The organism is Paenibacillus jamilae (genome assembly GCF_050482105.1).
GTDB lineage: Bacteria > Bacillota > Bacilli > Paenibacillales > Paenibacillaceae > Paenibacillus > Paenibacillus jamilae_B.
In genome coordinates this window covers 115343-173013 of the sequence record NZ_JBCNHI010000023.1, presented here as the reverse complement: position 1 = coordinate 173013, position 57671 = coordinate 115343, and the positions used below count along the sequence as shown (strand labels likewise).

Genomic DNA, 57671 nt, shown 5'->3' with positions numbered 1-57671 from the left:
TGAATAACTACTATAAGTATGGTCCCAACACATATAAGGACGTTCGCAGTCAAATTTTTGTAGATGTGGGTAGTCAAAAATATAAAACACGTATGTTTATTGGTGGCAATTACATGTATGGGAACGAATCGGTTACTACAGACAACTGGCAGCTTGGAACATCCATTGGATCGATTATCGATCCTTCCACTCGTTTGGCAGAGCCAATTGAAGTCCGAGGGGAATACGACAACGGGATTTCACCAGATGCGTATGGTCCGTATCAAGCGACAGATGCACAGACCGCCTATACTGAGGTGCTTGCCGGTTCAGGAGCCACGCTGCCAAGAAGAGATGCGGTGGACGCTCGGATTATGAATGATGTGAAGAATGGAACGGGGGCGTTTATCAACTCCCCGCGTGAGGCAGGGTGGATTTACGATGATTATAGCGTAACTACCACGGAGCTTACTGACAGTGATCATGATGGCATGCCGGATGAATGGGAACGCGCCCATGGGCTGGACCCCAAAAATGCAGACGACCGCAACGGTCAGGAGCTTGCTGGCACAGGCGAGTATGCTCATTTTGCCAAGGGCTATACGAATTTAGAGGTCTATCTAAATGATCTTATTGAGAAGCTGTCCAATGGTAGTGAGGTGGATAATCCAGAGGCCGTCGTTCAGGTGTCTGATGAAAGCGGACGTTCACTGAAGCATAACGATATTTTGGAAGCCGGACGTGATGCGACCATAACTGCAATGGCCAAGGACCAAGATGGTATTGCTCACGTTGAATTTGTCACTGACGGCAAACTTGCTGGAAAAGTAGAGAATGCGCCTTATCGAATCGATTGGAACCATGTAGCGGACGGTACCCACTACATTGTTGCACGGGTGACAGACCGCAAGGGGGCTGCTACATTTTCCAATCCTGTCACCATCCACGTCAACACGACTGCACCAACGGGAAGCTGGCTTAGTGAAGAAGTTGGCTCTGAGGGCAACGATGGCTATATCCAAGGGCATACTGAGGTATTAAAAGAAGATACAAACGGTAGTAGCATCCGGCTGAAATCGGCGGGAGATATTGATGGTAAGGCCGATCTTTTCCATTATGCTTATCAGAAATGGGAGGGAGACGGTGAAATTACTGCCCGGGTGGAGAAGATTACTCCTGTGGATGATAATGCCGAGGCAGGTGTAATGATTCGTGAATCCCTGAAGCCTGGATCAAAAATGGCCTTTATGTCTTTAGCATTTGTTAAATATGGTAAACAGGGGATTCTTATCAGTCGTGATCAAACGGAGGGTACAACCAAGCGCGCGTCAATGGAAACGTTTATTCCAACGCCATATTCGGTTCGCCTTGTGCGACAAGGGCAAAAGCTTACCGGATGGGTGTCCGCCGATGGTGTGACGAACTGGGAGAAGGTTGGTGAAACCGTTATGGATTTGCCGGATCATCAACCGCTATTGTTCGGGTTAGCTACCGATGCATCCAAACAGCAAAACGATGTATGGAATTACAATACGTCGGAATTCAGTAATGTGATGATCCGCAAGCTGGCAGACTCAGGAGGAACTTCTCCCACGAGTGTGGTTGTATCGACCTATGGCCCTGCTGACTACACATCTCTCCAGGCAGCTATTGATGCAGTTCCTGACAACCGTAACACAAGGACTGTGATTCATCTCAAAAACGGTACGTACCGTGAGAAAATAAAGGTGAACTCCTCCAAAAAAAATCTGAGCATTATCGGAGAAGATCGGGACAAAACGATCATTGCTTTTGATGATACGGCCAAGACCGTGGTAGACGGAAAAGAGTTAGGAACGAGCAACAGCTATACCATGCGTGTGCAAAGTCCTGACTTTGTGTTGGAAAATGTGGCGGTCGCCAACACAGAGGGGACCGGACAGGTGCAGGCTGTAGCGTTATATGCTGAAGGCGATCGTGGCAAGTATCACAATGTCAAAATCACCGGATTACAGGATACTTTGCTCGCAAACCGTGGCAGACAATATTTTAAGGACAGCTACATCAGTGGAAGTGTGGATTTTATATTTGGCAATGCCCCTGCCGTGTTTGATAATTCGATCATACACAGCCTGCGTGCCGGATACGTAACAGCCGCTTCAACGGAAGAGAACCAGCCAGGTTTTGTATTTACTCAGTGTCGTCTGACAACCGAAGCTGGCTTGACAGGCAAGGTGGATCTTGGGCGACCATGGCGTCCTTACGCACATGTTACTTTTTTGAAAACCTATATGGATGACCATATCAAGCCAGGTGGTTGGAACAATTGGGGTAAGGAATCCAATGAGCAGACTGCAAGATTTGGAGAGTACGACAACTTTGGACCAGGTGCAGAAAGCAGCGGGCGTGTACCTTGGGCCAAACAGCTTACGGCTGACGAAGCAAGCCAGTATACTGTTGAAGCTGTTCTGAGCGGGACAGACCATTGGAATTGGCGTCTATAGTTGTATGTTCAATACATAAGCGGGGGATGCGCTTCAAGCGTTTCCCCCGCTTATGTGTGTGTATTGAAATCATTTGTTTTTATGGTAAATATTTTATATATTGAATGAGGGAAGTAGGTAAACATCATGGACAAAACTAACATTTTTTTTTAAATACATTATGTTGTCGGAGGTGTAGGATGGCACGTGTGTTGGTTGTGATCACGCCTGCTGAAGGCCATGTTAACCCGTCATTAGGATTAATTAAGCAATTGGTCGATAGGGGAGAGGAAGTAGATTATGTGTGTTCAGAGGAATTTGGTACGAGAATTCAACAAACGGGAGCAAACCTGATCACCTATCCATTTAGTGTGGATGCATTTATTCACAATCCTGTATTAAAGCCGGCTGAATATAAACATCATTATCAATTCGTGAATATGATCGTTAAAGGTTTGATTGAACCTATTATTCCAACGGTTATGAAAGCAATTGAAAATAAAGTATATGATTATTTGATTTATGACTATTTGATGGGGTGGGGAGGCAAAATTATAGCAGAAAGCCTCGGAATACCCGCGGTATGTACGGTCTGTTCGTTTGCTTTCGTAGAGCCTCTAGGATCTGATCAAGGCGGGGATGATCATGACGTAAAAGTGAGAGCGCTTTATGAGGATACGATGAAAGTAGTACATCAATTAGCTGAGGAGTTTCAGGTTGCCGTCCCTGCTATTGATGAGCTCGATTCGCATTCCCACAGCCTAAAGATCGTGTATACAAGCCGTTATTTTCAACCGCAAGCTGAAAAGCTGGATGACAGCTATATTTTTGCAGGTCCATCTATTGTACCTCGTAAAGATGCGCCCTCTTTTCCGTTCGACCAGCTTCGTGCTTTGTATCCGCAGGTTGTTTATATATCATTGGGAACTATCCTTAATAGAGATTTGGAGTTTTACAAGCTTTGCTTTGAAGCATTTCGTGATTTGCCTGTGCAATTTGTACTTTCATCAGGCCCATGTGCGGAGATGGAGTTATTGGCGGATAGTATTCCGGACAATTTTATGATCAAATCTTATATTCCGCAGCTGGAAATGCTCCAGCGTGTAGATGCATTTATCACACATGGGGGAATGAACAGTGCAAGCGAAGCCCTGTATTACAACGTGCCGATGGTTCTGGTCCCCATGACATCGGATCAGCCGCTCGTGGCCAATCGGGTTCAAGAGCTGGGAGCGGGTATTGCTGTGAATAAAAATGAGCTTACACCCGCTATCTTAAAAGCTGCTTTGCTAGAGGTTTTAAATCAAGCCATCTATAAACAACAGGCGCATGTAATTGGCGAATCACTACGTCAGGCTGGAGGTTATACATATGCGGCCGATGCAATTATGAGCCGTTTCTCTACTATAGAAAAATAGGGTGCGTGTGCGGAGGCTCACGATTCTAATCAATCTGGGCTATGCGTGGCACAATCATAACAAAGCAGCACGTAATCGGACTTTGGGTTCTTGTCCAGACTGCGTGCTGCTTTTGTGTTGGTGCTGTCCTATAGACTGTGATTTCTTTCCCGTAGAGCGGCCGGTTTATCAAACTCTAATTTTTTTGAAATCGCCAGCAGACCGAGAGAACAAAGAATCAGGAATAAACAAATCCAATAGGAGTTTCGGTAACCCATCCATTGAGCGAACAATCCGCCCATTAAGCTCCCCGCCAGTCTGCCGATCGTTGTCGCATTGGAATACAGTGTCGAGGCGTATCCGGGCAGAGATGGCAGCAAATCCTGCATATAGCTGATACCAATGGCGGAAATCACTGCAACAAAGAAGGCTAAAAGAAGCTGCCCCACGAAAAGTTGCCACATCTGCGTAGACATAAGGACGAGAAGGTAATAGACGACGCCTGTTAAAGCCCCTAAAAATATAAGCAAACGGTTGGAGTATTTGGCTGCTAGTACGCCTAGCATGAGCATCAGGGGGATTTCTAAGATTGCACAAATACTGGATACCAGGGCAACATCATTCGTGTCACCTTTTAAATTGTGAATGATGAACAAGGAAATATTCAAACTGTTCATCCAGTGAGATGTATAAAGCAGAGTAAGAACTACAAAAGGAATCAGAATTTCAATGTTTTTATGTAATGTAATGTGATGAAGTGAACGTTGATCCTTTTTTTGAGACTGAACAGAAGGCTGCTTGATAAAAAAGAATAGTAGAATGGCAATAAGTACAAAGATAGAGGTCGTACCGACAAAAATACCTTTAAAGCCCGTATGGGCAATCAAGAAGGAACCCAAGAGCGGCCCGGTAATAAAGCCAAGAGAAAACATAGAACGAAGCGTTGAATTCGCAAAGGCATGATCCGCAGATTTACTGCGGTCTACCGCTTCACGTGCACTGGCAAATAACTGTGGCATCCCGGGAGCACCAACAGCCGTAAAGACAGTCATATAAATAAAAAGCATATAAAAATTTTGGATTACAAGATACCCTGCGAAGGCTATGGCATTAAATAACGTACAAATCACTAAAATCTGTTTACGATCCAATCCAGTATCAGAACGTTTGGCAATAAGGGAGCTTATCCATATGCCGCAAATCAAAGTCACTGCTGTAAATATACCAAAGGTCCCCACAGATACCCCAAGTGTGCTTGTAAAATAAACAGCTAAAAAAGGTGCACTGATGGAAATAGCCATACCCTGCAATAACATACAGATCATGAATAGTGGATAATTTGGGATAACGAAAAGATTTTGAATACGCTTTAGCATTTCATTTTTACACCCCTTCAAATGTAGAAGCAGAACCATACATAACTATTCCATCTAAACTATATATGACTTTAGCATAATTTGTATATTTTCATTGTGTAAAATATTATAAATTATTTTCACTGAAGCGATCTATGAACTGCTTAATCAGTTCATTCAATGTTCCAGCGGCTTTCGTAGGAAGGCGGTGATCAGCTTCTTTAACAAAAAAAAGCTCACTCTTCGGTAATCGCTGATTCAATATGTTGGCATAAGGATGAAAATGTTGATCCTCTTCACCGTAAATGAGCAGAACAGGAAGATGGATTTCACCCAGCCGCGAGGTACAGTTGTACTTCAAGCTGTAACGGTAAAATTGCTCGACATTCCTGGGATTACTTTGCTTCGCATCAATGAATAACTTATAAAACAAAGATAACTGTTTCGTTTGCGACCAAGCGTTAGAAAGCGCAATCGTACCGACCGCACCAAACTTTGAAAGAGCAATGCCCAAAGAAATTTTGTTTCTTAGCCCCCATTCGTTTACCTCCGACATTCCGCTGATCACAATGCCTCCCCATGCCCGATCTGGATAAGTCAAAAGGAATTCTAATACGATTGAGCCTCCGATAGAATATCCACACAAAAATACTTTGTCCAAGCTCAGCCGGTCCATCAAATGCTTAATATCCTCTACGATGAGCGGGTAAGTAATCGATTGTTCGGAAGGCTGACTTTTACCGTGTCCTCTGATGTCAAAAGCTATAGTTCGAAAATAGGGCGACAGCCCTTGGATTTGGTATGTGAAATTGGAGCTTGTGAGTACCGGAGGGTGAATGAATAGGATGGCTGTTCCTTCGCCGGAATCGATATAATACATGGAGTTTTCGTGTAGGGTTGTAATAGTCATCGTCATGCTCTCTTCCTGAATGGTTTTGATCTTAAAATTGGCTTATTCAATCCAAAAAATTCATTGGAGCTGTAACTTTGAATGCAGGAGCCCTCTTTTTATCCCGATGATCTAATGAATCCACGTTCATCAATGCTATTGTTTTTAGGGGAAAAGCGAAACACGCTTTAAAACAATGAATTCATATGAAGGAAGATATGTTGTCATCATGGTCCAACCAGAATATGAACTCGTGATCGTTTTTGATCTTAAAATTGAGCTCTATTTGTATGTGAGCATTAGTTATATAATCGAAAATGAATAAATGATTTTTTAATATAAGTATATGTTAATAACGTAATGTAATGGAGGTTTGTAGAACATTGATTTTGTTGGCATGCATTATATTCTTAGTCACTTTAGTAATGGTAATCTGGCAACCTAAACATCTGTCCATTGGATGGTCTGCCTGCGGCGGTGCCATACTCGCCTTGCTGGTTGGTGTAGTGGATTTGCATGATGTTTGGGAAGTTACTCGAATGGTCTGGAATGCAACACTAGCTTTTGTTTCCATTATTTTGATTTCCTTAGTCCTTGATAAAATCGGCTTCTTCGAATGGGCAGCACTTCACATGGCACGGATAGCCCGTGGAAGCGGAACCCGCATGTTTGTCTACGTGAGCGTGTTAGGCGCTGTCGTTGCAGCCTTTTTTGCCAATGACGGCGCGGCCCTAATATTGACGCCAATCGTGCTGGCGATGGTCCGGGCATTGAAATTGGATGAGAAAATGGTGTTTCCTTTTATCATAGCGAGCGGATTTATTGCAGATACGACGTCGCTTCCGCTTGTCGTCAGCAACCTCGTTAATATTGTGTCAGCCGATTTCTTTGGAATCAGTTTTATGGAATATACGAGTCGTATGATTGTACCTAATCTGTTCTCCTTAGCAGCTAGTATCATGGTACTGTATCTCATTTTTCGCAAAAGAATTCCTAAAACGTTTGATGCAACACAGTTAACCACGCCTGCAGATTCGATAAAAGATCCAAAGATGTTTCGTATGTCCTGGGTCATTCTCACAATCTTGTTGATTGGCTACTTTGTCTGCGAGTTTTTTGACATTCCCGTCTCGGTGGTGGTTGGTATCATTGCCATACTTTTCTTGCTGATAGCTAGAAGAAGCCCTGTGGTGCCCATGAAAGAAGTCATCAAGGGAGCTCCATGGGCCATCGTATTTTTCTCTATTGGGATGTATGTGGTGGTGTATGGTCTGCGTAATGCCGGTTTGACGGATCTGCTATCCCATGTGATTCAAGCGGCTGCTGATCAAGGGATGTTTGTAGCCACTATGGCCATGGGTTTTATTGCGGCGATTATCTCGTCGAGTATGAATAACCTGCCTACGGTCATGATTAATGCGCTTGCCATTAATGCCACTCATGCCACCGGTATAGTCAAAGAGGCGCTGATTTATGCTAACGTCATTGGGTCGGATCTTGGGCCAAAAATAACTCCAATCGGTTCATTAGCCACATTATTGTGGCTGCATGTGCTCCGTTCGAAAAACGTGAAAATTTCTTGGGGGACTTATTTTAAAACAGGCATTGTCTTAACCATTCCTACACTTTTTATTACGCTGCTGGGCTTATATCTGTGGTTAATCATGTCATAATGGAGCATTGAAGAATTTATACATTCATACGAGGGAAAGACATCTATTCGTTACATTGATATTTACAATGATGTGTTTGATAATAAATGGATATCGCACGAGACAAAGATACCCGAAAGTGAGGGACCTGAAATGGCGACAAAATTATATTACACTGCTCCAAATCTTACGGAGTGGGACACTCATATTACACAAAGCATGGAAAGAGACGGAGCATTTTTTGTTATGCTTGAGGAAACGGCCTTTTATCCGCATGGCGGAGGTCAGCCGTGTGATACAGGAACGATTCAGGGCATCCGTGTATTAGATGTCATGCTTGAGGATGGGGACATTTGGCATCAGGTAGAACGTTTGCCGGAGGATGAGAAAGTGTCCTGCCAATTGGATTGGGAGCGCCGATTTGATCATATGCAGCAGCATAGTGGGCAGCATTTGCTATCAGCAGTTTGTCTGGAGCTGTTAGGGGCGCGGACAGAAAGCTTTCATTTGGGGCAAGAGTACGCCACAATTGATATCCACTGTTCGGATGTAACCTCTACACAGCTATCGGCAATCGAACAGGAGGCAAATTGGCAAATCTACAGCAACCGTAGCATAAAAAGCTATTTTGTAACGCATGAGCAATTGAAGGATATACCACTTGTGAAGATGCCTAAAGTAACGGAACACATTCGGATTGTTGAGATTGAAGGCATTGAATATAATGCTTGCGGCGGTACACATGTGGCTCAGACCGGGGAAATCGGAATGATTAAATGCTTGAAATGGGAGAAGCAGAAGGGGATGGCGAGAATCCATTTCAAATGTGGTGCTCGCGCACTCCACGACTTTAATGAGGGTGTTCGGATTTTGGACGTGCTGTCTGCGAAGTTCAATACGGGACGAAAGGATATTTTGACTCGATTCCAAAAGTGGGAGCAGGAGCATAAGCAGCTCAAGGCGCAAGTGGAGCTTCTGCAAGAGGAAAATGCATCATACCAGGCGAAAGAGTTGCTGTCTGCTGTACAGGGGCATGTTCTTGCTCATGTATTCGAACAAAAATCCATTCAGGAGATGCAGCAATTAGCTACCAAGCTGACCGCTGAACACGATTTACTTGTTTTATTTGCCACAACAGCAGAAAACAAAATCATTCTTGCACATAACGGCACCCAATCTGTTAACTGTGGAGCATTTTTAAAAGAAAATCTGGGCGCGTTTCAGGGCAAGGGGGGCGGTAGCAACCAATCTGCTCAGGCAGCATTTTCGTCCCGCGAGAACCTCTTGGATTTCTTTGAAACGGCCCAGCGACAGCTCATTCAGGGCTAATGGAATGGAGGATTAGTGACGCAGCGGCAGCTTCCACTTTTCCTCTTCTGTAAATAAAATAAAAGAAAAAATAAGTGCAATAACAGCGCCCCAAATGGCTTTATCCCCAATCGTCAAAGTCAGAAATCCCCCCAGTAAAGCTCCTGCCAAGAAGGCTGCGAGGATAACACCATAACGCATCGCTCGAATAGCAGCGTTCGTGTCCTTGGTCGTTATGGCAACATACATAGCCTCTGTAGCTGATCGTAGATTACCGGTGCTGACCGTGGAGGTGTACGGCACATCAATGAGCTTGCGGAAGGAAGTCATCTGTACGGAAGCGACGAACGAGACGATCACTACCACTACCGTATTAGGAACTCCTTGCGGAATAAGTCCCACGATGAAAAAAATTGCTATTTCCAGTAAAAGAATAGCGCGGGCCCAATCCGGAGTTAGACGGTGGGTTGATTTTCGTTTAATCCCTTCAGCAACAAAAACGCCCAGTGAAAAGGCGATCAGGGGCGGGATATAGGCTAAAGCCTGAATCCAGTGCCCTTCAATGGCTTTGACAGCCAGCAGCACGATATTACCTGTCTGTGCGTTGGCGAACACACCGCCTCTTCCCACATAGGTATATGTGTCCAAAAAGCCCCCTACTAATGATAGTAAGGCGCCCAGTCGCAACGATTCGGACGTTACCTGATGTAAATGGATTTTGCCTTTCATATTCACGGCATAAGCCTCCTATGCTAAAACGTCGATTCCTCTAACTTAGCACGACAATGCAGATTCGACAATTGATTTGGACACTTCGGCACGGAAATGGCACAAAGAAACCGCATTCAGTCCCATTTTAATGAAAAGGACGTGAAGCGGCTTCTTTGGGGTGCTTGTTTATAGTGTCTGTCTGCGACTCAAAGTGTGTTAACGAAGGGCATGAACGAGCGCTTCGCCAAATTCCTGTGCACCGTCTGGACCGTCGGCTGTAATAATGTCATTATGCGCAACGACATGCTGTGCCACATATTGGACTTGATGCGATTGGAGCTGGTCCTTTTGTACATCCACTGGATAACATGTAGCTGTTCTTCCAGAGAGCAGTCCGGTTTGAGCCACGGCTACGGAGCCTGCACAGATGCCCCCCACTAAAGTCTTTTGCTCATGAGCTTGTTTCAGCAGAGCTTGAAGATCCGCGTTATTCCACAGATGATCATTCGTTCCTGATCCACCGATCACAGATACCACATCATAATCAGCCAGCACAGCATCTGTAAAAACAAGATCAGCCGTCGCTTTACCGTTGTAGTCACCTGTAATTTCACCTGTTTTTGTACTGGCTAGTGTCACAGTAACGTCTGCTTGTTCCAGCGCTTGCTGTGGTTTAAACAATTCATCCTCATTAAAGCGCTCTGGGGGTATAATAAAAAGGGCTTTTTTACTCATACTCTATTCCTCCTTGAATGTGTAACGTTATCTACTATTGTAGGCTGGCTTTGTTAGGCTGTGAAGAATGCACTTTCAAGTACGGAGGTTACCTGCAGGTTACTATTAAGGCAAGATCATGTTGATGTAGAAGGAGTTAATTGATATATGTCTGATACGCTGAGAGAAGAAATACGGGAGAAAATTGTTAACGGTGACTACAACTGCGAAAAGGAACTAACGTTATCTGTGCTGAGCGGAAAATGGAAGGTCGTTATTTTATGGCATCTGGGTGTGGAAGGGCCGCACCGGTTCAGTGACCTGCAAAGATTGTTTCCGAAGCTATCGCACAAAGTGCTGACCAATCAGTTACGGGAGTTGATGGAGGACGGTATTGTACACCGCGAGGTGTATCCCGAAGTGCCTCCAAAGGTGGAGTATTCGATGACTGAGCTGGGGATGACGATTTTACCGATTGTGGAGATGATGTATGACTGGGGTAAAAAACGGGTGCAATCCATCCGTGAGGAAATGCAGCGCAGCAGTGAGGGGAAACTTTAAATACCAAATGTGATCTAAGATGGACCCTTAGCGCTTCGTCATATGAAAAATAGAACGCCTTGCACGATGAGTACGAATTGTACCCAGAGCAAAGGCGTTCTTTGGCATGTTAGCAGTCTGTGTTTTTAACATTTGAGTCTAGGAAAAATAGCTGTAACCGTCTGTTACTTCAATATAGGCTATTGCTGTTCAAGTGCTGGTAAAACCTCGATCCAGCGTGTAGCCCAAGTACCGATATGGTCAAACAAAGGAGCTAAATCGCGTCCTTTATCCGTAAGGGAGTATTCAATCCGCACAGGCTTCTCAGGATAAACCATACGCTGTATGATTCCTTCTTCCTCCAGCTCTTTCAAGCGGTCCGAAAGGACTTTTCCGCTTAAATTAGGAATTGAATTCTCAATAGCGACAAAACGTTGCGGACCATTAGTTAGCTGAAAAACGATCAACACCGTCCAACGCTTGCTCAGTAGCTCCATAGCTTTTTCAAACCGTGGACACATCTGCGGAATGTTCATGTGATCACCTCATGCTCCTATTATTAACGATTCACTGTTAAAAGTAAATGTTTTTACTTTACATAAATTTATTACTTGACGAAATTGAATGATATAAATATACTTTGTTACATAAAGTAACTTAATGGACTCGATACGGAACTTTATAAGATAATACTTAAAAATTAAACTTATTTTGATATGATTAAAGATGCCATTAGATGGACAGATACGAACTAATGGGTGAGGTTATGGCTTGGGCGTAGGGGGAAGTCGGATGAAGCTGGTATGTGAAGTGTGCATAGTTGGAGGGGGCCCCGCAGGGACTTTATTATCCTGCCTACTGGCGGAGCAGGGTCTTTCCACAATATTGGTTGAGCGGCAGAGCGTGGCCGGAAAGGCTTTCCGTGGTGAAATTTTAAATGATGAGGGTCAGGAAGTGATCCAAAAACATAAGCTGCTTGAACAAATTCATGAGGACTATATTCTCGCCTCCACAAGAATCGAATATTGGCAGCATCAGCAACAGATCAAAACGGTCAAGCCAGCTTTAATCCATGGTAATGTGGGGGTTCATATTCCCCAACCTCGATTTTTGGAGGCACTGCTCACACAGGCATCAGCCTACGAGTCCTTCCGCTACCTGGCAGGCACAACGGTGACTGCGTTGGAAGGTGACAGTGAGCAGGGGTACACAGGCTTGACTGCCCGCGACAAGAATGGTCATGAAATTACGATTCACAGTTCGTTGATTGTAGGAGCAGACGGTCGCTATTCGACTGTGCGTAAGCTGGCGCAGATGCCTGTGACGAACATTCGCCACGGCTATGATCTGCTATGGGCCAAAATCGCGGCACCTGCCGGGTGGGAGCCGGTCACTCGTTTCGCACTGGTCAACGGAGGGCAGCTGGCTTTATTTTCACAGGCTGAGGGCTATATTCAAATTGGCTGGAATGTGGAGGAAGGCAGCTTTCCAACCCTGTTTAAGCAATCTTTTGAGCCATTTATACAACTGTTTGCAGAGGCTTTTCCGGATTTGAAGCATAGTGTGCACGACCACATTCGTTCATGGAAGGACTTCGTACCGCTGGATATTTTCAGCAGTCGCAGTGATACATGGGCACAGAACGGACTGGTCCTGATTGGAGATGCGGCGCATACCATGACACCTACGGGGGCTTTTGGCTTAAACGCTGCTTTGAAGGATGCCGATGTGCTGGCCAGTGAGCTTCTTCGTTTACGACAGCAGGTATATACCGCAGAAGACCTGAAGGCTTTCGAAAACGGACGACGGCAGGCTGTCACCGAACTTCAGGAGCGACAATTGACTATGGAATCCACGTTTCATGAACATTTCTTACACATAGTTTAAGGATATCAAACCCTGAACAACAACGATTAGCCTCTGAAATACGAGGCGCTTCATATATAGAGACAATATAAAGGATGGTGCAGAAAGATGAACGTGAAGGATGTAGCTACACTACTTAACGATAAAATTCAAACTGTTCGTGGAGAGCAATCTTCGACGATCTTGGTAGGGCCGATCAAGCTGCCGGTTAATTTGGAAGGAGAAACGGTTGTTTTTCAATGGTATTGCTGGCTACCTGTACGGGATGAGGAAGATCGCCAGGACTTACTGAATGCCAATGCGGAGACGATTGTGAAGCGATTGTCCACACTGAACTTGGCGGAGGGACAACAGTCAAGCGTATTGGTGTACGGCGATCTCCAACATTCGGATCATGCATTAGTTCGCATGCATAGTATTTGCCATACTGGAGATATTTTTGGTAGCAAGCGTTGTGATTGCGGATTCCAACTCCACCAGTCGATGAAAATGATCGTGGAGCATGGAACAGGTGCATTGTTCTATCTGGCTAATCATGAAGGTCGCGGAATCGGTTTGTTTAGCAAAGCCATGGCTTATATTCTGCAGGAAGAAGGCATGGATACCGTCGAGGCCAACCATCAGCTGGGTTTTGAAGATGATACACGCAATTATGTGGATGCCATTAGTGTGCTCCAGCACTTGAGACAAAAACCGGTAACGCTGATCACAAATAATCCTAAAAAGCTGGATGCCTTGAAGAAGTCTGGGATGAATGTAGCGGGGCGTATGCCGCTCTGGGGCGATGTGTCGCAATATAATGAACGGTATTTGAATACAAAAGTAGAACGATCCGGCCATTTGCGGGATTCCGATCTCAGGGAGGTTCTATGAGCACTCACGAAAAATATATGCGTCTAGCATTGGAAAATGCCAGAAGTGCCAAAGGGCAAACAGAACCGAATCCACTCGTCGGATCAGTCATTGTCAACAATGGTCGCATCGTAGGGATCGGCGCTCATTTGAAGCCCGGTGAGCTACATGCCGAGATTCATGCATTGCGTATGGCGGGTGAACACGCTCAGGGAGCGACGATTTACGTAACATTGGAGCCGTGCTCCCATCACGGCCGGACAGGCCCGTGCGCGGAAGCGATTGTGAAGGCTGGCATTCGCCGGGTGGTGATTGCAGCCCTGGACCCGAACCCGCTGGTCTCTGGTAGAGGGGTACAGATTTTGAAAGACGCGGGCATTGAGGTCATTGTCGGAGTATGTGAGCAGGAATCCATTCGTATGAATGAAGTGTTCAATCAATATATCGTGAACAAGCGACCTTTTATTACGATCAAATCGGCAGTAACGCTGGATGGTAAAATTGCAACCCGGACCTCCGAAAGCAAGTGGATTACTTCGGAGGCTGCACGGGAGGATGTGCATCGCCTTCGTCACGAGCATGTGGGCATCCTGGTCGGAGTCCAGACTGTGGTTCATGATAATCCTCAGCTAACGACTCGTCTACCAGAAGGTCGGAACCCGATTCGTATCATTTTGGATAGCAAGCTGCGCATTCCATTGGATGCTCGTGTTATTACAGACGGAGAGGCGCCGACCTGGATATTCACAGGACGGGCTTACGATGAAGGCAAGCGAAGCCAGCTGGAACAGCTTGGTGTGAAGGTATATCCGACGCAGGATGAAAAAAGTGAGCGGGTCAATCTTCCGCAAATGCTGGATATTTTGGGAGCGGCGGAGGTCTCATCGGTATTCGTGGAAGGCGGGGCCGAGGTGAACGCTTCGTTCGTGCAGCAAGGACTGGCAGACAAGCTGGTGCTGTATATGGCGCCGAAGCTGGTTGGAGGACGCACGGCTCCGGGCTTTCTTGGGGGAGAGGGTGTATCTGCGATGGACGACGCAGTAGCTTTGCAGGATTTGAGTGTTACGCAGGTTGGCGTGGACTGGAAAATAGAAGGGTATTTTGGGCGAGAGAAATGAGTGAGTTGTTTTTGGGTGGAGAAGGAGGCTCCGCGAAGGGGTTGATCTTCCGATCGCTGTTGCAGTGGGATTTTTCGGATTGTACAAAAGAATTAAAGGTAAGAATCCCACTGCAAAGGCGAACGCTACCGCTTCTCCAGATTCAACTCCTCCGCTCCGCAACTGCCCACCGCAAAGTCACTCATTTTTCGAAATGGTGTGGAGCATGGGGAAGGGCATGAGAAGCTAAATACTCAAAGACCAAACTCAAAGACTCAAAACCTTATAAATTCAAAATAGAGGATCTGAAGGGCTAAAAGGCCTGGAGGGTCTTTTTTTTATAGCCTAAACGTTTATTCGGGTGAATGGTTAATGGGGTGAATAACTCATATGGTGAACGTCTTATGGCGTGAAATCAAAAAGGCATCCTTACATAATACTTGGGTTTTTCGTCCTGGTTTCTTATGCATTTCTAGAGACTTTCGCCTCGTTTAGCTAAAAATTAGAAATAAAAGGATTGACCTGGAAATGGAGATCAAGCACAATGAAGTTGAATTCGAATTGGAAGGAAAGGGAAAAGCCTTGCAGTGTAAGGGATAAAAGAATTCAAAGGAGGATGTAGGTTGTGAGAAAAATGATATTATGCTTGTTGAGTGCCAGTCTGATATGTTTAGCAGCACCGCTTTCTACTAAAGCATTTTCGGGGGAGGTTACACAAGGCGCAGGGTCATATTCCACTACATTGCCTGCCGGAGCAGCTACACCGCAAAACGAAATTTACAAGACAGCGAATGTAACTAGCCCAATGCCTACCAACGACTGGTGGAGCAGCCTGGCCTGGGTGCCCCACTCCGAGGCTCAATATCCACATCCGCTTGCCTTGAAAAATCAGCAAAATGGTTTACGAATCTTTAACCCAAGCGGAAAAATTACGGTGAATCCGGGATACATTGCAGGCTGGATGGATGATGTGAATGATTTTACTATCGGACATTCTGAAAGCGCTTCATTTCCGGATGCCAAGGTGGACGGCTTTAGTGACTGGTTTGTCAAATCGTTATTTCAAAGCGGCAGCAACAAAATGAGCGCTACCTATGGACATGGCTCTCCTTATATCTTTTTTGAGTTTGGTGGCGGCAATCCGAAGCTCTCGTTCAATGAGGTACCCAAGGTCTGGTCTGGCTCAGCTAGTTCTCCTGTGCTGGGCATTACGGTCAATGGCTCACACTATGGTCTGTTTGGTCCTTCCGGCAGCACCTGGTCCGGCATTGGAACGAATACTCTGATCAATCAATTGAACGGGAAAAACTATTTTACAGTGGCGGCTTTGCCTGACAACACAACGGCAACGTTGGATAAATTTCAGCAATACGCCTATTCTTTTGTTACCAATTCCAAAGCCCAGTACAGTTACAATGAAGCCTCTTCCGAAGTAACGACTACCTTTACCGTTACAACAACCGCGAAGCAAGGTACACAAGCCGGTACTATTTTTGCTTTATACCCGCATCAGTGGAAAAATTCATCGCAATCCCTGCTGGGCTATACGTACAATTCTGTACGTGGTCTGATGAAAACAGCGGAAGGTGCTTCTTTTCAAACAAAAATGAAATTTACAGGGGTACTCCCTTCTTTGCCCGACATGGGGTCTTATGATAAAAATACACTGAACAGCTATATAGAAGAGGCAAAAGCGGAAGTCTATTCTGGCGATGGTGACACATATTGGACTGGAAAACGTTTGGGGAAGCTTGCAGCCTTGGCGCCAATTGCCGACCAGGTGGGCAATACCGCAGCAGCGACCCAGTTCCGCAATGAGATTAAAAGCCGGCTACAGGACTGGTTTAAGGCCAGCAACAGCTCAGGAAACATGAAAAGCTCGAACCTATTTGTGTACAATAGTAATTGGGGGACATTAATCGGTTATCCTGACAGCTTTGGCAGTGCGGTAGAATTAAACGACCATCATTTCCATTATGGATACTTTATTAAGGCTGCGGCCGAAATTGCGCGGGTGGACAAAAGCTGGGCATCCAATTCACAATGGGGGCAGATGGTGCAGTTGCTCATTCGCGACATTGCCAATCCCGACAGGTCTGATTCGAAATTTCCGTATTTACGTAACTTTGATCCCTATGCCGGGCATACCTGGGCTTCCGGTCATGCTAAATTTGGCGACGGCAACAACAATGAATCCTCCTCGGAGGCGATGAATGCTTGGGCAGGTTTGATTTTATGGGGCGAGGCGACGGGGAATACGCAAACTCGTGATCTGGGCATTTATCTATACACAACGGAAATGAATGCAATTAACGAATACTGGTTTGATGTACAAGGTACGAACATCCCTTCTGGGATGCAAAGCGCGACGGCAAGCATGATCTGGGGTGGTAAAACGGTGGGAAATGCAACATGGTGGACGAATAACCCCGCAGAAGTGCATGGTATCAACTGGCTGCCGATTACCTCGGCTTCCTTGTACCTGACACAATATCCGGAGTATGCGGCCAAAAATTATAACAATTTGCTACAAAAAAGCGGAGGGAATTTCAGTCCGTGGGAAGATATCGTATATATGTACAGAGCGATCTCGAACCCGTCCGATGCCAAGGCCAAATTCAGTGCACGCGTAGCAGCCATGACGCCGGAAGCTGGGAATTCCAAGGCGAACGCCTACCACTGGATTTATAATTTGGATGCTGTAGGCAACATCGACCGCAGCATCACCGCCAATTCACCTATTTATGCTGTATTTTATAAGAACGGTGTAAAAACCTATGTGGCCTACAATTTTACCAACCAGGTCAAAACGGTAACCTTCTCAGATGGACACAGCATTACCGTGCAGCCGAACAGCTTTAATACCGGAAATGGAAGTGGCGGTAATCCGCAGCCGGATACAGAGGCTCCATCCAGCCCAGCCAATGTGCGGGCTACGACCAAAACAGCATCAGCGGTTACTTTGGAGTGGGAAGCAGCCACAGACAATGTTGCCGTTACGGAGTATATTGTGTATAGGGACGGGGCTCAGGCGGCAAAAATAAACGGTACTTCTGCTTCAATTACAGGACTGGATGCAGCTACTACTTATAGCTTTACCGTTAAGGCTCGTGATGCAGCCGGCAACCTGTCCGCAGCCAGAAATGCTGTATCGGTAACTACGGAGTCAGCATCTGGCGGCAATGAGGGTGGCGGAGAAACGGAGGATTACACTGTGCGGGCCCGCTTTGTCAGCGATCGTGAAGCACTGCTTCAATTTACCCCCAAAACAGCCTCCGCCTATGTTGACGTGCATTATACTTTAGCAGGTGGACAACAGCTCAATTACCGGATGACCAACAACGCCGGTGTTTGGGAGCAGCGGGTTACAGACCTTTCCACCGGAAAGGCCGTCAGCTATTGGTTCACCTATGAAAAGGCGGGATTGCAATATGAGACTCCTTCATTTAGCTATACTCACCAGACGGTATCCACAACGACAGAGGCCTCCGAAATTTCCGCTACGGAGGTATTGAACACGCTCCAGCCCGGAGTTGCTTCTGAATAAATAAAATTTTGGATGGTATAAATACAGAGGAGATACAAGGTATGACTGAATTTTGGGAATCCAGCTTTATAGAAAATCAAATGATGTGGGGATTTGAACCTTCAGACTCAGCAATGCTGACCAAGGACTTTTTTCTTGAAAAGAACGTTAAGGAAATATTGATACCTGGTATTGGATATGGGAGAAATGCCAAGGTTTTTGTTGACAACGGAATAAATGTGACAGGTATTGAGATTTCAAAAACAGCGATTGATTTGGCGAGACAAAAAGAGCTCAATATTAGTATTTTTCATGGCTCCGTAACGGATATGCCTTTCGATAACAAGCTTTATGATGGTATATTTTGTTATGCGCTTATTCACTTATTGAACAAGCAAGAGAGAGAGAAGTTTATTAAGGATTGCTATCATCAGCTAAAGCCCAATGGATATATGGTTTTTACGACTATTTCAAAGGAAGCCCCGATGTTTGGAAAGGGACAGCAGCTAGGTAAAGACTATTTTGAGATCATGGATGGGGTGAAAATGTTTTTTTATGATGCAGACTCGATAAAAGAAGAATTCGGAAAATATGGACTAACAGATTTTTCGGAAATTGTTGAGCCACATAAAAACATGGAAAGCAAACCTCCATTTAAATTTATTATGGTGAAATGTCAAAAAGAGCTATAATCTGAATGGTGAGAAAAAGACACGAGGGAAGCAACTATGTTTCCTCCGTGTCTTTTTTTGTTTTTTATGGGGTCGTAATACTTTCGCCATGTTCGTGAGTGCAAGGGTACGCAATAATGATAAAGGCTGATGCAGGAAGATATTACCGAGGCGAGGATTTCCAAAGATCCCGTAGTGCCTGCCCTGATGGGGCCAGGTATCCTGTAAATCTGATGTATCCACCAACAATTAGGGTTCGATTCCCAATCGCCTTCCAAGCGACTTCTGGTAGAGTATTCGAATGATCGAATAAAACAATGAAAAGACCCTGATAAGAGCATCCCATGTCTGGTCTTGATGACAGATACCGGGGCGGTGGCTATGCGGCCAGCGGATACCGGAGAGAGCAAGCGCCGGGTAGGGCTCGAGGTATCGGAGATAAGGATTCATAGTCGATGTTGGGCTGATGAATTCCATCCCCGGAACACGGGAACAGGCGGCACCTTTCTTTTTCCTTAAGCTTGGCCCCGCCCTCCACACCGGAGGGGTGCTCTGCAAGGGTACTATCCCTGCTACAACAAATAAAAATAAAAAATCCTCATTTTAAAAATGTGTTTTGACCCAACGTACGAAGAAGCGAGCGGCCATTTGAATTTGAAGAAGCGAAGCCGCCATATACACGAAGAAGCCTGTTTTTAAGCTGAGGATTATCAATACTAGGAGTGATATGATGTTTAAGAAAATAATGATTAAAGCCGATGAGCGCGGACTGCTGTTCAAAAAAGGAAGCTACCACAAGTTGTTGCAGCCAGGGACCTACCTGTTGAAGACATTTCAGCAGGAAACAGTTGAAATTTTAAATGTAGCCGAATCATTTTTTGTACCAGATCATGATATTCGTCTGTTTTTGACAGATCCTTTATTGCTGGAGCAATTGACTGTCATTGATGTAGAGGACCATGAATATGTGCTGCATTATGAGGATAATCGGTTTGTAGAGCTGCTGACAGCCGGAAAATATGCATTTTGGAACACGCTCAAGGAGCATCGCTTTGTTCGTGCAGATACCCGGCAGCCTGCAATTGATAAAGCTTTGGGGCAAGCGTTCTTGTCCAAGACACCGGGCTTCTGGAAGGCCCTTCAGGTGGCTAGCCATGAATTGGGTTTTTTGTATTATGATAATGTGCTGCAAGGTGAACTGAAGCCGGGCAAATATTATTTCTGGTTGTCCACGGTGAACACAGAGATCAAAACATTAGATATGCGACAGCAGCAGATGGATCTGATGGGGCAGGAAATCATGACAGAGGACAAAATTACACTGCGCCTTAACTTCGTCTGTCAGTACCGTATTATCGAGCCGCTACGGGCGCTGGAGTTCAGAGCATATGAGGAACAAATATACATTATGCTTCAACTACTGCTGCGCGAATACGTAGGCACGATGAAGCTGGATGATCTGCTGAAAATGAAGCAGGAGATTGCGGAATACGTTTTGACGCGACTGAATGAGCAGAGCGGTGAATATGGGGTTACTTTCACATCCGCAGGGGTGAAGGATATTATTTTGCCGGGGGATATCAAGGATATTCTGAATACGGTGCTATTGGCAGAAAAGAAGGCACAAGCCAACCTTATCACACGACGTGAAGAGACAGCATCCACTCGTAGTCTGCTTAATACGGCCAAGCTGATGGACGAAAATGTCACTCTCTATCGACTCAAAGAGCTGGAATTCATGGAAAAAATCTGCGAGAAGATTGGTACGATATCGCTGACTGGCGGAAATACGCTACTGGAGCAGCTGAACACGTTGGTTCATATGAAAGAGGGGCAGGGACTCCAATAACAGAAAATACTCCCGAACGATGTCAAGGTTCGGGAGTATTTTTCATTTTAATTCGTCTTGGTGGATGCAAGGAAAGCGTCCATATCGATCACCGGAATATGAGCACCCCGGTGCTCCATCACAGTAGGAAACAACTCGCGTTGCCACTCTTCCTCATTGCTTTGTAGCTGACTATCTTCAGCAGATGCCGTATCCTCTACCTGATCGACAAGCAAGGCAATCTTCGCACGACTGAGCAAAATCATTTTGTCCTCAGAGGAATCGCTTGATGCGGGAAGAAGCAGCTTTTTGCGTAGATTAAGGATTGTAAATACATCGCCGCGAATGGTCACCATTCCTTCATGCCACGCTTCGGAGAAGGGAAGCGGCGTTCCTTTTTTGGCATTCATAACTTCTTCTACTTCCAGAAAATTTAACGCGAACTTCTTGTCCGCCAGACTGCACACAATATATTCAGACATAGCAATTCTCCTTACATATTCAGATAAGTCCATCACAAGTTGTGAACGAGCGATAAATTGGGTTAACTATTGCGTTTTAATAGATGGAACGATAAAGTGGAGGATGCGGTAAAATGGTTTTAGTTAATCACAGAATATCACAAACGAGCAGTTAAATCTTCCAAAATAACAGCCAAACGGACAAGGCGTGGCTTCGAGTTTCCCTACATATATATTGTTGGGGCTAAAGCTGTGTCCAACGACACTACATTCTAAGATAAGCGGGTTGAGGTAGAATGGATCATGAAAAGCAGCGGTTAAGTATCGAGGCAGCCAGGTTATACTATCTGAACGATTATAGTCAGCAAGATATTGCGGTCAGACTCGGGGTATCGCGGCCTACGGTATCGCGGTTACTTCAGGCTGCCAAGGAACAGGGATACGTGCGGATCAGTATTGTGGACCCTATGGAGGATATGGACGCGCTCGGAGAGCAGGTGAAAAAGAAATACGGGCTGGATACCGTGCTGGTCTGTTATTCGCCGTTAAATGAATATCAGGAGATCAAGAAGCATATTAGCAAAAAAGCAGCCGATTATTTGCATGAAACGGTGCAGGATGCTGATATTATTGGAGTGACCTGGGGAACAACCATGCATGCGGTGGCGCTTCATCTCCAGCAAAAGCAGGTCAAGGGAGTAGAGGTGGTTCAGCTCAAGGGAGGCGTAAGCCATTCACATGTCAACACTTATGCTGTGGAAACCGTGAATTTATTCGCAGAAGCCTTTCATACCATCGCTCGGTATTTGCCGCTGCCTGTGATTTTCGACAGTCAAGCTGTTAAGAAAATGGTTGAGGAGGATCGGCATATCCAGCGCATCATTCAACTGGGCAAGCAGGCGAACATTGCGGTGTTTACGGTGGGTACGGTCAAGGAAGATGCACTGCTGTTCCGCTTAGGCTATTTTAACCATGAAGAGCAGAAGCTGCTGCAAAAAATCGGCAAGGGCGACATTTGCTCACGCTTTTTTGACGATGAGGGCAACATATGCAGTCAGGAAATCAACAGCCGTACGGTAGGAATCGATTTACCTGAGCTGCGAAAGAAGGAAAAGTCCATCCTTGTAGCTGGAGGGCAGCGTAAAGTAGAGGCTATTCGGGCATCGCTGCATGGCAAGTATGCGAATATCTTGGTGACGGATCAGTTTACAGCACAAGCACTTTTACAATAGAGCATGTTGGCCTTAATCCAATTAAACATGGTTACAGCGTGTGCCTACAGGGTAACATGAATTGTAGGGTGAACGCCCTATGTACAAGCCTGAACATAATTTCAAAATATGTTTTACATATGTTCAAGTCCGTGCTATGATGATCTCATCACAGAGAAATAAACGACTATTTTCTTCACATTATTTATTAAATGAAGGAGCTTTTAGATATGAATATTGCAGCATTAATCGACCATACATTGTTGCGTGCAGATGCAACGAAGGACGAAATTACAAAATTGACTGCTGAGGCGAAAAAGTACCAGTTTGCTTCTGTATGTGTAAATCCGGCATGGGTAGCTTATGCGGCCGAACAACTCGCAGGCACAGGCGTGGCTATTTGTACGGTTATCGGATTCCCGCTGGGAGCCAATACATCGGCCACGAAAGCGTTTGAAACGAAAGATGCTATTGCTAACGGTGCAACTGAAATTGACATGGTCATTAACATTGGCGCTTTGAAGGCGCGTGATGTACAGCTGGTCGAGCAGGATATCCGTGCGGTTGTGGAAGCGGCTAAGGGTACGCTGGTAAAAGTGATTATCGAAACCTGCCTGCTGACAGACGAAGAGAAGGTACAGGCGTGTGAGCTGTCCGTCAAAGCTGGAGCGAATTTTGTGAAAACTTCGACGGGTTTCTCTACAGGTGGAGCAACTGTGGAAGACGTAGCTTTGATGCGCAAAACAGTAGGACCTGAGATTGGTGTTAAAGCTTCTGGCGGCGTACGCAGCCTAGAGGATGTGCAAAAATTAGTAGAAGCTGGCGCAAGCCGGATCGGAGCAAGTTCCGGTGTGAAAATCATCGAGGGCGAGCAATCTACATCTTCCTACTAAGTTTATTTTGAGGTCATGGAGGGATTCGCGATGAAGGAGCAATTGATTCAGAAAGCGCTTGAGGCGCGCAAGCAGGCATATGTTCCGTATTCGAATTTTCAAGTGGGGGCTGCGGTTCTCGGAAGCGATGGTACGATTTATCACGGATGTAATGTGGAGAATGCCTCCTACGGCTTATGCAATTGTGCAGAGCGAACAGCGATTTTCAAAATGGTATCCGAAGGCTGCCGTCAAATTGATTCGATTGCGGTAGCAGCTGATACGGAAGGGCCTGTGTCTCCATGCGGGGCCTGTCGTCAGGTTATTTCCGAATTTGCTCATCAAGATACCAAAATTTATCTGACAAACCTTCATGGCAATACGGAAGAGTGGACGATGGATCAATTACTGCCGGGTGCTTTTCGACCTGCGGATTTGGGAAAATAAAAAAAAGAATGCCTCTTTGGGGCGCATTCTTTTTATGGTCAATGTAAGCGCTTAATGTATGAGGAGGAAATGAAATGAAATATGTAATCGCGCTGGTGGGATTGCTCGTTGTATTTGCACTTACTTACGTTGCCAGTAGTGACAAACGTAAAATCAGGTATCGTCCACTGGTGGTTATGGTGATTTTGCAGGCGGCGCTAGCGTTTGTATTGCTGAACACAGGGATTGGTGAATTTTTGGTCAAGGGCTTTGCAGCTGGCTTTAACAGTCTCTTGGGATATGCCAGCGAAGGGATCAACTTTGTATTTGGCGGAATTGCCAATGAAGGGGCGGCACCGTTCTTTATCGGGGTACTGCTGCCGATCGTGTTCATTTCCGCATTGATCGGGATTTTACAATATGTAAAAGTACTGCCTTTCATTATTAAATATATTGGGCTTGTCTTGAGCAAAGTAAACGGAATGGGTAAACTGGAATCCTACAACGCTGTAGCTTCAGCAATCCTGGGTCAATCTGAGGTATTTATTTCCGTCAAAAAGCAAATTGGTCTGCTGCCGCAGCATCGGCTGTATACATTGTGTGCATCTGCGATGTCTACTGTATCCATGTCGATTGTGGGAGCCTACATGCAAATGTTGAACCCCAAATATGTGGTTACCGCATTGGTGTTGAACCTGTTCGGCGGCTTTATTATCGCTTCCATTATTAATCCGTACAAGATTGAGAAGGAAGATGATTTACTGGAGGTTCAAGAGGAAGAGAAGCAATCCTTCTTCGAAATGCTCGGGGAATATATTATGGACGGTTTCAAGGTTGCTATTACAGTAGCTGCGATGCTGATCGGTTTTGTGGCGCTGATTGCCATGGTTAACGGCATTTTCTCCTGGTTGTTTGGGATCAGCTTTCAGGCGCTGCTTGGCTATGTGTTTGCACCGTTCGCTTTTGTTATGGGGATTCCGTGGAACGAGGCAGTGCAGGCGGGCAGCATTATGGCTACCAAGCTCGTGTCCAACGAATTTGTGGCTATGCTGGATCTGACCAAGCAAACAGGCTTGTCCGAGCGTACGATCGGGATCGTATCGGTATTCCTCGTATCTTTTGCAAACTTCTCATCCATCGGTATCATTTCCGGGGCTGTGAAGGGTCTGCATGAAAAACAGGGAAATGTAGTGGCCCGTTTTGGTCTGAAGCTGTTGTACGGGGCGACGCTGGTTAGCGTGCTGTCGGCAACGATTGCAGGGTTGTTTTTGTAAAAAAAACAGCGAATCAGGAAAGGATTTTTATGATGTCTAAATTTAAACGTATTCACTTGGTCGTTATGGACTCGGTTGGTATCGGCGAAGCACCGGATGCTGCCAAGTTTGATGATTATGATGTAGATACACTCGGTCATATTGCCCGCGAACGCGGCGGTCTGAACATGCCGAATATGGGTAAGCTCGGTCTGTCCAACATTCGTTCCATAGAAGGTGTGCCAGCGGCCGATAAGCCACTCGCGTATTACACCAAAATGCAGGAAGCCTCCAATGGCAAGGACACGATGACAGGTCATTGGGAAATCATGGGCTTGAATATTGCAGTTCCTTTCCGTGTATTCCCGGATGGGTTTCCAGATGAGCTGATCCAGCGCATTGAGGAGCACACAGGCCGCAAGGTCATTGGCAACAAGCCAGCCAGCGGCACGGAAATCATTGACGAGCTGGGCGAAGAACATGTGAAAACAGGTGCACTCATCATCTACACCTCAGCGGATTCAGTGCTGCAAATTGCGGCGCATGAGGAAGTTGTACCTTTGAAGGAGCTGTATGAGATCTGTGAGTTCTGTCGTAAAATCACGCTGGAAGATCCGTACATGCTGGGCCGCATTATTGCCCGTCCGTTCGTAGGTGAGCCAGGGAACTTCTCTCGTACCTCCAATCGACATGACTATGCGCTCAAGCCATTTGGTCGTACTACAATGAATGAACTGAAGGATGCGGGCTTGGATGTAATTGCCTTGGGTAAAATCTCTGACATTTATGATGGAGAGGGTGTAACGAAGGCCGTGCGCACGGTGTCCAACATGGATGGCATGGATAAGCTGGTGGCTACGCTAGACGAGGAATTCACCGGACTAAGCTTCTTGAATTTGGTGGACTTTGATGCTGTATACGGCCACCGCCGTGATCCGCAGGGGTACGGTCAAGCGTTGGACGATTACGATGCCCGTCTGCCAGAGGTCTTTGCCAAAATGACTGATGACGATCTGCTAATCATCACCGCAGACCATGGGAATGACCCAACATATCGCGGAACAGATCATACCCGCGAATATGTGCCTTTGCTGGTATATTCCCCTCGTTTTGCAGCTGGAGGCAAGGAACTGGCGGTTCGTAAGACGTTTGCGGATATTGGAGCGACCGTAGCGGATAACTTCGGTGTAAAACTGCCTGAGCATGGAACTAGCTTTTTGGCAGAGCTTCAGTAATCTAGAATCTCAGCAAGAGTGCAGGCCGGATAATTAGTAACAATATAAGCATGGACAATTGGGACGGAGGAATAAAAACATGAGTGTACACATTGGAGCCAAACCTGGAGAGATTGCAGAAACGATTTTGCTGCCAGGAGACCCGCTGCGGGCGAAATTTATAGCTGAAACGTATCTGGAGGATGTGACCTGCTACAACGAGGTGCGCGGAATGCTCGGTTTCACGGGAACATACCAGGGCAAACGCCTGTCTGTACAGGGAACCGGGATGGGGCTGCCCTCCATCAGTATTTATGTCAACGAGCTGATTAGCGAGTACGGTGTAAAAAACTTGTTCCGCGTGGGTACATGTGGCGGAATGAAGGAGCATGTGCACGTTCGTGACGTCATTTTGGCACAGGCATCCTGTACAGACTCTGGCATGAACCGCCATATCTTTGGCGGCTATGATTTCTCACCGATTGCCAGCTTCCCTCTCTTAAAGGGTGCTTATGATCGCGGTGTTGCTAAAGGCTTGAATATGCACGTCGGCAACGTATTCAGCTCAGACAGCTTCTACCGTGATGACAAATCAGTGGTACAAAAGCTGATGGAATATGGCGTGCTGGGTGTGGAGATGGAGACTTCGGCTTTATATACGCTGGCAGCCAAGTTCGGCGTAAACGCCCTGACCATTCTGACGGTAAGCGATCATTTGCTGACAGGCGAAGAAACGACAGCAGAGGAACGGCAAACCACCTTTAAAGAAATGATGGAAGTTGCACTGGATACAGCAGTATCCCTGTAAACGATCATACGCACAGTGAGGAGAAATGACATATGAGAATGGTAGACTTGATTGAAAAAAAACGTGACGGAAAAGAACTGAGCACTGAGGAAATTAACTTTATTATCCAAGGCTATACTCAGGGTGAAATTCCTGACTATCAGGTCAGTGCATTGGCAATGTCTATTTTCTTCAAAGATATGACCGAACGGGAACGTGCTGATTTGACCATGGCAATGGTTCACTCAGGAGATACGATTGATTTGTCCGCGATTGAAGGTGTAAAGGTCGATAAGCATTCCACCGGCGGTGTGGGTGATACGACTACACTGGTCCTGGCTCCGCTTGTAGCAGCTTTGGACATTCCAGTAGCGAAAATGTCAGGTCGCGGCCTTGGCCATACGGGCGGAACGATCGACAAGCTGGAGGCCATTGCAGGCTTTCACGTTGAAATCAGCAAGGATGAATTCGTGGATTTGGTGAATCGTAGTAAAATTGCGGTCATTGGACAAAGTGGCAACCTGACACCTGCGGATAAAAAATTGTATGCCCTGCGTGACGTTACAGCCACAGTAAATTCGATTCCGCTGATTGCCAGCTCGATTATGAGTAAGAAAATTGCTGCCGGCTCTGATGCCATCGTACTGGATGTCAAGACAGGTGCGGGCGCATTCATGAAAACAGTAGAAGATGCCAAAGAACTGGCACATGCCATGGTAAGCATCGGGAATAATGTGGGTCGCAAGACCATGGCGGTTATTTCTGACATGAGTCAACCGTTGGGGCTGGCCATCGGGAACTCGCTGGAAGTTAAAGAAGCAATTGATACGCTGCGTGGCGAAGGCCCTAAAGATCTGGAAGAGCTGTGTATGGCTTTGGGCAGTCAGATGGTATTTTTGGCTGGAAAAGCAGATTCTCTCGAAGACGCTGAAGAGAAGCTCAAAGAGGTCATTCGTAACGGCAAAGCGTTGCAGAAATTCAAAGAGTTTATTGCGAACCAGGGCGGCGATGCCTCTGTAGTGGATCATCCTGAACGTCTGCCGCAAGCGCAGTATCTTATTGAAGTACCTGCAAAGCAGGACGGTGTAGTAGCTGAAATCGTGGCTGACGAAATCGGTACTGCTGCGATGCTGCTGGGAGCAGGACGCGCGACCAAAGAATCCGAGATTGATTTGGCTGTCGGCTTGATGCTGAACAAAAAAGTCGGTGATGCGGTTCAAAAAGGCGATTCTCTGGTTACTATCCATGCCAACCGTGAAGACGTAGATCAGGTGCTGGAGAAAATCTACGCAAACATCCGTATTGCGGATCATGCGGATGCGCCCGTGTTGATCTACGGAACAGTGACAGAATAATATTTGAGCTGTATAGTACAAAGTGTTAGCAGATCAATGCTTATAGAGCCGGGGCCCCTACATTACAGGGCTTCGGCTTTTTTTTGTGCTCAGCGCAGGTAACTAAACTAGAATTAAAAAATGCAGTTGTCAATTTCTAGTGAGGGAACTATACTGAATCTACAAACTGACGACCGTTCGTAAGGTTATTGGAGGGAACACATGACACTACAAAAAATTAAAACAGCTAGCCTAAAGCAATTTGCGAGAAAGGGATACGATGCCGCCTCCCTACAATTGATTGCTGATGAGGTAGGAATTAAAAAACAGTCTATTTATGCTCATTTTAAAAGCAAAGATGATTTGTTCTTAGACATATTTGCGGACGCGGTAGACCAAGAGATTTTGGAGCTGGATCGTTATTTTCAAGCTCAAGCTGAACAATCACTTGAAGCTGTTTTGCGAGGATTAATTATTGAATTCAAAGAGCGCTATGAGAGCGCCATGAATCTGCGTTTGATTCTGTATGTCGGATTTCTGATTCCATCTGCGCTGGAAAACCAGGTTCAGGCTTTGGTCACACGCTATGTCCAGCATAAAACCAGCTTGGTATATGAGCGACTGGCAGCCGAAACGTCGGTTAAGCTTCGTGTTCCAGTTCAATCTGCCACTACAGCCTATATGAATTTGATTGAAGGGATGCTGGTAGAACTGGTGTACAACGGCACCGCTGGTTTTGATCCGCGTCTGGAAAGCTCCTGGGATATTTACTGGCACGGCTTGATTTTGAACTGAACATCTAAGTCTTTGAAATAAACATGGTTTTATTGGGGGAAGAGAGCTGTGTCTGTTAAAGAAACCTTTTGGTCCAGAAATTTTATATTTTTGATGATATCCAACGCTCTATTATTTATGGCATTTGAAATGCTTATGCCCACGTTGCCACTGTTTGTAGAAAGTCTTGGCGGCAGTCCGTCACAGATTGGCTTGGTGACAGGCGTGTTTATGTGCTCGGCTATATTGATTCGTCCATTCTCCGGCACACTGATCCAGCTTTTGGACAAGAAATATGTACTGATTATTGGTGTTGTCATTTGTATGCTGGCAACGGGAAGCTACATGTTTTCCACCAGTTTGGTACTATTGTTAGTCTTTCGGCTAGTGCATGGTTTTGGATTCGGTATTGCGAGCACATTGTATGCTACCTCAGCATCAGATGATTTGCCTCCTCATCGTATGGGGGAAGGAATGGGCTACTTTGGCGTAGGTGAAACCGTAGCGATTTCAGTCGGACCCCTGCTCGGCATATGGATGCTTCATGCAGCAGATTTTAGTGGGCTATTTTCCACGGGAGCTATAATTTTGCTGCTGTCGCTTGTGATGAGCATATGGGTTCGTCGACGTTCTGCGAATCCCACGACGGCAGATACAGCAAAGGACAAAAAGAAGGTTCCATTTAAATTATTTGAAAAAAGAGTGCTGCTGCAATCCGGTCTTGTGCTACTAATTGGCGTGGTGGCAGGGGGAGTGATGTCTTTCGTGGCCCTATTTGCCAAGGAGCAGGGCTTTACCAATGCGGCCTGGTTCTTCTTTACGGTGGCTATGGCAAGCTTTCTCGTTCGGCTGGTGTCCGGTAGGATTTTTGATACTAAAGGTCCAGCTTATATCTTGATCCCCGCAGGAATTGTGCTTATCGTCGCCATCGTTATGGTCACTTCATCACAGACCGAGCTACAATTTTTAATGGCTGCTGTGCTGTATGGTGCGAGTTTCGGAGCTATTTTTCCAGCTTTACAGGCTTGGGCAATCAGTGTAGTCGGAGAAGATGAGCGAGAGGACGCTGTAGGCTCTTTTTATAATTTTTTCGATTTGGGGGTTGGAGGCGGATCTTTGATTCTAGGGATGGTTGCCGGATTAACGTCTTACAAAACAATGTACTTGTTCTCTACTTTGCTGATTGCGGCTTATTTAATTATCTTTGTAGTATATAGTGTGCAGGATAAGAAAAAGTCCCGTAACACGTTGAACGTGTAACCTACTCATATGGATGATCTAGATAGAGAGCCACCCGATGGATTCCTTTAAGTGAGTTTGAAAAATATGACAGCCAGACTCATAATAGATATGAGTTTGGCTTTTTTTATTTTCAGGGCGCAGCACAGCCAGAGGAGGAGAGACATGTTCCGATTATACAGCGATGTTCGTGGGACAGCTTATGAAAGACTAATTGATTATGCTATGATCGTCCGGCACCAGACCAAAAGGTAATCCCCAAGGAGGAACTGGCATTCCGGCAATTGCCTCCTGCAATCGGTGAGCTGCAGCAGCTAGAGTATCTGGATATCTCGTATAGTGGAATCCGTATGCTGCCCGCTGAGATACAAAGCCTGAGAAATCTGCGTTCCTTGAACATTGTGAACGGATTGATCGAATCGGCACCCGATTTTATATATGACATGACCTGGCTGGATCGCTTTCTTATAGAAGATAAGCCGTTTCATCTGTGTAATCATGGTGATGACTGAATTTATATAGCGCAGCTTCAGCATATTTTGTGAAGGAGGGATATGAAATGGTGGAAAAATGGGTTTGGATGGGTGTAGCGGGGGTGATCGTAGGTTATGTCGCTTGGGCCAATATGAGCGTTCCGTCATCAACCATCACAGAAGTCAATCAGAGCCATTCGAAGGTTCCACTTCGTATACAGAGCGAGCCAGGAAGCGCAGCAAAACGCATTATACATGATCAGGAGATGCAATTCGGAGGACAAGGACAAACAGAATTTAGATTTGAAGAGGGGCGTAAGCTGTATATCAGTATCAAGAATACAGGCAAGCAACCCGTACGATACAAGCTCAACAGTTCGAATGGATCAGACTTGCAAGGCACAACGAGCGGATTTTCCAGCCAAACGTTGCAGCCGGGAGAACGCCGCGATCTGCTGTTTACCAAGCCAGAGGGACAGCATGAAGCTACAGATGACTCCTGGAAAGAGTTAATTTTGAAAGTAAGTACGGACGATGGATCACAAGGAAGCGTTAAAACCTTCGCATATATTACACTGTAAGCTCCTTCCAGAATGGGCACGACATGCGGTCATTAGTCTACTTATGTTACAATAGAACGGTTGAAGACTTAATGAACAGAATAGGTCAGAGTAGAAAGCAGAAAGGATGACCCGTTGTGCCCAAAAAACACGAGTCCGATAATCACAAAATGTCACGGAGGCTGTCACTTACAGCCATTTTACTTACACTTACATTTGTAGCTCTAACAGGCTGTGGTCAGGATAATAATACTGATACGAGTGATGTCGGGAACAGTACAAGCAAGATCGAGAATAAAGCTGGAGACAAGCAGAGTGGTTCAGCCCAAAGTGACAAAGCGGCTAAGGAGAGCGAGAGTGCAGAAAACAGCAGTACAGATGCGCAAAAGTCAGCTCCTTCCGTTCCAGCTACTTCATCAGATACCTCTTCTACAGCCCCTAATGCCTCCCAAAATCCTTTTGAGGTAGCAGGTATTCAAGATCCTAAAGCGTTTTTGAATACATTCAAAGCGTTGCAGAAGGCGGTTGCTGACAATGACAAGGAGAAGGTAGCCGATTATATTTTGTACCCTCTGCGTGTCAATGATGTTGAAAAGTCGCTGACGATTCCGAACAAAAAAGATTTTATGGCCAAATATGATCAGATTTTTACAGATGCGATTCGTGAAGCGCTGGTGAACCAAAAGACAGATGAATTGTTTGTTAATTATCAGGGAGTTATGGTTGGATCAGGCGAGCTGTGGCTGAGAAGAGCTACGGACAATCCGAAGCATTTTGGAGTCTTTTCAATCAACCTCGAAACGGTAGCAAACTAAGTTGTACTCCACGTGTGCACATGCCCTCTAGGCGGTCGGAAACGTATAGAATGTTTCTGACTGTCCCCCCTTGAAGAAGTAAAATTATAGATCATATCATACCAAAAAAAGGTTTGACATCCCTCATAAACTCTCGTATTATATCCATATAACTCATTAAACAGGTAGGAATTAAAGAATTAAAGTATAATCTCGCCATTCTGGCGGAGAACCTCTAGGAACAGCAGGCAGACACTGTACACGCGACAGGTTTGACCTATCAGGGCTGCATCAGGGAATTCTCCGCCCTTTTTTTTGATTATGTCTGTAAATAACAGGCGTAAATGAATGTGTATTTACAAATTACATAGAATGAGGGGTGCCTTGATGAAGAGGAAACACAAAATTCGGCTAATTCTCGGACTATCTTTGGTTTTAACGATGATGCTGAGTGCTTGCTCCGCAAGCAAGGAGGGGACGCAAGCGGGTGGTAGCTCTGCTTCTGGCTCCAAGGACGTGGAGTTGCTCAATGTTTCTTATGATCCGACCCGTGAATTGTATGAGGCATATAATAAAGCGTTTGCCGCCCATTGGGAGAAGGAGAAAGGGCAGAAGGTTACGATCAAGCAATCTCATGGGGGATCTGGCAAGCAAAGCCGCTCTGTGCAGGATGGGTTGGATGCAGACGTGGTTACACTAGCCCTGGGCTACGATATTGATGCGTTACAGGAAAAAGGGCTTGTTAAAGAGGGCTGGCAAAGTAAATATGAGCATAACAGTTCCCCGTACACATCAACCATCGTGTTATTGGTACGTAAAGGGAACCCGAAGGGGATTAAGGACTGGGACGATTTAATCCGCGGCGATGTGCAGGTCATTACACCGAACCCTAAAACCTCGGGTGGAGCTCGCTGGAACTATCTTGCAGCTTGGGCCTATGCGCTCAAAAAGAACAATAACGATGAAGCCAAAGCGCAGCAGTTTGTACAGGAGCTGTATAAGCATGTGCCGGTACTGGATAGCGGAGCACGTGGAGCGACGACGACCTTCGTAGAGCGTGGAATTGGCGATGTACTGATCGCTTGGGAAAATGAAGCACTGCTCTCTGTGAAGGAGCTAGGTGCGGATAAATTCGATATCGTATATCCGTCGATCAGTATTTTGGCTGAGCCTCCGGTAGCGATAGTCGATAAGGTGGTAGATAAAAAAGGTACACGCGAGGTAGCGGACGCATACCTGAAATATCTGTACAGTGAAGAAGGGCAGACCATTGCTGCCGAAAATTATTACCGCCCAACATTGGAGAGTGTGACAGCAAAGTTCAAGGATCAATTTCCTAAGCTGGAGCTCGTAACCTTGAAGGATATATTCGGGACATGGAAAGAGACACAGCAAAAGCATTTTAGCGACAAGGGTATTTTTGACCAGATTTATGTACCTGGAGGTTCATGACATAAGTGGATTGTGAAGGCCAGTGGATCGGTAGGCGCCGAGTGTCTTAGTCAAAGGATGCAGAGAGGGATGGACAGAACATGAGTCAAATGCAAGCCGCCCGAAAACGCGTACTTCCCGGATTCGGGTTAACAATGGGTTATAGTGTGCTGTACCTCAGTCTGGTGGTGCTGGTGCCATTATCAGCACTGCTCCTGAATTCAACCGGGCTGACGTGGGAGAAGTTTTGGGACGTGGCGACGGATGCCAGGGTGCTGGCTTCCTACAAGGTGAGCTTTTTGTGTGCTGCGGCTGCGGCGCTGATCGATCTGTTCCTCGGTTTATTAATCGCCTGGGTATTGGTGCGTTATGAGTTTCCGGGGAAACAAATTTTTGATGCGGTCATTGATCTGCCCTTTGCTTTGCCTACGGCGGTGGCAGGGGTTGCGTTGACCGCTCTATATGCACAGAACGGCTGGATCGGTTCGCTGTTTGAACCGCTTGGGTGGAAATTGGCGTACTCACAGACGGGGATTACGCTCGCGTTAATGTTTATTGGTATTCCGTTCGTCGTACGGACAGTTCAGCCAGTGTTGGAGGAGCTGGACAAGGATGAGGAGGAGGTGGCTGCTACGCTGGGAGCGGGCAGATGGCGTACCTTTCGCAGCGTTATTGTGCCGGAACTGGTGCCGCCACTGCTGACGGGCTTTGCGCTCGCTTTTGCCCGCGGTATTGGCGAGTACGGCTCTGTCGTCTTCATCTCTGGCAATATGCCGATGAAGACCGAGATTGCTCCACTGCTCATTATGTCCAAGCTGGAGCAAAATGACTATGCAGGGGCGACGGCGGTAGCGTTAATGCTGCTGGTCATTTCATTCGTGCTGTTATTCGTGATTAACAGTATTCAGCGCTGGTCGCGGCGCCGTGCAATCTAAATAACGGTCTAAATGTAAATCTCTAATGCAACGGTCTAACGTTAGCCTAGAGACAGCAGAGGCCTTCGCATTAAACCCCGTGTTCAAGGAGGTATACTATGTCACAAGCGATAACTGGGCAGGAGCTTGCTTCTGTTGCACCAGTGCCTGCATCCGCACCGCCCAACAGGGTTACAACTGAAGCCCCTTGGGTGAAGTGGACGCTCATTGGGGCTGCTTTTTTAGCTTTGCTCTGGGTGTTGGTATTGCCGCTAATTGTCGTCCTTACCGAAGCACTCAAGCAGGGATGGAGCGTATACGTTGAAGCGCTTCGGGACCCGGATGCCATGTCCGCATTGCGGTTGACGCTACTGGTGGCAGCGATAACGGTTCCACTGAATACGGTATTTGGTGTAGCTGCCGCCTGGCTGATCACGAAATTTCAATTTCGCGGCAAAGGCTTGCTGGTCACCTTAATTGATTTACCCTTTGCGATCTCGCCTGTCGTCGGAGGCCTGATGTATGTATTAGTGTTCGGCGCACAGGGCTGGCTTGGGCCGTGGCTGTACGAGCATGATATTAAAATTATTTTTGCTTTGCCGGGCATTATTTTGGCAACACTGTTCATTACCTTTCCTTTTGTAGCACGCGAGCTTATTCCGCTGATGGAAGATCAGGGACAGCAGGAGGAGGAAGCGGCGGTCACGCTGGGCGCGCGCGGCTGGCGTATTTTCTGGCAAGTGACGCTGCCGAACATCAAGTGGGGTTTGCTGTATGGCATTATTCTGTGTAATGCGAGAGCCATGGGGGAGTTCGGTGCAGTATCCGTTGTCTCGGGACATATTCGGGGAGAGACGAATACACTTCCACTGCATGTGGAGATTTTGTATAACGAGTATCAGTTCTCGGCATCTTTTGCGGTGGCCTCGTTACTGCTGCTTCTTGCTCTGGCAACCCTGGTGCTTAAAAGCTGGTTTGGACGTAAACGCGTGCATTAATTGAGATTGTGTATATGATCCAATAGGGCCTCTCTTTATGTCTATCGTCTGTATACGGCGAGAAGATGGGAAGAGAGGCTCTTGTTCTAAGGTGGCTTATATGGATAATAAAATGATCATATCAAGGCACGTCAGTGTGCCCAGGAGGAGCGAAGGGAAATATGAAACATCCGTTTCAGTCCTATCGTCAGTTGTTTCCGGTGCTGTCCTCACATATCCATGTAGGAAGCTGTTCCCAGGGGGCGATATCGAGACCGGTTTCCGCGGCCATTGAGGAATACCATCGAAGTTTGCTGCAACACGGTCATAACGGCGCCCTATCTATGGCACGTTTGGAGGAAGCCAGAGGGCATTTTGCCAAACTCATCGGGGCGGAGCCTAACGAAATTGCGGTGCTGTCCTCAGCCTCTGAAGCGATTGCCGGTGTGGCCACTGCCCTTCCTTATGTGCCGGGAAAAGAAGGGATTGTGTATGCGGACACCGACTTTCCGACGGTGGGGCACATCTGGCAGGCGCAGGAGCTGTTCCGTGATCATATTTGCTGTATCCCTTCTACGGAGGGAGAAGTGACCCTAAAGCAGTATGAGGAGCATATTAAGGAGAATACTGCGCTTATTATGGTGTCCCATGTGAATTATACCAACGGATTTCAGCAGGATCTCAAATCCATTGCCAATATAGCTCACCGAAATCAGGCGTTACTGTTCGTGGATGCTTATCAGTCTACAGGCATGATTCCGGTGGATGTAAAGGCAATGGACATAGATATTCTAGTCGCAGGAGCACGCAAATATATGCTGGGGATACCAGGCGTGGCGTTTCTTTATATAAGCAAAGACCAAATAGACCGCTTCAAGCCTCGTCTTACAGGCTGGCTCGGACAGGAGCCCTCCTCCCGGTTTGATATTGCTCATCCGGCTCCAGCGGCGGGAGCTCGCCGCTTTGAGACAGGATTACCTTCCTTCATTAGCATCTTTGCTGCCAATGCAGCCTTAAAGCTGCTACTGGAGATTGGGGTCACGGACATCCAGTCCTATATGTATGAGCTGATGGACTTTTCATTTGAATATGGACGCAGTAAAGGGTTACACATACGCATACCTGACGGAGGAGGCACATTACCAAGCCTGCTCGCTGTTGAAGTAGCCGACGTGTTGGCGGTAGAGAGGCATTTGCGGAGCCGGAATATGATTGTGTCGGCACGAAAGGATGTCATCCGTGTGGCCCCGCATTTTTACAATACAGCAGAGGAAGTTCGGCGAGTTATCGATGAACTGGCTGGGAGTTGTTGAATAGCAAAAGCCTCTTCCGAGTCAATGGGGGCATTGCATGTCCCTTTTACACAGGAGAGGCTTTTGTTGAGTTAGAAATTTTTAATTATACGATCCGTTTACGCAGCCAGCCGGATACCAGATCCGTCAAAATGATCAACACTACAATGCCGAGTAAAATAACGCCTACCCGGTTCCAGTTGCGCATTTGGAGTGCAAACAGCAGCGGAGTACCAATTCCGCCTGCACCTACCAGACCGAGCGTGGTTGCGGACCGGATATTAATTTCAAAACGATAGAGCGAATAGGAAAGAAACTGTGGAATCACCTGCGGCAGCACGGCGAAGAAAATGACCTGCCAACGGTTGGCGCCGCATGCAATCAAAGCTTCCTGCGGCCCGTGATCGACACTTTCAATCGTTTCTGAGAACAGCTTGGCCAGCATGCCGATCGAGTGAATGCCGAGGGCAAGCACACCTGCAAATGAGCCGGGACCCACGGCTTTAATGAATAGGATAGCGACGATCATTTCGGGAAATACCCGGATGACACTAAGTACAAATTTTCCGCTACCTGATAAGGTACGCAGACGGGTCATATTGCTGGATGCCCAAAAGGCAAACGGAAGGCAGACAAATGCGGACACGAAGGTTCCGAGCACTGAAATGACCAGTGTATCCAGCAACCCACGCAGCAAATCCTCCCCCTCAGGGATGTAGACAAACGACCAGTCGGGATGAAGAAAGCCGTCCAATATCGCAACTGATACGCTTTTGGCTGTCCCCTGTAATCCTTCAAACTGCATCCCGCGAAAAGCCCAAATATAAATAATAATTAGCAGAATGGCTATCGCCCATAAGCGCAGGCGGGGGCCAATAGGTCTGCGAAGCGTAGGATCATTCATAATAATTTCCTCCGTAGCAGATTACTGCCGTAATCAATCGCAAGGACGATGACGAGGGTCAGTAGAATAATAATGCTTGCCCGGTCATATCGGAATAGTCCGAGGGAGCGGTCAAGCAGCAGACCGATGCCGCCAGCGCCGACCAGCCCCAGCACAGAAGCTGCACGCACATTAACCTCAAAGGTGTACAGCAAATATGACACAAAATAAGGCAGTGCCTGCGGAACTACACCAAACGCGATAACTTGAATGCGGCTCGCGCCAACAGCAGTCATAGCCTCCAGGGGGCCAGGATCAATGGCTTCTATCGCCTCAAAGGTCAGCTTGGCGATGATCCCGAAGGAAAAGAAGAGCAGGGCAAGCATCCCTGCAAACGGTCCGATGCCGAATACGGCCACAAAGATCGAGGCAAACAGCAAATCGGGAATCGTCCGTACCAGATTCAGGATCGTGCGCATCGGCAGCGAGATCAGCTTGCGCGGCATCACATTATAAGCGCATAGCAATGCGACAGGGACTGCCAAAATGGCTCCCAGTGTCGTGCCGACAATGGCAATCTGGATTGTTTCCAGCATCGGTTTCCAGATCGTAGGCAGGTAACTCCAGTCTGGAGGAAACATTTCCTCCAGCAATTTGCCCATCTCCGGTAGGCCGACGATCAATTGGTAAGGCGTGGCATCCGTATGAATGGAGCAGGCCACCAGCACTACGATAAAAATCATCCAGGTAGCGTAACGCTTGTAGCGTCCTGGCAAAGGTGGCCCTGCGGACGGCTTGCCTGGCTGCGGCGGTCCAGCAGATGGTGACGGTTGCGTTGAAGAGAGCGGCTGGGCAGTAGAGTCGGGCTTCATGATCCCACTCCTAGCAGTTCATCATGCTTGATAGCCCGGCCGTAGATCTCCGCAAAAGCTTCATCCGTAGCCTCCTCCGGCGTGCCGTCAAACACGACTTCTCCCGCGCGTAAGCCGATGATCCGTGTTGCATATTCGCGCGCCAGATCAATGAAATGCAGATTGACAATGGTCGTAATCTTCATTTCACGGTTAATTCGCTGGAGGTCGTCCATCACCTGGCGGGTGGTCAGCGGATCGAGCGACGCGACAGGCTCGTCTGCCAAGATAATTTTAGCCTCCTGCGCCAGGGCACGCGCGATGGATACACGCTGCTGTTGACCGCCGGACAGCTCATCGGCTCGGCTGTAAGCTTTTTCGCGGATGTTTACGCGTTCCAGCGCCGTTAGTGCCAGTTCGATATCTTCCTTTGGGAAGAGACCGAGAATGGTCCGCAGCGTCGAATGATAACCAACGCGGCCGGAAAGTACGTTGCGAAGCACCGTCGAACGCTTAACCAGGTTGAAGCTTTGAAAAATCATGCCGATATCACGGCGAATGCGCCGCAGCTCGCTGCTTCCGGCAGACGTGACAGACCTGCCACCTACAACGATGTCGCCGGACGTAATGTCATGCAGTCGGTTAATGGAACGCAGCAGGGTGGACTTACCTGCACCGGATAAGCCGACAATGACGACCATTTCCCCCTCCTGAATCGTCAAATTAATATTGTTCAACCCTGTGGTGCCGTTCGGGTATGTTTTCGATACGTTTCGAAATTCGATCATTTGCTCCCAACTTTCTCCCTGATGGGGTGGAATGAAAACAACACCGCCATGAATACATGGACGGTGCTGCCCTGTCATTCGTAAAGCCTGTTTCGTAGCTGTTACTTTACTGCTTGGCCGACAGCTTCTGCGTATTCACGCACAGAGTCGAAGTTTTTATCGTCGCCCTTTTCATAACCTACATGGGTGTAAATTTCTTTAATAATTGCGCCGCCTTCAGGATCGTTGGCAATGTCGATAAAGGCTTGGGCGATTTTGTCTCTCCACGTTTGATCCATATCGGAACGTACGCTGACGGTGTCATTTGGAATTTTAGCTGTGTAATGAATGACACGTGTTTTTTCAAATACGTCCGGGATTTCCTTCTTCACTGTGTTACGTGCATCCTGGAAAACAGCAACAGCATCAACCTGGCCGTTCAGCAGTGCCAGAATAGCAGCGTCGTGGCCTTTGATCGTCACACCCTGCACATCCGTATCTGGGTCCACGCCAGCTTTTTTCAGCTCTGCTGCGGGATACACATAGCCTGCGGAGGAGGTAACATTTTGCCAGCCCACCTTCTTGCCTTTCAGATCAGCCAGACTTTGAATCGGAGAATCCTTTTTCACCACGATCATTGCTTTATAAAAGTTTACTTTTTCAGTCGTGTCCTTGCCTGTGGCATCTTCAATACCGTAGCGTTGAGCTTGCAGGAGCAAGTCGGCCGCTTTACGGTTATCGTGTGCCAGTACATAAGCGTTCGGCGGAAGGAATCCTACATCGACCTGTTTGGAAGACATGGCTTCCACAATTGTATTGTAATCAGGAGATACGGTTACTTTTACCGGAATTCCGAGCTTGTCCCCCAGCAGCTTTTCGAGCGGTTTTGCCTTGGCTTCGAGTGTATCTGCATTTTGAGAAGGAACGAACTGTACCTTTAACTCTTTAGGGACATAGGCTGTGCTTTCGTTTTTAGAGCCATCTGTACCTGGAGTGGAGGCGCTGTTATTATTGCTTGCATTTGAGCCACAAGCGGCTAAACCCGCTGCCAGTGTGAAGGTCATGCACAAGGTCAGTGCTTTTTTGAACAAAATAATTTCCCCCTAAATATCGTAATAACGAAGATTTAAAAAAACTGTAAATTCAGTGACAAACCAAATCTTAACAGCTAGTCCCGTAGCTAGGGTAAAAACCACTCCTGACTTTGGTAAAAATGATGTAAAATTTATCATCTGCTTAGGGGGCATAGGTGATATCTATGCGAATTGCTTATTTTAACATTCTCTTAACAGTGCTCTGTTAGACTTGTTCAAGCTCTATGACCGAAGCTGAGGGAGAGAACAAGATTGGACCAATTGGACATGAATGATAAGACAGGGCAGGAAAATGCAAGTGCTGCGAGGGTGAAATTCCGCATTATGGTTACAACCGATCTGCATGTCAGCTTGTGGAATTATGATTACTATACAGATCAGGAAACACTGCATTACGGTCTGGCGCAAACGGCTAGTCTGATTCATACGGCTCGGGCAGAGGTGCCTAATCACTTGCTGCTGGATAACGGAGATGTGATTCAGGGGAATCCGATGGGGGATTATGCTGTACAGCGGCTCCAACAGGACCCAAGCGAGGTGCATCCCGCCTATAAAGCAATGAATTTGCTGGGGTATGAGGCAGGCAGTATTGGTAATCATGAATTTAACTATGGGTTGGAATATTTGCAGACTTGCCTTCAAGGAGCACAGTTTCCTTATGTGAATGCCAACATTTATATAGCGGGAGAGGAAGAACAAAACTACTTCACGCCTTATCTGTTGCTGGATAAGACGGTAGAGGATGAAGCAGGCGGGAAGCATCTGCTGAAGGTGGGGGTCATCGGCTTTGTGCCCCCGCAAATTATGCAATGGGACAAGGCATGGTTGGAAGGGAAACTTATCGTCAAAGATATGCTGGAAACCGCAAGACGGTTTATTCCGGAAATGCAGGCGGCGGGAGCCGATCTCATTATTGCTATGCCCCATGCAGGCTTTGAGGATATTCCCGAAGCTCCCAATATGGAAAATGCGGTGCTGCATCTGAGCAGGGTGGAGGGGATCGATGCCATTGTGTTTGGTCATGCACATAAAGTATTTCCAGGCCCTTCGTTTGTAGGTATGACAGGTGTGGATACAGAGCAGGGTACTATCCATGGTATTCCAGCAGTAGAGCCGGGCTTCTGGGGGGATCATCTGGGTATCATTGATCTGGATCTGACCTTTATTGAAGGGAAGTGGCAAGTATCTGCATCTGCTGCCGAGGTACGCCCGGTATATGACCCGATACACAAGGAAGCACTCGTCCAACCCGATACTGCTATTCAGCAGGCGGTAGCAGCTGAACATGCGGGAACCCTAGATTATATCCGTGCACCTGTAGGCCAAACGACGGTAGCGGTGAACAGCTTTTTTGCACAGGTGATGGATGATGCCTCAGTTCAGCTCGTGAATGATGCACAAATTTGGTATGTGAAGCAGCAGATACAAGGGAGCGAGTATGAAGGGTTGCCCGTTCTGTCGGCAGCAGCTCCTTTTAAAACAGGCGGGAGATACGGTCCGGCGTATTATACCGATATTCCGGCGGGAACACTGGCAATCAAGCATATTGCCGATCTGTACAATTTTCCGAATACGCTGCATGTCGTTCGGTTGAGCGGGGCGGAAATTCGGGAATGGCTTGAGTGGTCTGCTGGTCAATTCCGGCAAATTGATCCTTCGGTAGAGGAGGAACAAGCGCTGATTAATTCTGAGTTTCCAAGCTTTAATTTCGATATCATCGATGGCATCAAGTACCAGATAGATGTAACACAGCCAGCCAGATACGATGCAGCCGGGGAATTAAAAAACCTGGATGCACACAGAATCATTCACATGTCTTTTGAAGGGGAACCGATGGATATGCAGCGGATTTATCTGGTTGTTACGAATAACTATCGCGCGTTCTCCTCTGCGCTGGTTAATCCGGGCGGGGAGCGAATTGTACTGGCTTCACCGGATGAGAACCGACATGTGCTGACTGAGTATGTGCGGCATATGAAGACGCTGACGCCAAAGGCTGATGGTCACTGGTCCCTCGCCCCATGGTCGGGTCGTCCACATGTGACGTTCCTAACCTCGCCGCAAGCAACGAATGTCACCAATACTTATTCTGAGTTGCTTTATGAAGGACTGACGGTAGAAGGATACGCTAAGTTTGCTCTTGATTTTCGATGATTTTAAAAAAATTTGCAAGTTGTGATCTTCTAAGTCCACAGCATCAAAATAATAGAAAAAGACTGTCTCTCAGAGGACGGTCTTTTTTCATAAAACAGATTTAAAATCGTACGAAATTCGTGATTTTATATGTCCTGAGTCGCGTTTAAAGTTATTGACCTGTCGTATAATTAGACATATACTTTGATTAAACAAATTTTGGTTTAAAAGGTAATGAAAAAGTCACCATCATTCGTTTGAGGGGGTGTCCCTTTGGAAAAAAACACCACGATCCGCGCAGAAATAGAAAAGTATATTCAAACTGAAGGTATTTCAATGCAATGTTTTGCAGATGCTTCCAAGGTAAATCCGGGTACACTTAGCGGTATACTTAACCGAAACCCGCCACGGCCTATTTCAGTTAATCAGCTTGATCTGATTACTGAGGCGATGGGATTGGAAGAAGGATCTTTGTTCGAGATGTATGTTGATGAATGTTTTATTCATTCCTTGCCCCACTGGAGAAGGCTGCGTCCGTTTCTTCTTCGTTGCTCAGAGTTGAACAAACTGGACTGTATACGCAGTGTGCTTGGTTATTTGATGGACGATTTATCGAATGTTCCGGCTATTTTTGAGACTGCAGAAGCGATGTTTGAGGATGGCCGACTTGAAGCCTCCATGCTTTTGTATGATTGTGTCATTGAGAGTGAAAAGTATACCCACTCCGAACGGTTGGCGATTAGCTATTTTCGTATATTCCAGATTCAGATTAAGGATAACCAACGGAACCTGAAGGCTGCTGTGCAATTCCATTTGTACCGTAGTCGTCTACCGGAAATTTATGCACTGGAAGGCTTACATATGCTGTCTCAAGTGTTTGCTTTAAAAATGCAATGGTCCGAGATGGAAATGTACGCGGACGAGCTAAGAGAGTTGGCGCAGGCATTGTATCGCAATCGGAACCGCTTTGGAGATGAGCACCTGGAGCTGCTTAAGCCGCTCGTTTATTACTATGCTCAAGGGCATCTGCTTAAGGCCAGCTGCTATGAGTTTCAGGGTAGATATGAGGAGTCCAAGCAATGGATTGAAGGTTACGCAGATTTGAGCTGGTTTGAGGGTTTGGACGAGGAAGGCTGGAAAGTGGTTAACCTGCATCGTGTATATGCACGGGGCAACCGACTTTGTATTGAAATCAAAATGGGCAACACTTCTGCAATCTATGAATATATTACTTACCTGCGCGAGCATCCGGATGAGACACTGGAGGGCTTGAATACGTTGCTCGAATCGGCGAACCGGTTTGGCTATTTCGTGGATGCCGAGCTGGAGCTATTCAGCCAGCAACTCAAGAGCTTTTGGGAGCTTGCACCGGAACAATGGGACACACATTATCACAGGCACTTTAATGCATTTCGCTTTGCCTCCTTTTGCAAGGTGTATGCGGAATATTATTTTCGAAAAGGCGATTACCCCAAGGGCTTGGGACAAACACTGCATTGCCTGCAGCTATCTGTCGATAACAGCTATACCGAGCATATCATTGGTTGCATGGCTTTATTTGAGCAGCATCGAAATTTTGCTACCTCAGGACAGCAGCAGTTGTATCAGAGTCTTTGCCTCGGCGTACGGGCAAATGAAAAAAATCATGCCTATGATCATAGTACGGGTGGGTATTTATAAGTCTAAATTCATTCAAATTCTTCATATAACACGTACTTACGAGGATGTTCCTATTCAGAGGGGGGATATTCTCGTTTTTTAGCTGTGGCTGGTTCTTGTGACTTTTCGTATGGAAGGGATAGTTTTGCGCGTTGACAAGTTTCGCATGCAGGATTAGGATAAATGCAGCACAGAAAGTGAAGGAGAGCATGTACTAATGACGATTCCCAAAACACTAACGATAGCCGGCTCCGACACAAGCGGCGGAGCAGGTATTCAGGCGGACCTGAAGACCTTTCAGGAGCTTGGCGTATATGGCATGACTGTATTGACTACCGTAGTTGCGATGGAACCTAAAACCTGGAACCATCTTGTATATCCTGTTGCGCTGGACGTGGTAGAAGCGCAGCTGCGTACTGTATTGGAAGGTATCGGTTTTGATGCAATGAAGACTGGTATGCTGGGTTCCGTAGATATCATCGAACTGGTGGCCAGCCATTTGAAAAAGCATGATCTGGAACGGATTGTGATTGACCCAGTTATGGTCTGCAAAGGCACGGATGAAGTGCTTCAGCCGGAAAATACAGAGGCCATGCTGGAATTGTTGATTCCTGGCGCTGACCTCGTGACACCGAACTTGTTCGAGGCTTCGCAGCTGGCAAAGAATGGTCCGATCACGACACTGGAGCAGATGCAGGAAGCGGCTGCTATTATCCATGAGCGTGGTGCTAAGCACGTGCTGATCAAGGACCGTGGCAAAATTCGTGCTGGTAAAGCGATGGATCTGCTGTATGATGGAATCACTTTTGACTGGTTTGAGGCAGACGTTGTACAAACCAACTTTACCCACGGTGCAGGCTGTACCACTTCGGCTGCGGTAACGGCTGGTTTGGCGCAAGGGCTGACTGTCCGTGAAGCTGTGGATCAGGCTAAGAAATTCATTACACAGGCCATCGAAGGTGGCTTCAAGCTAAATGAATTTGTCGGTCCAACTCTGCATGTGGCACACCGTTTGCAAAATCAATAAAGGAACGAAGGTCTGCAACATTAAGGAGACTTATAAATCTCCACCAGACTGTATATATATTGAGGTTACTTTAGATAACGACATCTATGATATATAGAGTTAGCCTCGGTGCAAAAGCCGCAATACATGGTATTGTGGCTTTTTCGATTGTATTTTATTGGAATTCCAGCTTCCAGTTTGGTCTAAACGTACTGTATAATAGGCATCAGGTTTATTACATTAAAGGGGGAAACGAAGCAATGACATTATTCAGCGAAATGGCTTACAGTCGGCCAGAGCAACCTGAAATTGAACAGCGGTTTAAAACGCTGTTGCAGCAGTTTCGTGAAGCGGACAGTGTAGAACGTCAAAATGAAGTTATTCATGCGATTAACAAGCTGCGCAGTAATGTGGAAACGCAATTGCAATTAGTAGAAGTTCGGCACTCCATTGATACGGAGGATGCCTTTTACAAAGCGGAGCAAGAGCACGCTGATGATTTCATGCCGGTTATTCAGGAGTATGTAACCGATTACTACCGGGCTTTGGTGGATTCTCCATTTAGAGCCGAGTTGGAGAGCCAATGGGGCAGCCAGCTCTTCAATATTGCCGAGGTAGCGCTCAAGTCGTTCCACCCCGATATCATTGAGGATTTGCAGCAGGAAAATAAGCTGACCTCAGAATATGCTCAATTGATTGCTTCAGCGAAGATTCCGTTCGAGGGAGAAGAACGCACATTGTCTCAGCTCCTGCCTTTTGAAATGGCGACTAATCGCGAGACGCGCAAACAGGCCTCTGAGGCCAAATATCAATTTATGAGTGAGCATGAGGATGAGCTGGACCGGATTTATGATGAATTGGTGAAGGTACGTACACGCATGGCACACAAGCTGGGCTATGACAATTTCGTAGAATTGGGTTATGCCCGCTTGGGACGTACAGATTACAACGCAGAGATGGTAGCCAATTTCCGTGAGCAGGTGCTGAAGCACATCGTTCCTCTAGCAACCAAGCTGAAAGAGCGCCAACGCGAGCGGATCGGAGTAGACCAGCTGCGCTATTACGACGAGGGCTTCAACTTCCTGTCAGGCAATCCTACGCCAAAAGGTGACCCGGACTGGATCCTTCGTCATGGAGCACGTATGTATGAGGAGCTTTCACCGGAAACACATGAGTTTTTCAGCTTTATGGTTGAGCGTGGACTGATGGATTTAATCAGCAAAAAGGGCAAGCAAAGCGGAGGCTACTGTACATTTTTAAGCGAATATGGCACGCCGTTTATTTTCTCCAATTTCAACGGCACATCCGGTGATATCGACGTATTGACTCATGAAGCAGGTCATGCCTTCCAGGTCTATGAAAGCAGACATTTTGAAATTCCCGAGTACCACTGGCCAACTATGGAGGCGGCTGAAATCCATTCGATGAGTATGGAGTTTTTCGCATGGCCTTGGATGAAGCTGTTTTTCGAGGAAGATACGGATAAATATCACTTTGAGCATCTATCTTCATCGTTGCTGTTCGTGCCTTACGGCGTAGCCGTAGACGAATTCCAGCATGCTGTATATGAACACCCGGATTGGACCCCGGCCGAACGTAAAAGTGCATGGCGTTCCATTGAACGCAAGTATAAACCGCATCTGGATTATGAAGGCAACGAGTACCTTGAGCAGGGTGGATTTTGGCATAAGCAGGGACATATTTTCCAATCTCCGTTCTATTATATTGACTATACATTGGCACAATTGTGTGCATTCCAGTTCTGGAAACGTATGCGGGAAGATCGAGCGACGGCGTGGGAAGATTATTTGAAGCTGTGCCGGGCCGGGGGAAGTCGATCCTTTACCGGATTGGTTGAGCTGGCTGGACTGATCTCACCGTTCCAAGATGGCTGTATCGCCTCTGTGATCGGAGAAATCGAAGCATGGCTGAATAGCGTGGATGATAAAAAGCTGTAAGCACAGCCCAAAAGGGCATTTCGCTTACCTGTCAAAGCTGAAAAGCTTGTAGATGAGATGCTTTTTTAAATGAAAACAGAGCAGTTGCATGAAAAAAGCCGGGAACCTCTACACGATGTAGAAGTTCCTGGCTTTGTGTGATTTTAGAGCAAATATATCCTATTAATGCTTGGTGTTAAGCGGCTTGAGATTGGCTTCAATCGATGCACGGCGCGACTCCAAAAATGGAGGCAGTGACAGAGATTCACCCAGAAATTCCAGTTCCTCGTCGGTGTCAAAGCCAGGTCCATCGGTAGCCAATTCAAACAGAATGCCATTTGGCTCACGGAAGTACAAGGAACGGAAATAAAAGCGATCTACAAAACCAGAGTTGGAAATTTGCAGCTGCCCAATACGGTCTACCCACTGTTTGAGCTCCTCCTCGGTTTCAACACGGAAAGCGACGTGATGCACACTGCCGCGTCCTGGTCGCTCTTGTGGCAGATCGTTGCGCTCTTCCAGATGGACCTCAGTTCCTGTACCGCCTTCACCTGTTTCGTAGATAACTACATCTGGTTGTCCAGCAACAGGGGAAGGGTAGGAGCCTTTTTTACGGAAGCCCATCACTTGTTCAAGAATAAGAATGGTATTCTCCGCTTTGGGAATGGTCAGATGAACCGGTCCAAGTCCTACAATGCCGTATTCCGCAGGGACAGGGCTTTTCTCCCAAGGCGTGCCGCCGCGCACTCCGTTGTCATGCTCATCGGAAATGAGGAAGAAGCGTTGTCCTTCAAAATCCTCGAACGAAAGCGCCAAGCGTCCTGCTTGATCTATAATTTCGCCATGCTTCACATCCAGCTGCTCGAAGCGATTTTTCCAATAATTCAACGCCTTGTCGTTCGGTACCCGCAGAGAGAGCGCTGAAATGCTGTTATTGCCTGTACGCGTTTGTCCCGCATGTGGAATTTCAAAGAAAGTGACTTCCGTACCCGCGGTTCCGCGCTCATCTCCGTAAAAGAGGTGATACACACTAACATCGTCCTGGTTCACCGTTTTCTTGATCAACCGAAGTCCCAATACCTGAGTATAAAAATCAACATTTTTAGCCGCTGCCGCTGTAATCGCCGAAACGTGGTGCAATCCTAACAATTTCATGTTATTTGCCCTCCTTGGTTTTATATGATTAGGTTTTTCAAAGCAAAATAAACCGTCGTCGTAAACTTTTCTTTATATTTATTATCTTGATATTAAGATATATTATTTTTGATTGTTTGTCAACATGAATTATGCACTAGCTCCAAAGACGGACAAAATAGATATTCGATATTGTGCAAAAGCAGATACAATAAAGCATCATATAACCCAGCATAGAAAAAGAGCATTTTATGATAAAGAGGTGTACTCGATGTATACAGAAAAGGATTTAACGATTAGGCCTGTTACAGAACAAGACCTACATGCGCTGTGGGTGTTAACTTACAAGGAAGAAGCACCGAAATGGAAGCAATGGGATGCGCCTTCGACCATTTGTTTAATACATTACCTTTAGTAAGAGTAGGCTTTACAACCTGGTCAGGAAACCATCGGATGATGAAGGTCGGGGAGAAGCTGGGCATGACCCTCGAAGCCAGGCTTCGCAAGTGCAGATATTATAATGGAAAGTATTATGATTCGATCCGAATGGGGCTACTGCGGGAAGAATGGAAGTTGTAACATTCAGTTTTGGTCGTCTCAACTCAAAAAGATCAAGCTGTCGGGATGCTCCTGGCGGCTCATTTGTCCTGCTTAAAAACCTCATCACATTGACAGATACAATATCACTGCTATAATTTATCCTAGTTGTTTTGATAATGATTATCATTATTGGGGGGAGGACAGGGCCGAAGCTTGGTACAGGTTATTAGACAGGCTCCCTTAGTTAGAGATGAAATTGCGCTATTTAATACTGGTTTTTCTCGTACTGGCCTTTGCCTCGGTGTTTATCGGTGTTCACGATGTAACTCCACTTGATTTGTTCCACTTATCCAGCGATCAAGCGCAGGTGCTCCTGATTAGCAGATTCCCACGTTTGATTAGCATCATTATCGCAGGGGCGAGTATGAGTATCTGCGGGCTGATCATGCAGCAGCTTACCCGGAACCGGTTTGTTTCGCCGACCACCGCAGGCACGATGGATGCAGCACGATTAGGTGTGCTGATGGCCATTATGGTGTTTGGAGCGGCGGGTTTTTGGACGAAGATGCTGACGGCTTTTGGATTTGCTCTAGGGGGAACGCTGATTTTCATGAAGATACTGGATAAAATCCGGTTCAAGGACCCGGTATTTATCCCGCTGGTTGGTCTGATGTTTGGGGGTATTTTAAATTCGGTGACGACTTTTTTTGCCTACAAATACAATCTGATTCAGGGCATTTCTTCGTGGATGCAGGGGGATTTTTCCCTAATTATGAGTGGCCGCTACGAGATGCTGTATCTCAGTGTTCCTTTGGTCGCGTTGGCGTACATATATGCGAATCGTTTTACAATTGCAGGCATGGGTGAGGATTTTGCGGCTAATTTGGGCGTACATTACAAGCGCACTGTCAATGTTGGTTTGGTGATTGTGGCTTTGGTGTCCTCTGTTGTCATCTTAACCGTCGGTACGATTCCCTTTTTGGGGCTGGTTGTACCCAATCTGGTCAGTATGTACATGGGGGATAATCTAAAAAAAAGCCTAGCACATACAGCGATCTTGGGCGCCGTGTTTGTGCTGTTTTGCGATATTTTGGGACGGGTGATCATTTACCCATATGAAATTTCGGTAGGGCTAACGGTTGGTGTGATCGGGAGCGCGTTGTTCTTGTATTTGCTGTTGAGGAGAAGGGCTTATGAATCCTAAATTAAAAATCGGAATATTAGCCGCTGCCGCGCTTGTGTTGATTGCTGCTTTTGTGTTTATTGATCTTCCACACACCTGGCATTACGCGTTGCCACGACGATTGAAGAAGGTTGCAGCCTTCATTTTGACCGGTGGCTCCATTGCTTTTGCGACCGTTATTTTTCAGACGGTTACGAATAATAAGATTTTGACTCCGGGTATTATCGGGCTGGATTCACTGTATATGCTGATTCAGACGACGATTATTTTTGCGTTTGGTTCCGTCCCGTTGATTTCGACTAGCAAAGAATTAAACTTTTTGCTGTCAGTAGGGATGATGGTGTTATTCGCAGGATTGCTATACAAGTTAATTTTCCGCAAGGATGGACGTGGGATTTATGTACTTCTGCTGATCGGTTTGGTGTTTGGTACATTGTTCAACAGTCTGTCTACCTTTATGGAGGTACTGATTGATCCGAATGAATTTGCGAAAATTCAGGACAAGAGCTTCGCCAGCTTTAGTAATGTAAACACTGAACTGTTATGGCTTTCTGTAATCATTCTTGTGCTCGTACTTGCTTATGCATGGAGATTCATTAAGTACTTGGACGTGCTGTCGCTCGGACGGGAGCATGCGATTAATTTAGGGCTTCCTTACGGTTATATCATCAAAAGATTGCTGATTATTGTAGCGATTCTCATCTCTATATCCACGGCACTTGTTGGACCGATCACATTTCTCGGATTAATTGTGGCCAATGTGGCTTATCAGGTGATGAAGACGTATCAGCATCGTTATATTATTCCGGCCTCCATCTGTGTTAGTGTCATAGCTTTGGCTGGGTGCCAACTGCTGGCAGAGAGAGTATTCGACTTATCGACAACAGTCAGCGTCATTATTAACTTTATCGGGGGGGTGTACTTCCTGTACCTTTTGCTGCGGGAGAATAAATCATGGTAGAAGTCAAAAATGTATCCAAGCGCTACGGGAGTAAAAATGTGGTGGATCAGGTATCCGTTACTGTACCCAAAGGCACCATTACCTCCTTTATTGGGCCTAACGGCGCTGGGAAAAGCACTCTGTTGTCGATGATCAGTCGCCTGTCAGACAGTGATGAAGGAGAAATCCTCATTGATGGGCAGGTCGTGAGCCTGACCAAAAGTGAGGAGCTGGCTCGAAAGATATCCATTTTAAAACAGACCAATGATATCAACATCCGCTTAACCGTGAAGGAACTGGTCAGCTTTGGACGTTTTCCGTATTCGAAGGGCAGATTGAACAGCGAGGATCGCAAAATGGTGGAGCAGTCTATGGCCTACATGGGACTGGAGGATATGAAGGACAAGCATATTGATTTGCTGAGTGGGGGACAGCGTCAACGGGCCTTTATTGCGATGATTCTGGCACAGGACACGGAATATATCCTGCTGGATGAGCCGCTGAACAATTTGGATATGAAGCATTCGGTTCAGATTATGAAGACGCTGCGCAATTTAGTGGATGATCTGGGCAAAACGATCCTAGTGGTGCTTCACGACATTAACTTTGCTTCCTGCTATTCGGACTATATTGTCGGGATGAAGGATGGCAGATTGCTAAAACAGGGAACGGCTGACGAGATGATCGATAGTCAGGTGCTAAAGGATTTGTATGATATGGATATTCCGATTCAACAAATCGGCGATCATAAAATTTGTGTGTATTTCACTTAGGGGGAATGTAAAATGAAGAAAAATTCACTATTTTTAACACTGGTGCTTGCATTGGTACTGATCGTGTCGGCGTGTGGCAAAGCGGCTCCGGCAACACAGGAAGCGACAGGCGACGGCTCTTCGGCTGCAACCACGGAATCCAAAACCGTTTCGGTCAAACACGCATTGGATGAAAACCCAGTCCAAGTCAAAGTCAATCCGAAAAATGTCGTTGTTTTTGATTTTGGTTCATTAGATACGTTGGATAAGCTAGGAGTAGACGTTGCGGCGGTAGCGCAGCAGGATCTTCCTACGTATTTGAGCAAATATAAAGATTCCAAATATGCAAGTGCGGGTACGCTGTTTGAGCCGGATTATGAGAAAATCAGTGATCTCTCTCCTGAACTGATCATTATCGGCGGCAGACAAGCTGATGCCTATAAAGAGTTGAGCAAAATTGCACCGACTATTTCGATGGCTGTAGACACCAAGGATTATATCAATTCCTTTAAGAAAAACGTTGAAACGCTGGGGCAAATCTTCGATAAAGAGGATGCTGCCAAACAGGAACTGGCTGCGATTGATAGCTCCATTAAGGCTGTACATGACAAGGCTGTAGCGAGCAAGGCTAAAGGCTTGATCGTACTAACAAATGAAGGAAGCCTGAGTGCATATGGCTCACAGTCCCGCTTTGGTATCATTCACGATGCTTTTGGCGTGACTCCTGTAGATCCTGACATTAAAGTATCGACACATGGACAAAAGGTTTCTTTTGAATATGTGCAGCAAAAAAATCCAGATTATATTTTTGTCGTTGACCGTGGGGCCGTGGTGGTCGAGAAAGGCAAGGAACAGGTTACAGGTAAACAAACCATCGAGAATGAACTGGTGAAGAAAACCAATGCCTATAAAAACGGACATATTGTATATCTGGATCCTAACTACTGGTACCTGTCAGGTAATGGTCTGGAATCCGTATCTGAAATGATCAAGGAAATAGATGCTGCACTGTAATGCATACATTTACATCATGGGGGATTATGTAGGATGAAAGGTCATGTAGATGAAATTTCATTAGATGGGTATCTTGTGCACGTCTATACACCTCCCGTATCTGTGAACCATAATGAGCTGTATCCTGTGCTGTATGTGCAGGATGGCAGCTCTTTATTTCTAAGCGGGTTGGATGAGCTGGAAAGAGGTTTTTCTACGGGAGAGCTGCCCCGTGTCATGCTGGTGGGCATTCAGCCCGTGAATCGGCTGGATGATTATACGCCTTGGAAGGCAGCTGCCTTAGTAGAGGAAAGACCTGCTTTTGGCGGTGGTGGAGATGCGTATCTAGCGTTTGTGGTTACAAGGGTAATGCCATACGTCGAGGCAAAATATCCAGTGCAAACAGGGCTGGAGCATACAGGGATGATCGGCGCTTCGTTGGGCGGACTGATTTCCATGTATGCAGCCTTCCAGTATAAGGACATATTTGGACGCATTGGTTCGATCTCGGGCTCGTATTGGTTTCCAGGTATGATCGATTATATGCAATCTGCACCATTTGCTACTGTAATGACTGGGACACATCGTGTATATATCTCTGTCGGGACGCGTGAGGGTGAAGGAAAGGCAAATGTACAAAAAGATATGGTTCCGTTGACCCTCCAGGCACACGAGGTGCTGCTGACACATGGATTTGATAGCAAAGATTTGCTGCTTGAGCTGGAACAAGATGCGGTGCATCGTGTGGATTGTTTTCAGCGTCAGTTTCCCAAGGCTATCCAATGGCTGTTCGGATAGCATCAAACGGAATACGAATTTTATACAACAACTTCAAAGAATTGGAGAGCGTGGAGTCTCTATGTCTTTGGGGTTGTTTTTTTTGTATGTATTTTTCGTATAATAGAGAAATGTTAAAAATTTAAAGTTATACGTCATTGAAGTGAGGGGAGAAAACCATGAAAAAAAACCGCCTGGGAGCATCGGATTTGCTGGTAGGTGAGATTGGCCTGGGATGTATGTCGGTCGGAACGGAGGAGCAGCAAGCTGTTTACTTGATTCATGAAGCGTTAGACAGGGGCGTAAATCTGTTGGATACGGCCGATTTGTACCAGCATGGACGCAATGAAGAAATTGTAGGGGCAGCCGTCCGTGGACGGCGGCAGGATGTCATTCTGGCGACCAAGGTCGGCAATAAGCGTATACCGGGGCAGGAGGGCTGGGAATGGGACCCGTCCAAGAAATATATCCTGTCAGCCGTTAAAGAGAGTTTGCGCCGCCTGGGAACGGACTATATCGACCTGTATCAGTTGCATGGAGGGACGATTGACGATCCGATCGATGAAACCATTGAGGCTTTCGAGCAACTACAGCAGGAGGGCGTTATCCGTTACTATGGCATTTCATCTATTCGTCCGCATGTCATCCGTGAGTATGTCGAACGCTCGAATATCGTTAGTGTTATGAATCAGTATAGTTTACTGGATCGGCGGGCAGAGGAAGAAGTATTGTCTTTGCTTCAGGAGCGGGGAATCAGCGTGATTGCACGTGGACCTGTGGCGAGTGGCGTATTGGCCGACAAGGGCGAAGAAAAGGTAGCCAAGGGATACCTAGACTACGAAGAAGCAGAGCTGCTGGAGGTGCGTAAGCAATTAAAGGCATTTGCAGGATCGGACCGCAGTATGGAGCAGACAGCGATCCGTTATAGCCTGTCTCATCCGGCTGTCGCGGCTGTGATTCCGGGTGCAAGCTCTTTGGGACAATTGGAGCATAATATTTCTGCAGCAGATATTGCTCCGCTAACTGAACACGAGCGAGAGACGCTACAGCAAATCACCCGGGCCAATCGTTATGATGCGCAATACCGATGATTCGAATATTAACAGCAGTATGGGGCGGGTTGTTCTCCCCGCGTTATCTTTACCTTTTGGACGGAAAATCGGTTAAACGTGTACTCGCTGTAGTTGCAATATATAAAAGAAACATTACAATATAAGAATGAACTTAAGTTAATCTACCATCATTTGGGATGGAGATGTTCATAAATTTACTCTAGGAGGGACCAACGAATGGAACGCATCGAATCTGAGCAGCAATATCAGGATTTAATTAATGGTGACGGTCTAACCGTCGTGAAATTTGATACAACCTGGTGTCCAGATTGCAAGACGCTGGATAAATTTATGGACGGCATTATGAAGGAAAACGCAGATAAGCGTTTCTTTGCGCTGGATGCCGAGAAGTTCCAGCCGATTGCCGAAGAAAATCAAGTACGTGGCATTCCGAGTTTGCTCGTGTTCCGAAATGGCGAGAAAATTGCCCATTTGCACAGCAAATATGCCAAAACGCCAGCTCAAGTTTCGGAATATTTGAACACGCTAGAATCCAAACAATAATCAATACGCATGGTAGGGTGTAGATCAGGATGATCTACCCAAGCCCGCAATAGCACAAAAGGGATATCCAAGGCTGCCTCTAAGGCCACCTGGATATCCCTTTTTGGTTTTAGAATACCAAATAATGTTTACAAAATAATGTTTACAAAATAATGTTTACAAAATAATGAAAAAGAACACAGCCGCCAGCACAAAACGGTAGATAGCAAACGTAGTCAAGCTCAAGCGCTTGAGCAGACCCAGGAACGTTTTGATCGCCAGCATCCCAACGATAAAGGCAGTAATAAAGCCTGCTGCGAACACTGGGAAGTCACTCATAGACAGATGATCCATGCTTTTAATCATATCAATACCCGATGCACCCAGCATGACCGGAACAGACACGAGAAATGTAAATTCCGCGGCTGCCGTATGACTGACACGTGCGAATAGGCCCCCAGACATGGTTGAGCCTGAACGGGAGAAGCCTGGCCACAGAGCTAGGACTTGGAACACACCGATGGTAAAGGCTTGTTTGTACGTAATCTCATCCAACGTATGTGATCTAATAGCCGGATGAAATTTTTCAGCCGCGATCATGAGCAAGCCCCCGATGACCAAACTGTACAAAACTGTTTCAGGACCAAACAAGTACTGCTTGATCACATCGCGGAATAGTACACCAATTACCCCTGCGGGGATCATGGCTAAAATAATATGCAACAGGTTTAGACGCGGTTGGCTTGAGACTTTGCGTCTGAAATCAAACAAGCTGAGGAATCTGCGCCAGTACAATACGACGACCGCCAGTACAGCACCTAATTGTACGATAACCTCAAATGTTTTGACCGTATCGTTCTCGGTGTTCAACCCTAGAAGATCAGCCGTAAGGATCATATGACCCGTCGAAGAGACTGGCAAGAACTCTGTCAGCCCTTCAATAATTCCCATAATAATAGATGATAAAATATCCAATTTACTAGCTCCTCCTTACACGCATGTAGGGCAAACAACCTGAGTCGTTTGCCCTAAAATATGTCATTTCAGTAGGAGTGAACGCAAGTGTCAAGTGCAGTATACTGGTCGCTCAGTTCACAAAGGTTCACTCCTGGGAAGAAGTGTCCGATTCCGTTTCCATGTCCGAGATCGGGGATTTGTGGTGTAAAATAATTTCCACCCGACGAATACGATTTTTACCCATTTCACGAATGATAAATTTCACATCATCTTCTATGAATTCCTTACCCTGTCTCGGTTCCGGAACCCGGCTATACACCCACCCTCCGACAGTATCCACGTCTTCATCATCCAATGTCAAGCCCGTTAGATCACTCAGATCGGAAAGCATCACTTTACCATCCATCAAATAACTGTTCTCCGTCAGTTTCTCGATTTCCTTCCGTTCATCCTTATCAAACTCGTCCCGGATTTCGCCAACAATCTCCTCTAAAATGTCCTCAATTGTAATCAGACCAGAGGTTCCACCATATTCATCGACCAGGAGAGCGATATGAACCTGCTCCTTCTGCATACGTTTCAGCAGTGTATTGACGGGGATAACTTCCGGTACGGTCAAGATCGGTTGAATCAGGCTATCGAAAACAAGCTCGGGATTGCGATCATACTCAAGGAATAGCTGCTTGGTATTAATCATACCAATGATCTGATCCTTGCTGTCTGTCGCTACCGGAAAACGGGTATACTGTTCTTCATGAATAGTCTGCATGTTTTCTTTGAGCGAGCGATTCGTAAACAAGCATACCATATCTGTACGTGGCACCATAATTTCTTTGGCAACGGTCTCGTCAAAAGCAAAGATACGATTCACGTAGCCATATTCGGTGTTATTGATCTTACCACTTTCCACGCTTTCGGACAAAATGATCTGAATTTCTTCCTGAGAGTGCGCTTCTTCATGCTCACTAGCCGGTTGAAGACCAAACAGACGAACCAGGCGATTGGCCGAGCCGTTCAGGAGCCAAATAAACGGATACATAATTCGGTTAAACCATACGATGGCTGGAGAGGCTAACAGGCTGACAGCTTCCGCCTTGCGAATCGCCAAGGTTTTGGGAGCCAGTTCGCCGATCACCACGTGCAGGTAAGTTACAATGACAAATGAAATAATAAAGGCCAGGATATGTGAAAACTCCCCATTGATGTTGAGCTGTTGAAAGAGAGGCTCCAGCAATTTGACTACAGTCGGTTCACCGAGCCAGCCGAGTCCTAACGCTGTAATCGTAATACCAAGCTGACAGGCGGACAGGTAGCCGTCCAGATTATTGACGACTCTTTGTAGCGCCAGTGCGTTTTTACGGTTCTCCACCACCAGCTGATCTACCCGGCTGGAACGGATTTTAATAATCGCAAACTCGGTAGCCACGAAGAAAGCACTAAATAAAATCAACACCGCAAACAAAAATAGACTGACACCTATACCCATATAATTTTCACTCATCCCTTTTTCGTTCAATTTTTTAAGGAGCTCTATTTTGAGTTCACTTGAACTTATTTTAAGAACTTAAAAGAAAATATACAAGGTTCATATGGAATCGTAGCAGGTCACCT

Annotated in this window: 51 protein-coding genes and 1 pseudogene (1 of these 52 cut by a window edge); 39 read left to right on the top strand and 13 right to left on the bottom strand. The window is 46.4% G+C overall.

The window, feature by feature from the left end; all coding sequences use genetic code 11:
• On the top strand, nt 1-2462 hold the 3' portion of the coding sequence (locus ABEW32_RS23570) for a pectinesterase family protein (protein WP_430192338.1). It extends 847 nt beyond the left edge of the window; 2462 of the gene's 3309 nt are visible here — the last part of the coding sequence; the start codon falls outside the window, past its left edge; it ends in the stop codon at nt 2460-2462.
• Nucleotides 2463-2641: 179 nt separating this feature from the next.
• Nucleotides 2642-3859 carry a macrolide family glycosyltransferase gene (locus tag ABEW32_RS23565; protein ID WP_430192336.1) on the top strand — a complete coding sequence of 406 codons (1218 nt, stop codon included), beginning with the start codon at nt 2642-2644 and terminating at the stop codon, nt 3857-3859.
• Nucleotides 3860-3987: 128 nt separating this feature from the next.
• Here the strand turns inward: ABEW32_RS23565 and ABEW32_RS23560 are convergent, their stop codons facing one another.
• Nucleotides 3988-5214 carry a sugar efflux transporter gene (locus tag ABEW32_RS23560; RefSeq protein WP_430192335.1) on the bottom strand — a complete coding sequence of 409 codons (1227 nt, stop codon included), beginning with the start codon at nt 5212-5214 and terminating at the stop codon, nt 3988-3990.
• A gap of 106 nt (nt 5215-5320) precedes the next feature.
• Complete coding sequence (locus tag ABEW32_RS23555; protein WP_430192333.1) at nt 5321-6103, bottom strand: alpha/beta fold hydrolase; 783 nt, start codon at nt 6101-6103, stop codon at nt 5321-5323.
• Between the two features lie 362 nt (nt 6104-6465).
• On the opposite strand from ABEW32_RS23555, the gene ABEW32_RS23550 reads away from it, so the two are divergent.
• Complete coding sequence (locus tag ABEW32_RS23550) at nt 6466-7755, top strand: arsenic transporter (protein ID WP_430192427.1); 1290 nt, start codon at nt 6466-6468, stop codon at nt 7753-7755.
• Nucleotides 7756-7887: 132 nt separating this feature from the next.
• The gene (locus ABEW32_RS23545) at nt 7888-9063 is read left to right on the top strand and encodes an alanyl-tRNA editing protein (RefSeq protein WP_430192331.1); all 1176 of its coding nucleotides are present in this window, start codon (nt 7888-7890) and stop codon (nt 9061-9063) included.
• Between the two features lie 12 nt (nt 9064-9075).
• On the opposite strand, the gene ABEW32_RS23540 is transcribed toward ABEW32_RS23545, so the two are convergent.
• Both ABEW32_RS23540 and ABEW32_RS23535 read right to left on the bottom strand, forming a co-directional pair.
• On the bottom strand, nt 9076-9777 hold the full coding sequence (locus ABEW32_RS23540) for a YoaK family protein (protein WP_430192329.1): 702 nt from the start codon (nt 9775-9777) through the stop codon (nt 9076-9078).
• A 192-nt stretch (nt 9778-9969) separates the two neighbouring features.
• Nucleotides 9970-10488 (bottom strand): DJ-1/PfpI family protein, encoded by a 519-nt coding sequence (locus ABEW32_RS23535; protein ID WP_430192327.1) that lies wholly within the window; start codon nt 10486-10488, stop codon nt 9970-9972.
• Between the two features lie 147 nt (nt 10489-10635).
• On the opposite strand from ABEW32_RS23535, the gene ABEW32_RS23530 reads away from it, so the two are divergent.
• Nucleotides 10636-11028, top strand: a complete 393-nt coding sequence (locus ABEW32_RS23530; RefSeq protein ID WP_430192325.1) for a winged helix-turn-helix transcriptional regulator — start codon at nt 10636-10638, stop codon at nt 11026-11028.
• Between the two features lie 179 nt (nt 11029-11207).
• Here ABEW32_RS23530 and ABEW32_RS23525 read toward each other — a convergent pair whose 3' ends face one another.
• A complete protein-coding gene (locus ABEW32_RS23525) occupies nt 11208-11543 on the bottom strand; it encodes a winged helix-turn-helix transcriptional regulator (protein WP_013312049.1) in 336 nt (111 codons plus the stop codon).
• A gap of 256 nt (nt 11544-11799) precedes the next feature.
• Between ABEW32_RS23525 and ABEW32_RS23520 the strand changes: the two genes are divergently transcribed.
• The 6 genes from ABEW32_RS23520 to ABEW32_RS23495 all read left to right on the top strand — a co-directional run bounded on the left by ABEW32_RS23520 (nt 11800) and on the right by ABEW32_RS23495 (nt 20868).
• Nucleotides 11800-12894 carry an FAD-dependent monooxygenase gene (locus ABEW32_RS23520; protein WP_430192323.1) on the top strand — a complete coding sequence of 365 codons (1095 nt, stop codon included), beginning with the start codon at nt 11800-11802 and terminating at the stop codon, nt 12892-12894.
• Nucleotides 12895-12981: 87 nt separating this feature from the next.
• A complete protein-coding gene (locus tag ABEW32_RS23515) occupies nt 12982-13746 on the top strand; it encodes a GTP cyclohydrolase II (protein ID WP_430192322.1) in 765 nt (254 codons plus the stop codon).
• Entirely contained in the window at nt 13743-14843 is a 1101-nt protein-coding gene (ribD, locus tag ABEW32_RS23510) for a bifunctional diaminohydroxyphosphoribosylaminopyrimidine deaminase/5-amino-6-(5-phosphoribosylamino)uracil reductase RibD (protein WP_430192320.1), read from the top strand. The genes ABEW32_RS23515 and ribD overlap by 4 nt, the downstream gene beginning before the upstream one ends.
• Nucleotides 14844-15447: 604 nt before the next feature.
• The gene (locus ABEW32_RS23505; protein WP_430192318.1) at nt 15448-18369 is read left to right on the top strand and encodes a glycosyl hydrolase; all 2922 of its coding nucleotides are present in this window, start codon (nt 15448-15450) and stop codon (nt 18367-18369) included.
• A gap of 41 nt (nt 18370-18410) precedes the next feature.
• Nucleotides 18411-19040, top strand: coding sequence for a class I SAM-dependent methyltransferase (locus ABEW32_RS23500; protein WP_430192316.1), 630 nt, complete (start codon nt 18411-18413; stop codon nt 19038-19040).
• A 709-nt stretch (nt 19041-19749) separates the two neighbouring features.
• The gene (locus ABEW32_RS23495) at nt 19750-20868 is read left to right on the top strand and encodes a slipin family protein (protein WP_430192314.1); all 1119 of its coding nucleotides are present in this window, start codon (nt 19750-19752) and stop codon (nt 20866-20868) included.
• A 47-nt stretch (nt 20869-20915) separates the two neighbouring features.
• Here ABEW32_RS23495 and ABEW32_RS23490 read toward each other — a convergent pair whose 3' ends face one another.
• Nucleotides 20916-21329, bottom strand: coding sequence for a chemotaxis protein CheW (locus ABEW32_RS23490; RefSeq protein WP_430192312.1), 414 nt, complete (start codon nt 21327-21329; stop codon nt 20916-20918).
• A 275-nt stretch (nt 21330-21604) separates the two neighbouring features.
• Here ABEW32_RS23490 and deoR point away from each other — a divergent pair, with 275 nt between their 5' ends.
• From deoR to ABEW32_RS23410, 16 genes are all read left to right on the top strand, one after another.
• Nucleotides 21605-22540 carry a DNA-binding transcriptional repressor DeoR gene (gene deoR, locus ABEW32_RS23485; protein WP_430192310.1) on the top strand — a complete coding sequence of 312 codons (936 nt, stop codon included), beginning with the start codon at nt 21605-21607 and terminating at the stop codon, nt 22538-22540.
• A gap of 209 nt (nt 22541-22749) precedes the next feature.
• On the top strand, nt 22750-23412 hold the full coding sequence (deoC, locus tag ABEW32_RS23480; RefSeq protein ID WP_430192308.1) for a deoxyribose-phosphate aldolase: 663 nt from the start codon (nt 22750-22752) through the stop codon (nt 23410-23412).
• Nucleotides 23413-23442: 30 nt separating this feature from the next.
• The gene (locus ABEW32_RS23475; RefSeq protein WP_430192306.1) at nt 23443-23838 is read left to right on the top strand and encodes a cytidine deaminase; all 396 of its coding nucleotides are present in this window, start codon (nt 23443-23445) and stop codon (nt 23836-23838) included.
• Nucleotides 23839-23912: 74 nt separating this feature from the next.
• Nucleotides 23913-25091, top strand: coding sequence for a NupC/NupG family nucleoside CNT transporter (locus ABEW32_RS23470; protein WP_430192304.1), 1179 nt, complete (start codon nt 23913-23915; stop codon nt 25089-25091).
• Nucleotides 25092-25120: 29 nt separating this feature from the next.
• Nucleotides 25121-26305 carry a phosphopentomutase gene (gene deoB, locus ABEW32_RS23465; RefSeq protein ID WP_430192302.1) on the top strand — a complete coding sequence of 395 codons (1185 nt, stop codon included), beginning with the start codon at nt 25121-25123 and terminating at the stop codon, nt 26303-26305.
• Nucleotides 26306-26384: 79 nt separating this feature from the next.
• Nucleotides 26385-27092: a purine-nucleoside phosphorylase gene (deoD, locus tag ABEW32_RS23460; protein ID WP_013373173.1), complete on the top strand. Its 708-nt coding sequence runs from the start codon at nt 26385-26387 to the stop codon at nt 27090-27092.
• A gap of 32 nt (nt 27093-27124) precedes the next feature.
• Nucleotides 27125-28426 (top strand): pyrimidine-nucleoside phosphorylase, encoded by a 1302-nt coding sequence (locus tag ABEW32_RS23455; protein WP_430192300.1) that lies wholly within the window; start codon nt 27125-27127, stop codon nt 28424-28426.
• Between the two features lie 201 nt (nt 28427-28627).
• Nucleotides 28628-29200: a TetR/AcrR family transcriptional regulator gene (locus ABEW32_RS23450; RefSeq protein WP_430192298.1), complete on the top strand. Its 573-nt coding sequence runs from the start codon at nt 28628-28630 to the stop codon at nt 29198-29200.
• Between the two features lie 48 nt (nt 29201-29248).
• Nucleotides 29249-30439 (top strand): MFS transporter, encoded by a 1191-nt coding sequence (locus ABEW32_RS23445; protein ID WP_430192296.1) that lies wholly within the window; start codon nt 29249-29251, stop codon nt 30437-30439.
• Nucleotides 30440-30702: 263 nt separating this feature from the next.
• Nucleotides 30703-30930, top strand: coding sequence for a hypothetical protein (locus ABEW32_RS23440; protein WP_430192294.1), 228 nt, complete (start codon nt 30703-30705; stop codon nt 30928-30930).
• Nucleotides 30931-30977: 47 nt separating this feature from the next.
• Complete coding sequence (locus tag ABEW32_RS23435) at nt 30978-31472, top strand: hypothetical protein (protein WP_430192292.1); 495 nt, start codon at nt 30978-30980, stop codon at nt 31470-31472.
• Nucleotides 31473-31588: 116 nt separating this feature from the next.
• A complete protein-coding gene (locus ABEW32_RS23430) occupies nt 31589-32266 on the top strand; it encodes a hypothetical protein (protein ID WP_430192290.1) in 678 nt (225 codons plus the stop codon).
• Nucleotides 32267-32632: 366 nt separating this feature from the next.
• Nucleotides 32633-33697, top strand: a complete 1065-nt coding sequence (locus ABEW32_RS23425; protein WP_430192288.1) for a sulfate ABC transporter substrate-binding protein — start codon at nt 32633-32635, stop codon at nt 33695-33697.
• Between the two features lie 80 nt (nt 33698-33777).
• Complete coding sequence (gene cysT, locus ABEW32_RS23420) at nt 33778-34611, top strand: sulfate ABC transporter permease subunit CysT (protein ID WP_430192286.1); 834 nt, start codon at nt 33778-33780, stop codon at nt 34609-34611.
• A 98-nt stretch (nt 34612-34709) separates the two neighbouring features.
• Nucleotides 34710-35588: a sulfate ABC transporter permease subunit CysW gene (cysW, locus tag ABEW32_RS23415; RefSeq protein WP_430192284.1), complete on the top strand. Its 879-nt coding sequence runs from the start codon at nt 34710-34712 to the stop codon at nt 35586-35588.
• Between the two features lie 161 nt (nt 35589-35749).
• Complete coding sequence (locus ABEW32_RS23410; RefSeq protein WP_430192282.1) at nt 35750-36880, top strand: aminotransferase class V-fold PLP-dependent enzyme; 1131 nt, start codon at nt 35750-35752, stop codon at nt 36878-36880.
• Nucleotides 36881-36965: 85 nt separating this feature from the next.
• On the opposite strand, the gene phnE (ABEW32_RS23405) is transcribed toward ABEW32_RS23410, so the two are convergent.
• From phnE (ABEW32_RS23405) to ABEW32_RS23390, 4 genes are all read right to left on the bottom strand, one after another.
• The gene (gene phnE, locus ABEW32_RS23405; RefSeq protein ID WP_430192280.1) at nt 36966-37763 is read right to left on the bottom strand and encodes a phosphonate ABC transporter, permease protein PhnE; all 798 of its coding nucleotides are present in this window, start codon (nt 37761-37763) and stop codon (nt 36966-36968) included.
• Nucleotides 37760-38614 (bottom strand): phosphonate ABC transporter, permease protein PhnE, encoded by an 855-nt coding sequence (gene phnE, locus ABEW32_RS23400; RefSeq protein ID WP_430192278.1) that lies wholly within the window; start codon nt 38612-38614, stop codon nt 37760-37762. The genes phnE (ABEW32_RS23405) and phnE (ABEW32_RS23400) overlap by 4 nt, the downstream gene beginning before the upstream one ends.
• On the bottom strand, nt 38611-39381 hold the full coding sequence (gene phnC / locus ABEW32_RS23395) for a phosphonate ABC transporter ATP-binding protein (protein WP_430192425.1): 771 nt from the start codon (nt 39379-39381) through the stop codon (nt 38611-38613). The genes phnE (ABEW32_RS23400) and phnC overlap by 4 nt, the downstream gene beginning before the upstream one ends.
• Nucleotides 39382-39482: 101 nt before the next feature.
• A complete protein-coding gene (locus ABEW32_RS23390; protein ID WP_430192276.1) occupies nt 39483-40451 on the bottom strand; it encodes a phosphate/phosphite/phosphonate ABC transporter substrate-binding protein in 969 nt (322 codons plus the stop codon).
• A gap of 255 nt (nt 40452-40706) precedes the next feature.
• Between ABEW32_RS23390 and ABEW32_RS23385 the strand changes: the two genes are divergently transcribed.
• The 4 genes from ABEW32_RS23385 (at nt 40707) to ABEW32_RS23370 (ending at nt 47210) form a co-directional block, all read left to right on the top strand.
• Nucleotides 40707-42608, top strand: a complete 1902-nt coding sequence (locus ABEW32_RS23385) for a bifunctional 2',3'-cyclic-nucleotide 2'-phosphodiesterase/3'-nucleotidase (protein ID WP_430192274.1) — start codon at nt 40707-40709, stop codon at nt 42606-42608.
• Between the two features lie 252 nt (nt 42609-42860).
• Complete coding sequence (locus ABEW32_RS23380) at nt 42861-44267, top strand: DNA-binding protein (RefSeq protein ID WP_430192272.1); 1407 nt, start codon at nt 42861-42863, stop codon at nt 44265-44267.
• 196 nt (nt 44268-44463) lie between these two features.
• Nucleotides 44464-45273, top strand: coding sequence for a bifunctional hydroxymethylpyrimidine kinase/phosphomethylpyrimidine kinase (thiD, locus tag ABEW32_RS23375; RefSeq protein WP_430192270.1), 810 nt, complete (start codon nt 44464-44466; stop codon nt 45271-45273).
• A 239-nt stretch (nt 45274-45512) separates the two neighbouring features.
• The gene (locus ABEW32_RS23370) at nt 45513-47210 is read left to right on the top strand and encodes a M3 family oligoendopeptidase (RefSeq protein ID WP_430192268.1); all 1698 of its coding nucleotides are present in this window, start codon (nt 45513-45515) and stop codon (nt 47208-47210) included.
• Nucleotides 47211-47372: 162 nt separating this feature from the next.
• On the opposite strand, the gene ABEW32_RS23365 is transcribed toward ABEW32_RS23370, so the two are convergent.
• Entirely contained in the window at nt 47373-48344 is a 972-nt protein-coding gene (locus tag ABEW32_RS23365; protein WP_430192266.1) for a ring-cleaving dioxygenase, read from the bottom strand.
• A gap of 250 nt (nt 48345-48594) precedes the next feature.
• Between ABEW32_RS23365 and ABEW32_RS23360 the strand changes: the two are divergent.
• From ABEW32_RS23360 to ABEW32_RS23325, 8 genes and pseudogenes are all read left to right on the top strand, one after another.
• Nucleotides 48595-48902: pseudogene (locus ABEW32_RS23360) on the top strand (GNAT family N-acetyltransferase).
• Between the two features lie 211 nt (nt 48903-49113).
• Nucleotides 49114-50067 (top strand): ABC transporter permease, encoded by a 954-nt coding sequence (locus tag ABEW32_RS23355; protein ID WP_430192264.1) that lies wholly within the window; start codon nt 49114-49116, stop codon nt 50065-50067.
• The gene (locus ABEW32_RS23350; RefSeq protein WP_430192262.1) at nt 50057-51007 is read left to right on the top strand and encodes an iron chelate uptake ABC transporter family permease subunit; all 951 of its coding nucleotides are present in this window, start codon (nt 50057-50059) and stop codon (nt 51005-51007) included. The genes ABEW32_RS23355 and ABEW32_RS23350 overlap by 11 nt, the downstream gene beginning before the upstream one ends.
• Nucleotides 51001-51759 carry an iron ABC transporter ATP-binding protein gene (locus ABEW32_RS23345; protein ID WP_430192260.1) on the top strand — a complete coding sequence of 253 codons (759 nt, stop codon included), beginning with the start codon at nt 51001-51003 and terminating at the stop codon, nt 51757-51759. Before ABEW32_RS23350 ends, ABEW32_RS23345 begins: the two co-directional genes overlap by 7 nt.
• A 12-nt stretch (nt 51760-51771) precedes the next feature.
• A complete protein-coding gene (locus ABEW32_RS23340) occupies nt 51772-52752 on the top strand; it encodes a siderophore ABC transporter substrate-binding protein (RefSeq protein WP_430192258.1) in 981 nt (326 codons plus the stop codon).
• Between the two features lie 33 nt (nt 52753-52785).
• Complete coding sequence (locus tag ABEW32_RS23335) at nt 52786-53529, top strand: alpha/beta hydrolase (protein WP_430192256.1); 744 nt, start codon at nt 52786-52788, stop codon at nt 53527-53529.
• Nucleotides 53530-53687: 158 nt separating this feature from the next.
• Nucleotides 53688-54599: an aldo/keto reductase gene (locus ABEW32_RS23330; protein ID WP_430192254.1), complete on the top strand. Its 912-nt coding sequence runs from the start codon at nt 53688-53690 to the stop codon at nt 54597-54599.
• A 198-nt stretch (nt 54600-54797) separates the two neighbouring features.
• Nucleotides 54798-55124 (top strand): thioredoxin family protein, encoded by a 327-nt coding sequence (locus ABEW32_RS23325; RefSeq protein WP_430192252.1) that lies wholly within the window; start codon nt 54798-54800, stop codon nt 55122-55124.
• Nucleotides 55125-55280: 156 nt separating this feature from the next.
• Here ABEW32_RS23325 and bacA read toward each other — a convergent pair whose 3' ends face one another.
• Nucleotides 55281-56078: an undecaprenyl-diphosphate phosphatase gene (gene bacA / locus ABEW32_RS23320; RefSeq protein ID WP_430192250.1), complete on the bottom strand. Its 798-nt coding sequence runs from the start codon at nt 56076-56078 to the stop codon at nt 55281-55283.
• A 127-nt stretch (nt 56079-56205) separates the two neighbouring features.
• Complete coding sequence (locus ABEW32_RS23315; RefSeq protein ID WP_430192423.1) at nt 56206-57546, bottom strand: hemolysin family protein; 1341 nt, start codon at nt 57544-57546, stop codon at nt 56206-56208.
• Between the last annotated feature and the right edge of the window lie 125 nt (nt 57547-57671).

Bases quoted from the DNA above. Each gene is read 5' to 3' on its own strand.
- ABEW32_RS23565 (WP_430192336.1), top strand. From the start codon at position 2,642: ATGGCACGTGTGTTGGTTGTGATCACGCCTGCTGAAGGCCATGTTAAC.
- ABEW32_RS23560 (WP_430192335.1), bottom strand. From the start codon at position 5,214: ATGCTAAAGCGTATTCAAAATCTTTTCGTTATCCCAAATTATCCACTA.
- ABEW32_RS23555 (WP_430192333.1), bottom strand. From the start codon at position 6,103: ATGACTATTACAACCCTACACGAAAACTCCATGTATTATATCGATTCC.
- ABEW32_RS23545 (WP_430192331.1), top strand. From the start codon at position 7,888: ATGGCGACAAAATTATATTACACTGCTCCAAATCTTACGGAGTGGGAC.
- ABEW32_RS23535 (WP_430192327.1), bottom strand. From the start codon at position 10,488: ATGAGTAAAAAAGCCCTTTTTATTATACCCCCAGAGCGCTTTAATGAG.
- ABEW32_RS23530 (WP_430192325.1), top strand. From the start codon at position 10,636: ATGTCTGATACGCTGAGAGAAGAAATACGGGAGAAAATTGTTAACGGT.
- ABEW32_RS23525 (WP_013312049.1), bottom strand. From the start codon at position 11,543: ATGAACATTCCGCAGATGTGTCCACGGTTTGAAAAAGCTATGGAGCTA.
- ABEW32_RS23520 (WP_430192323.1), top strand. From the start codon at position 11,800: ATGAAGCTGGTATGTGAAGTGTGCATAGTTGGAGGGGGCCCCGCAGGG.
- ABEW32_RS23515 (WP_430192322.1), top strand. From the start codon at position 12,982: ATGAACGTGAAGGATGTAGCTACACTACTTAACGATAAAATTCAAACT.
- ribD (WP_430192320.1), top strand. From the start codon at position 13,743: ATGAGCACTCACGAAAAATATATGCGTCTAGCATTGGAAAATGCCAGA.
- ABEW32_RS23500 (WP_430192316.1), top strand. From the start codon at position 18,411: ATGACTGAATTTTGGGAATCCAGCTTTATAGAAAATCAAATGATGTGG.
- ABEW32_RS23495 (WP_430192314.1), top strand. From the start codon at position 19,750: ATGTTTAAGAAAATAATGATTAAAGCCGATGAGCGCGGACTGCTGTTC.
- ABEW32_RS23490 (WP_430192312.1), bottom strand. From the start codon at position 21,329: ATGTCTGAATATATTGTGTGCAGTCTGGCGGACAAGAAGTTCGCGTTA.
- deoR (WP_430192310.1), top strand. From the start codon at position 21,605: ATGGATCATGAAAAGCAGCGGTTAAGTATCGAGGCAGCCAGGTTATAC.
- deoC (WP_430192308.1), top strand. From the start codon at position 22,750: ATGAATATTGCAGCATTAATCGACCATACATTGTTGCGTGCAGATGCA.
- ABEW32_RS23475 (WP_430192306.1), top strand. From the start codon at position 23,443: ATGAAGGAGCAATTGATTCAGAAAGCGCTTGAGGCGCGCAAGCAGGCA.
- ABEW32_RS23470 (WP_430192304.1), top strand. From the start codon at position 23,913: ATGAAATATGTAATCGCGCTGGTGGGATTGCTCGTTGTATTTGCACTT.
- deoB (WP_430192302.1), top strand. From the start codon at position 25,121: ATGATGTCTAAATTTAAACGTATTCACTTGGTCGTTATGGACTCGGTT.
- deoD (WP_013373173.1), top strand. From the start codon at position 26,385: ATGAGTGTACACATTGGAGCCAAACCTGGAGAGATTGCAGAAACGATT.
- ABEW32_RS23455 (WP_430192300.1), top strand. From the start codon at position 27,125: ATGAGAATGGTAGACTTGATTGAAAAAAAACGTGACGGAAAAGAACTG.
- ABEW32_RS23450 (WP_430192298.1), top strand. From the start codon at position 28,628: ATGACACTACAAAAAATTAAAACAGCTAGCCTAAAGCAATTTGCGAGA.
- ABEW32_RS23435 (WP_430192292.1), top strand. From the start codon at position 30,978: ATGGTGGAAAAATGGGTTTGGATGGGTGTAGCGGGGGTGATCGTAGGT.
- ABEW32_RS23425 (WP_430192288.1), top strand. From the start codon at position 32,633: ATGAAGAGGAAACACAAAATTCGGCTAATTCTCGGACTATCTTTGGTT.
- cysT (WP_430192286.1), top strand. From the start codon at position 33,778: ATGAGTCAAATGCAAGCCGCCCGAAAACGCGTACTTCCCGGATTCGGG.
- cysW (WP_430192284.1), top strand. From the start codon at position 34,710: ATGTCACAAGCGATAACTGGGCAGGAGCTTGCTTCTGTTGCACCAGTG.
- ABEW32_RS23410 (WP_430192282.1), top strand. From the start codon at position 35,750: ATGAAACATCCGTTTCAGTCCTATCGTCAGTTGTTTCCGGTGCTGTCC.
- phnE (WP_430192280.1), bottom strand. From the start codon at position 37,763: ATGAATGATCCTACGCTTCGCAGACCTATTGGCCCCCGCCTGCGCTTA.
- phnE (WP_430192278.1), bottom strand. From the start codon at position 38,614: ATGAAGCCCGACTCTACTGCCCAGCCGCTCTCTTCAACGCAACCGTCA.
- phnC (WP_430192425.1), bottom strand. From the start codon at position 39,381: ATGATCGAATTTCGAAACGTATCGAAAACATACCCGAACGGCACCACA.
- thiD (WP_430192270.1), top strand. From the start codon at position 44,464: ATGACGATTCCCAAAACACTAACGATAGCCGGCTCCGACACAAGCGGC.
- ABEW32_RS23370 (WP_430192268.1), top strand. From the start codon at position 45,513: ATGACATTATTCAGCGAAATGGCTTACAGTCGGCCAGAGCAACCTGAA.
- ABEW32_RS23365 (WP_430192266.1), bottom strand. From the start codon at position 48,344: ATGAAATTGTTAGGATTGCACCACGTTTCGGCGATTACAGCGGCAGCG.
- ABEW32_RS23355 (WP_430192264.1), top strand. From the start codon at position 49,114: ATGAAATTGCGCTATTTAATACTGGTTTTTCTCGTACTGGCCTTTGCC.
- ABEW32_RS23350 (WP_430192262.1), top strand. From the start codon at position 50,057: ATGAATCCTAAATTAAAAATCGGAATATTAGCCGCTGCCGCGCTTGTG.
- ABEW32_RS23345 (WP_430192260.1), top strand. From the start codon at position 51,001: ATGGTAGAAGTCAAAAATGTATCCAAGCGCTACGGGAGTAAAAATGTG.
- ABEW32_RS23340 (WP_430192258.1), top strand. From the start codon at position 51,772: ATGAAGAAAAATTCACTATTTTTAACACTGGTGCTTGCATTGGTACTG.
- ABEW32_RS23335 (WP_430192256.1), top strand. From the start codon at position 52,786: ATGAAAGGTCATGTAGATGAAATTTCATTAGATGGGTATCTTGTGCAC.
- ABEW32_RS23330 (WP_430192254.1), top strand. From the start codon at position 53,688: ATGAAAAAAAACCGCCTGGGAGCATCGGATTTGCTGGTAGGTGAGATT.
- ABEW32_RS23325 (WP_430192252.1), top strand. From the start codon at position 54,798: ATGGAACGCATCGAATCTGAGCAGCAATATCAGGATTTAATTAATGGT.
- ABEW32_RS23315 (WP_430192423.1), bottom strand. From the start codon at position 57,546: ATGGGTATAGGTGTCAGTCTATTTTTGTTTGCGGTGTTGATTTTATTT.